43 protein-coding genes, 1 tRNA gene and 2 pseudogenes (2 of these 46 cut by a window edge) are annotated in these 54958 nt (G+C 56.8%); 23 read left to right on the top strand and 23 right to left on the bottom strand.

Annotated elements, in window-relative coordinates:
- From ACWPM9_RS01265 to ACWPM9_RS01240, 6 genes are all read left to right on the top strand, one after another.
- Positions 1–298 carry the end of an ABC transporter substrate-binding protein gene (locus ACWPM9_RS01265; protein WP_484756479.1) on the top strand. The gene continues 935 nt to the left of window position 1, outside the view, so the window shows 298 of its 1233 coding nt (coding positions 936–1233); the start codon falls outside the window, past its left edge; the stop codon is at positions 296–298.
- A gap of 69 nt (positions 299–367) precedes the next feature.
- Positions 368–1291 (top strand): carbohydrate ABC transporter permease, encoded by a 924-nt coding sequence (locus tag ACWPM9_RS01260; protein ID WP_484756478.1) that lies wholly within the window; start codon positions 368–370, stop codon positions 1289–1291.
- On the top strand, positions 1291–2142 hold the full coding sequence (locus tag ACWPM9_RS01255) for a carbohydrate ABC transporter permease (RefSeq protein WP_428188521.1): 852 nt from the start codon (positions 1291–1293) through the stop codon (positions 2140–2142). Before ACWPM9_RS01260 ends, ACWPM9_RS01255 begins: the two co-directional genes overlap by 1 nt.
- Positions 2139–4247 carry an alpha-galactosidase gene (locus tag ACWPM9_RS01250; protein ID WP_484756477.1) on the top strand — a complete coding sequence of 703 codons (2109 nt, stop codon included), beginning with the start codon at positions 2139–2141 and terminating at the stop codon, positions 4245–4247. Before ACWPM9_RS01255 ends, ACWPM9_RS01250 begins: the two co-directional genes overlap by 4 nt.
- Positions 4240–5337 (top strand): ABC transporter ATP-binding protein, encoded by a 1098-nt coding sequence (locus ACWPM9_RS01245; protein ID WP_484756476.1) that lies wholly within the window; start codon positions 4240–4242, stop codon positions 5335–5337. Before ACWPM9_RS01250 ends, ACWPM9_RS01245 begins: the two co-directional genes overlap by 8 nt.
- Positions 5337–7274, top strand: a complete 1938-nt coding sequence (locus tag ACWPM9_RS01240) for a beta-galactosidase (protein WP_484756475.1) — start codon at positions 5337–5339, stop codon at positions 7272–7274. Before ACWPM9_RS01245 ends, ACWPM9_RS01240 begins: the two co-directional genes overlap by 1 nt.
- Positions 7275–7395: 121 nt before the next feature.
- Here ACWPM9_RS01240 and ACWPM9_RS01235 read toward each other — a convergent pair whose 3' ends face one another.
- Positions 7396–7605: a cold-shock protein gene (locus tag ACWPM9_RS01235; RefSeq protein ID WP_428188517.1), complete on the bottom strand. Its 210-nt coding sequence runs from the start codon at positions 7603–7605 to the stop codon at positions 7396–7398.
- 50 nt (positions 7606–7655) lie between these two features.
- Here ACWPM9_RS01235 and ACWPM9_RS01230 point away from each other — a divergent pair, with 50 nt between their 5' ends.
- Entirely contained in the window at positions 7656–7814 is a 159-nt protein-coding gene (locus ACWPM9_RS01230) for a hypothetical protein (protein ID WP_484756474.1), read from the top strand.
- 232 nt (positions 7815–8046) lie between these two features.
- On the opposite strand, the gene ACWPM9_RS01225 is transcribed toward ACWPM9_RS01230, so the two are convergent.
- Entirely contained in the window at positions 8047–8967 is a 921-nt protein-coding gene (locus ACWPM9_RS01225) for a LysR family transcriptional regulator (protein WP_484756473.1), read from the bottom strand.
- Positions 8968–9272: 305 nt separating this feature from the next.
- Here ACWPM9_RS01225 and ACWPM9_RS01220 point away from each other — a divergent pair, with 305 nt between their 5' ends.
- The 5 genes from ACWPM9_RS01220 (at position 9273) to ACWPM9_RS01200 (ending at position 17973) form a co-directional block, all read left to right on the top strand.
- Entirely contained in the window at positions 9273–10067 is a 795-nt protein-coding gene (locus ACWPM9_RS01220) for an alpha/beta hydrolase fold domain-containing protein (protein WP_484756472.1), read from the top strand.
- A gap of 57 nt (positions 10068–10124) precedes the next feature.
- A complete protein-coding gene (locus tag ACWPM9_RS01215) occupies positions 10125–11324 on the top strand; it encodes an efflux RND transporter periplasmic adaptor subunit (protein WP_484756471.1) in 1200 nt (399 codons plus the stop codon).
- A 120-nt stretch (positions 11325–11444) separates the two neighbouring features.
- Entirely contained in the window at positions 11445–14645 is a 3201-nt protein-coding gene (locus ACWPM9_RS01210; RefSeq protein ID WP_484756470.1) for an efflux RND transporter permease subunit, read from the top strand.
- A gap of 456 nt (positions 14646–15101) precedes the next feature.
- Positions 15102–16208, top strand: coding sequence for a PAN domain-containing protein (locus ACWPM9_RS01205; protein ID WP_484756469.1), 1107 nt, complete (start codon positions 15102–15104; stop codon positions 16206–16208).
- Positions 16209–16767: 559 nt separating this feature from the next.
- On the top strand, positions 16768–17973 hold the full coding sequence (locus ACWPM9_RS01200; protein ID WP_484756468.1) for a tyrosine-type recombinase/integrase: 1206 nt from the start codon (positions 16768–16770) through the stop codon (positions 17971–17973).
- Between the two features lie 657 nt (positions 17974–18630).
- Here the strand turns inward: ACWPM9_RS01200 and cysG are convergent.
- The 9 genes from cysG to ACWPM9_RS01155 all read right to left on the bottom strand — a co-directional run bounded on the left by cysG (position 18631) and on the right by ACWPM9_RS01155 (position 32158).
- A complete protein-coding gene (gene cysG, locus ACWPM9_RS01195) occupies positions 18631–20106 on the bottom strand; it encodes a siroheme synthase CysG (protein WP_484756467.1) in 1476 nt (491 codons plus the stop codon).
- Positions 20078–22735: a nitrate reductase gene (locus ACWPM9_RS01190; RefSeq protein ID WP_484756466.1), complete on the bottom strand. Its 2658-nt coding sequence runs from the start codon at positions 22733–22735 to the stop codon at positions 20078–20080. The genes cysG and ACWPM9_RS01190 overlap by 29 nt, the downstream gene beginning before the upstream one ends.
- Positions 22736–22765: 30 nt before the next feature.
- Positions 22766–23101, bottom strand: coding sequence for a nitrite reductase small subunit NirD (gene nirD, locus ACWPM9_RS01185; protein WP_428189206.1), 336 nt, complete (start codon positions 23099–23101; stop codon positions 22766–22768).
- 4 nt (positions 23102–23105) lie between these two features.
- Entirely contained in the window at positions 23106–25553 is a 2448-nt protein-coding gene (gene nirB / locus ACWPM9_RS01180) for a nitrite reductase large subunit NirB (RefSeq protein WP_484756465.1), read from the bottom strand.
- Between the two features lie 9 nt (positions 25554–25562).
- Complete coding sequence (locus ACWPM9_RS01175) at positions 25563–27323, bottom strand: ABC transporter ATP-binding protein (RefSeq protein ID WP_484756464.1); 1761 nt, start codon at positions 27321–27323, stop codon at positions 25563–25565.
- 10 nt (positions 27324–27333) lie between these two features.
- The gene (locus tag ACWPM9_RS01170; protein WP_484756463.1) at positions 27334–28419 is read right to left on the bottom strand and encodes an ABC transporter permease; all 1086 of its coding nucleotides are present in this window, start codon (positions 28417–28419) and stop codon (positions 27334–27336) included.
- A gap of 92 nt (positions 28420–28511) precedes the next feature.
- Entirely contained in the window at positions 28512–29852 is a 1341-nt protein-coding gene (locus ACWPM9_RS01165; protein ID WP_484757564.1) for a CmpA/NrtA family ABC transporter substrate-binding protein, read from the bottom strand.
- Positions 29853–30282: 430 nt separating this feature from the next.
- Complete coding sequence (locus ACWPM9_RS01160; protein ID WP_484756462.1) at positions 30283–31539, bottom strand: CmpA/NrtA family ABC transporter substrate-binding protein; 1257 nt, start codon at positions 31537–31539, stop codon at positions 30283–30285.
- A 25-nt stretch (positions 31540–31564) separates the two neighbouring features.
- Positions 31565–32158 carry an ANTAR domain-containing response regulator gene (locus ACWPM9_RS01155; protein WP_428189230.1) on the bottom strand — a complete coding sequence of 198 codons (594 nt, stop codon included), beginning with the start codon at positions 32156–32158 and terminating at the stop codon, positions 31565–31567.
- 375 nt (positions 32159–32533) lie between these two features.
- Between ACWPM9_RS01155 and ACWPM9_RS01150 the strand changes: the two are divergent.
- Positions 32534–32982, top strand: a pseudogene (locus tag ACWPM9_RS01150) (IS6 family transposase); the annotation flags it as partial.
- Between the two features lie 163 nt (positions 32983–33145).
- Here ACWPM9_RS01150 and ACWPM9_RS01145 read toward each other — a convergent pair.
- Positions 33146–33277, bottom strand: a pseudogene (locus ACWPM9_RS01145) (Fic family protein); the annotation flags it as partial.
- A 239-nt stretch (positions 33278–33516) separates the two neighbouring features.
- Here ACWPM9_RS01145 and ACWPM9_RS01140 point away from each other — a divergent pair.
- Positions 33517–35880 (top strand): hypothetical protein, encoded by a 2364-nt coding sequence (locus tag ACWPM9_RS01140; protein WP_484756461.1) that lies wholly within the window; start codon positions 33517–33519, stop codon positions 35878–35880.
- A gap of 137 nt (positions 35881–36017) precedes the next feature.
- On the opposite strand, the gene ACWPM9_RS01135 is transcribed toward ACWPM9_RS01140, so the two are convergent.
- The 6 genes from ACWPM9_RS01135 to ACWPM9_RS01110 form a co-directional block, all read right to left on the bottom strand.
- On the bottom strand, positions 36018–36281 hold the full coding sequence (locus tag ACWPM9_RS01135) for a hypothetical protein (RefSeq protein ID WP_484756460.1): 264 nt from the start codon (positions 36279–36281) through the stop codon (positions 36018–36020).
- 20 nt (positions 36282–36301) lie between these two features.
- Entirely contained in the window at positions 36302–36652 is a 351-nt protein-coding gene (locus ACWPM9_RS01130; protein WP_003518810.1) for a toll/interleukin-1 receptor domain-containing protein, read from the bottom strand.
- A gap of 740 nt (positions 36653–37392) precedes the next feature.
- Positions 37393–38376: a helix-turn-helix transcriptional regulator gene (locus tag ACWPM9_RS01125; RefSeq protein ID WP_484756459.1), complete on the bottom strand. Its 984-nt coding sequence runs from the start codon at positions 38374–38376 to the stop codon at positions 37393–37395.
- 118 nt (positions 38377–38494) lie between these two features.
- On the bottom strand, positions 38495–39079 hold the full coding sequence (locus tag ACWPM9_RS01120; RefSeq protein WP_484756458.1) for an AAA family ATPase: 585 nt from the start codon (positions 39077–39079) through the stop codon (positions 38495–38497).
- Positions 39076–39666, bottom strand: coding sequence for a 3'-5' exonuclease (locus tag ACWPM9_RS01115; RefSeq protein WP_484756457.1), 591 nt, complete (start codon positions 39664–39666; stop codon positions 39076–39078). Before ACWPM9_RS01115 ends, ACWPM9_RS01120 begins: the two co-directional genes overlap by 4 nt.
- Positions 39657–40790 carry a radical SAM family protein gene (locus tag ACWPM9_RS01110; protein ID WP_484756456.1) on the bottom strand — a complete coding sequence of 378 codons (1134 nt, stop codon included), beginning with the start codon at positions 40788–40790 and terminating at the stop codon, positions 39657–39659. The genes ACWPM9_RS01115 and ACWPM9_RS01110 overlap by 10 nt, the downstream gene beginning before the upstream one ends.
- A 291-nt stretch (positions 40791–41081) precedes the next feature.
- Here ACWPM9_RS01110 and ACWPM9_RS01105 point away from each other — a divergent pair, with 291 nt between their 5' ends.
- Genes ACWPM9_RS01105 through ACWPM9_RS01095 form a run of 3 tightly spaced genes read left to right on the top strand, consistent with a single transcriptional unit; the run spans position 41082 to position 43871 of the window.
- Entirely contained in the window at positions 41082–41675 is a 594-nt protein-coding gene (locus ACWPM9_RS01105; RefSeq protein ID WP_484756455.1) for a hypothetical protein, read from the top strand.
- A 31-nt stretch (positions 41676–41706) separates the two neighbouring features.
- Positions 41707–43329 carry an anti-phage dCTP deaminase gene (locus ACWPM9_RS01100; protein ID WP_484756454.1) on the top strand — a complete coding sequence of 541 codons (1623 nt, stop codon included), beginning with the start codon at positions 41707–41709 and terminating at the stop codon, positions 43327–43329.
- Positions 43326–43871, top strand: a complete 546-nt coding sequence (locus ACWPM9_RS01095; protein WP_139020879.1) for a hypothetical protein — start codon at positions 43326–43328, stop codon at positions 43869–43871. The genes ACWPM9_RS01100 and ACWPM9_RS01095 overlap by 4 nt, the downstream gene beginning before the upstream one ends.
- Positions 43872–43905: 34 nt before the next feature.
- Here the strand turns inward: ACWPM9_RS01095 and ACWPM9_RS01090 are convergent, their stop codons facing one another.
- Entirely contained in the window at positions 43906–44952 is a 1047-nt protein-coding gene (locus tag ACWPM9_RS01090; RefSeq protein ID WP_484756453.1) for a helix-turn-helix transcriptional regulator, read from the bottom strand.
- Here ACWPM9_RS01090 and ACWPM9_RS01085 point away from each other — a divergent pair.
- Both ACWPM9_RS01085 and ACWPM9_RS01080 read left to right on the top strand, forming a co-directional pair.
- Positions 44937–48068, top strand: a complete 3132-nt coding sequence (locus ACWPM9_RS01085; protein ID WP_484756452.1) for an N-6 DNA methylase — start codon at positions 44937–44939, stop codon at positions 48066–48068. The genes ACWPM9_RS01090 and ACWPM9_RS01085 overlap by 16 nt on opposite strands.
- A complete protein-coding gene (locus ACWPM9_RS01080; RefSeq protein WP_484756451.1) occupies positions 48065–48772 on the top strand; it encodes a hypothetical protein in 708 nt (235 codons plus the stop codon). Before ACWPM9_RS01085 ends, ACWPM9_RS01080 begins: the two co-directional genes overlap by 4 nt.
- A gap of 65 nt (positions 48773–48837) precedes the next feature.
- Here the strand turns inward: ACWPM9_RS01080 and ACWPM9_RS01075 are convergent, their stop codons facing one another.
- The 4 genes from ACWPM9_RS01075 to ACWPM9_RS01060 form a co-directional block, all read right to left on the bottom strand.
- The gene (locus tag ACWPM9_RS01075; protein ID WP_484756450.1) at positions 48838–49977 is read right to left on the bottom strand and encodes an RHE_PE00001 family protein; all 1140 of its coding nucleotides are present in this window, start codon (positions 49975–49977) and stop codon (positions 48838–48840) included.
- A 768-nt stretch (positions 49978–50745) separates the two neighbouring features.
- Complete coding sequence (locus tag ACWPM9_RS01070; RefSeq protein WP_484756449.1) at positions 50746–51858, bottom strand: tyrosine-type recombinase/integrase; 1113 nt, start codon at positions 51856–51858, stop codon at positions 50746–50748.
- A gap of 640 nt (positions 51859–52498) precedes the next feature.
- The gene (locus ACWPM9_RS01065) at positions 52499–52897 is read right to left on the bottom strand and encodes a helix-turn-helix transcriptional regulator (RefSeq protein ID WP_484756448.1); all 399 of its coding nucleotides are present in this window, start codon (positions 52895–52897) and stop codon (positions 52499–52501) included.
- A 226-nt stretch (positions 52898–53123) separates the two neighbouring features.
- Positions 53124–53213, bottom strand: a tRNA-Ser gene (locus ACWPM9_RS01060).
- Between the two features lie 303 nt (positions 53214–53516).
- Here ACWPM9_RS01060 and rplU point away from each other — a divergent pair.
- From rplU to ACWPM9_RS01040, 4 genes are all read left to right on the top strand, one after another.
- A complete protein-coding gene (rplU, locus tag ACWPM9_RS01055; protein WP_428188483.1) occupies positions 53517–53831 on the top strand; it encodes a 50S ribosomal protein L21 in 315 nt (104 codons plus the stop codon).
- Between the two features lie 37 nt (positions 53832–53868).
- Positions 53869–54138 (top strand): 50S ribosomal protein L27, encoded by a 270-nt coding sequence (rpmA, locus tag ACWPM9_RS01050; RefSeq protein ID WP_428188482.1) that lies wholly within the window; start codon positions 53869–53871, stop codon positions 54136–54138.
- A 135-nt stretch (positions 54139–54273) separates the two neighbouring features.
- Entirely contained in the window at positions 54274–54909 is a 636-nt protein-coding gene (locus tag ACWPM9_RS01045; protein WP_428188481.1) for a GNAT family N-acetyltransferase, read from the top strand.
- Positions 54906–54958 carry the 5' portion of a GNAT family N-acetyltransferase gene (locus ACWPM9_RS01040; protein ID WP_484756447.1) on the top strand. The gene runs 517 nt beyond the window's last position, so only the first 53 of its 570 coding nucleotides appear in the window; the start codon lies at positions 54906–54908; its stop codon lies off the right edge, out of view. The genes ACWPM9_RS01045 and ACWPM9_RS01040 overlap by 4 nt, the downstream gene beginning before the upstream one ends.

Raw genomic sequence — 54958 nt, 5'->3', positions numbered from 1 at the left:
AGATGCCAAGAAATTCTTGGCCTATCTTGCGTCACCGGATGTGCAAACCAAGGTGAACGAAACGCTTGGCCAGCTTCCGGTCAACAACAAGTCCAAGACGCCGGAGGATCCTTTCCTGAAGCAGGGCTTTGAAATGCTGTCCAATGCCTATGCGCTTGCGCAGTTCTACGACCGGGACGCGCCGGCCGAGATGGCCAAGGCCGGCATGGAAGGCTTCCAGGAATTCATGGTGAAACCTGACAGAGTGGACCAGATTCTGGAGCGCCTCGAGAAGATCCGCGGCCGCGTCTACAAATAAACGCGATCCTCCCGGGTGGGGCGGCGGTTGCCCAATGGCGCCGTCGCCCGCCACACAATATCCCATAAGATGATAGGTGCTGTCGTGCCGAACGCCACATCCAGCCACCATGGTTTCTGGAAGCGAAATCAGCTCAAGCTTGCTCCTTGGCTGTTCCTGCTGCCAGCCATGGCTATGTTCGTAGTCTATGTTGTCATCCCCATCTTCCAGTCGATCTGGATCAGCTTTCATGACTGGGATGGCCTCGGCCAAATGACCTGGATCGGCCTTGGCAATTACGCAGAGCTATTGACCGACGACACATTCTATACGGCTCTTGAGAACAATGTCATATGGTTGGTGCTCTATCTGCTGTCGATCCCGGCAGGTCTGGCCGTAGCACTCTTTCTCAACCAGTCTGTTTTCGGCATCCGGCTCTACAAGTCGCTGTTCTTCTTTCCCTTTGTGATCAGCCAGGTCGTCGTCGGCCTCATTTTCACCTGGTTTTATGCGCCGGACTTCGGACCGCTCTCGCTCCTCATCCAGAAGCTGACCGGCGAGCAGGTGGCTATTCTTGCCGATGAACGCTACGCCACCTATGGCATAATACTTGCGGGCCTTTGGCCGCAAACAGCCTATTGCATGATCCTCTACCTGACGGGGCTCAACAACATCAATCCCGAGCAGGTCGAAGCCGCACGTATGGATGGTGCCAAGGGGCTTTCCATGCTTTGGCATGTAATCTTGCCGCAGCTTGCGCCGGCAACCTTTATCGCTCTTGTGGTTACTGTCATTGGCTCGCTGCGATCCTTTGACCTTGTGTCGATCATGACAGCCGGCGGGCCTTATGGCTCGACGCAGGTCTTATCCTATTTCATGTATGAACAAGCCCTGTCGGAATACGGGTTCCGCATGGGATATGGCGCGGCCATCGCGGTTGTCCTGTTCCTGATCATGATGGTGTTCATCACGCTCTTCATTGTTCGCATGCTCGTCCAGGAAAGGAACGGCTGATGTTCCCGAAACCGATCGAGAAATCCGCACCGCTTGTCCAGGTTGGCTACAAGCTCTTGCTGCCCGTCGCCCTCGTTCTGTGGCTATTGCCGCTGATTGGCGTTGCCATCACCTCTGTGCGACCGGCGGGCGATCTTGCAGCCGGCAATTATTTCGGCATTCCGTCCGGTTTTGCCGGGGTGACGAACTATTCTGCTGTGTTCGAGAATTCGCCCATCGGCTATTACATCCTCAATTCGTTCAAGATCACCATACCCTCGGTCATCGGGGCCGTGGCCCTATCCTGCCTTGCGGGCTTTGCTCTCGCCGTCTATCGCTTCAAGGGCAACCTCTTCCTGTTCTTCATTTTCGTTGCAGGCAATTTTATCCCCTTCCAGATCCTCATGGTGCCGGTGCGCGATCTGTCGCTGAAGCTTGGCCTTTATGATACCGTCACCGGTCTCGTTCTGTTTCATGTGGCCTTTCAGACCGGGTTCTGCACGCTCTTCATGCGCAACTTCATCAAGGGGCTTCCCTTTGCATTGATTGAATCAGCGCGGGTGGAAGGCGTGTCGGAATGGAAGATTTTCCGCCATATCGTCTTGCCACTCATGCGCCCCGCGATTGCTGCCCTCTCGGTGCTGATCTTCACCTTCGTCTGGAATGATTATTTTTGGGCAACCGTGCTGGTTCAGAGCCAGAATGCCATGCCGGTGACCGCCGGCCTCAATTCGCTCAACGGCCAATGGGTGGCCGCCTGGAACCTGGTTTCTGCGGGATCCATCGTTGCTGCACTTCCACCGGTTGCCATCTTCTTTCTAATGCAGCGGCATTTCATTGCCGGCCTTACACTTGGAGCCACCAAGGGATGAGTAATATCCTGACGATCGGCGAGGGCGACCTTTGCCTGACGCTGAAATTGCCCGAAACCGGCATGCCGGAAATCCTGGCCTTCGGTAGCCGAACGCCGCAGGTGGACGATCCATTGCTGGATATCGAGCGTTCAAGCCGCAATAACGGCATGGACGAGGCAGTGCCATCTGCGGTCCTGCTGCCAACCGGCGGGATGGGTTACTTCAACTGGCCCGCAATCTCGGGTCATCGGGACGGACGCGATTTCATTGTGCAGTTTTCGCAATGGACGTCCCGAACCGAGGGACGGAAAACCATCCTGACGGGTTGCGACGCGGTTTCGTTGATCGACCTCGAGATCATTCTGGGCACTCATGCCGGCGGGATCATTTCCATGGCGACCCGGTTGACCAATCGGGGTGCTGCGCCCTTCCAGCTCGACCGCTGTGCCGCTGCGACTTTCCTGATCGATGACAGCGAGGTGGCCGTCACCAGTTTCACCGGCATGTGGTGCCGTGAGTTCCAGATGCGTGAGGAAATGCTGGGCAATGGTGTCTGGCTGCAGGAAAACCGGCGCGGCCGTACCTCGCACGACCGGTATCCCATGCTGTCGCTGAGTGGAACGCAAACAGGTTTTGCAGTCGCACTCGGTTGGAGCGGAAACCACCAGATCGTGATTGATCGCATTGATGACGGGCGCCGTCTTGTCCATCTGGGTGAGCTGTTCGAACCCGGCGAAATCCGTCTGGCACCGGGCGAAACTTACCAAAGCCCGACTGCCTACGCTGCCTCCGACAGCATGGCCTTCCATGCGTTCTTAAGAGATGAGTTGCTCCCTTGGCCGAAAGGCCGGATGAGCCCGCGGCCAGTGACGCTCAACACCTGGGAGGGCAACTACTTCGATCACAAGGTCGACCACCTGAAGGCACAGGCAACGGCGGCAGCCTCGCTTGGCATCGAGCGCTTCGTGCTGGATGATGGCTGGTTTGGACGCCGCGATGACGACACGACGAGCCTCGGCGACTGGGACATCGATCCGCGCAAATATCCAGAAGGTCTGGGGCCACTGGTCGACCACGTCACGAGCCAGGGCATGGAATTCGGCATCTGGTTCGAGCCGGAAATGATCAATCAGCAATCGGAACTCTTCAAGGCGCATCCGGAATGGGCGCTGCAGATTGAAGGCCGCCCGCGTCTGCCATCACGCAATCAGCTCGTCTTGGATCTGACCCACAAGGATGTGGTCGAATATCTGTTCGAAAAGATCGACGCGGTGCTCGCCCATCATTCGATTTCATACATCAAATGGGACATGAACCGCGATCTGACCCATGTCGGTGGACGCGAAGGCTGTGCTCGCACATCTGCTCAAACCCACGCCGTTTACCGCCTTATGGACCGCATCCGCGACGCACATCCCCATGTAGAAATCGAAAGCTGCTCCTCCGGTGGTGGACGAATTGACTTTGGCGTTCTAGCCCATACTCACCGCGTATGGACATCGGATTGTACGGACGCACTGGAACGACTGGAAATTCAGCGCGGCGCCGGCCTTTTTCTTCCGCCGGAAATTCTCGGTAGCCATATTTCTGCAAGCCCCAACCACCAGACCGGTCGACGCCACAGCTTGGCCTTTCGAGCCATCGTTGCCATGGCCTACCATCTCGGCGTGGAACTCAACCCTCTGGAACTGACGGATGACGAGCGTGGCGAGCTATCGACTTATATCGAAACCCATAAGCGACTTCGCTCCCTACTCCATGCGCCGGGTGCCAATTTTCAACTGGAACCAGTGGACGGTAGATATGTCTGGGGCGCTGCCAGCGCAGACCGGATCGCCGTCTTTGTGGCACAGGGGCCGCAAATGGTGGGCGAACAACCGGCACCATTGAAATTACCGGAAAGCGTTACCGCCTATGGAGGCAAATGGCGCGTCGCCTCGATCCTGCCGGCGGCGCCTGAATTCCTGCGCTTCTCGGATGGCCAGCGGCGTCTGCTCAAGGGTGATTTGGCATTCGACCTCGACAGCCTCTCTGCGGTCGGTCTGCCTCTCCCTATGCTCAGGCCTGAAAGCGCGTTTTTGATCGAACTTGAACCGTCAAATGGAGGAACGGCCCATGGCTGATGTCAACTTGCGGAGTGTTGAAAAGCAGTTCGGTGCCGTCAAGGTGATCAAGGGCGTCGATCTCACCGTGAAGGACGGAGAGTTCTGCGTCTTCGTCGGTCCATCCGGCTGCGGAAAATCAACCTTGTTGCGCATGATTGCCGGCCTGGAAGACATCAGCGCCGGAGAACTGACAATTGGCGGCGAGGATATGACTACGGTTGGCCCCTCGGAGCGTGGCGTGGCGATGGTGTTCCAGTCCTATGCGCTTTATCCTCATATGACGGTTGCCGAGAATATCGGGTTTGGCCTGAAAATGACGGGCCACGACAAGGCTCTGATCGAGAAACGTACCGCACATGCGGCGGAGCTGCTGCAATTGGAGCCGCTGCTGCAGCGCAAGCCCGGGCAGCTTTCCGGTGGACAGCGTCAGCGTGTCGCCATCGGTCGTGCGATCGTGCGCGAGCCCGAAGTCTTTCTGTTCGACGAGCCTCTTTCCAATCTCGACGCAGCACTTCGTGTGCAGATGCGTGGCGAATTGTCAAAACTCCACGACGATCTGAAAGCGACAATGATCTACGTGACCCATGACCAGGTGGAAGCCATGACGATGGCTGACAAGATTGTGGTCCTTTCCGCTGGCCATATTGAACAGGTGGGCTCCCCGCTGGAACTTTATCACCGGCCGAACAACATGTTCGTGGCCGGCTTCATCGGCTCGCCGAAAATGAATTTTCTCCCGGTCGAGGCAAGTGCGGTCAGCGAGGGCAAAATCACCGTGAAATTGCCGGGTGGCAGCGAACTGCCCCTCGACGCGCAGGGGCGAACGTTTTCCGGCGGCAAAGTAACATTGGGCATCAGACCCGAACACCTCTCTGCTGGCGGCGAAGGTGATGCAATCGTCGCAGGCAAGATCCGTCTTTCGGAGCATTTGGGCTCGGAAACGCTGTTTTTCATCAATCTTGAGGATGCAACAGATATCGCCGTGAAGGCAGATGGTCTGGCGCAACAACGATCAGGTGATACGCTGTCGGTTGGCATTCCGGCAAAGGCTTGCCATCTCTTCGACGCGTCGGGCAAAGCCATCATCAATGGAGACCTGACCCGCTGATGCTTGGAGTTTGCTATTATCCTGAACACTGGGACGAAAGCCGGTGGGAGACCGATGCGCGGCGCATGCGCGAGCTTGGCATTTCCTTCGTGCGGATCGGTGAATTTGCCTGGTCGCGCCTCGAGCCGAAACGCGACGACTTCCGGTTTGAATGGCTCGACCGCGCCATGGCTGTCCTGGCAGATGCAGGACTGAAGGTCGTGCTCGGCACGCCCACGGCCACGCCGCCCAAATGGCTTGTCGACGCGCATCCCGACATTCTGCCCTATGACGAAAATGGCAATGTGCGGGGCTTCGGCTCGCGCCGCCATTACACCTTCTCGTCTGAGACGTATCGACGCGAAAGCAAGAGAATCGTCGAAATCATCGCCAAACGGTATGGCCAGCATCCGGGCCTGGTCGGCTGGCAAACGGACAATGAATATGGCTGTCATGATACCATCTTGTCGTGGGGCCCGGAGGATCTAAAGGCATTTCGCTCCTGGCTGCGCCTGCGCTACCAGAGCGTCGATCAGTTAAACGAGGCATGGGCCACCGTGTTCTGGTCGATGGAGCTTGGAAGCTTCGAGGATGTCGAATTGCCGATGGGCACGGTGACGGAACCCAACCCGGCGACCCGACTGGATTTCTGGCGCTTTCATTCCGGTCAGGTCGCGTCCTATGACAAGATGCAATGCGACATCATTCGCGCGCATTCGCCCGGTCGCTGGATCACTCATAATTTCATGGGCTTCGTTTCGGACTTCGATCATTATGCCGTGGGCGACAATCTCGATCTGGCATCGTGGGACAGCTATCCGATCGGTTTTGTGGAGAAATTCCCGTTTTCCGAAGAGGAGCGCAATCGCTGGGCGCAGACCTCGCATCCTGATATCGCCCCCTACCACCATGACCTCTATCGCGCCGTCGGCCGGGGTCGCTTCTGGGTCATGGAGCAGCAGCCGGGGCCCGTGAACTGGGCACCGTGGAACCCGGTTCCCAAGCCCGGCATGGTCCGCCTCTGGACATGGGAAGCCATCGCACATGGGGCAGAAGTCGTCAGCTATTTCCGCTGGCGCCAGGCGCATTTCGCGCAGGAACAGATGCATGCCGGACTTAATCTTCCCGGACTGGACGAATTGTCTGTCGGCGGCAAGGAAGCCCAACAAGTTGCACAAGAACTCAAGCAGTTGGGCGAACTTCCACCGGTCACGAAGGCGAGCGTTGCTCTTATTTTCGACTACCAGACCTACTGGTCGACCACGATCCAGCCGCAGGGGCAGGATTTCCGCTACGAAGAACTCGTTTTCCGCTGGTATGAAAGCCTGAGACGGCTTGGGCTCGACATCGATTTTGTCCGACCGGGTGAAAGCCTGGCGGGCTATGACCTCGTTATCGTGCCGTGCATCACCGATGTAACGCTTGCAATGGAAAATGCCCTTGGCGAATGCAAAGCGACGATCCTGATCGGACCGCGCTCAGGAAGCCGTGATCGCAACTTCCAGATACCGGATGTTCTTCCACCAGGCCCGCTTACAGATCTGACCGGCAATAGAATAGTCCAGGTCTCGACCCTGAGACCGGGCTTGTCTGATGCAGTATCGGGAGAGGTGTGTGGGGCGGGCATCCGTTGGCGCGAGACGGTGGAGGCAAAGACATCCTCTGTCCTCGCAGGCTTTGCAAACGGTGATCCGGCCCTGACGGTGAAGGGCAAGATGTATTATCTCGCCTGTTGGCCCGACGACATTCTGCTGGGCAAGGTGATGGAACTTGTTGCCAGACAAGCCGGATTGGCCACAATGGCACTGCCCCCACATATTCGCGTCCGCCGTCGCGGTGCACTGGCTTTCGCCTTCAATTACGGGCCGGAAGATTGGACGCTACCAACCGATATCGAGCCACTGATGGGAGCTTCTGTTATGGCCCCGCAAAGCGTATCTGTGTGGATGACTGGCTAGGGCGGTTGCTAGCCTCAGTGATCAGACACAAAAAAGGCCAGGCAAATTTTGCCTGACCCCGATTGGTAATTTGCTTTCAACAGTGCCAGTACATCCGTGGTCAAAGGAAAGCAGTTACCGATTATACGGCCTGCAGATTGCAAGCTGACATCTTGCCCGACTTGCTGTCGCGCTCAAGGTCGAAGCTGATCTTCTGGCCTTCAACGATGTCGCGCATGCCGGCGCGCTCAACTGCAGAGATGTGCACGAATGCATCGTCGCCGCCGTTGTCAGGCTGAATGAAGCCGAAGCCCTTGGTGGAATTAAACCATTTAACTGTGCCAGTGGTCATGATGAACCCTTTCATAGCAATAAGATGACCACAGCGCGGAAACGCTGCGGATGATGATCACGATTTTTGAAAGGAAGGTTCGTTCAGGACGCGGTGCTAATCGCGCAGTAACCAAAGCTAAGCAAGCAAATATCGACAGGCACATACCTATGCGCATTGAAGAGGCATGTCAACTTTTAGTTTTCCCGCACAAGAAATTCTACCATTGAGGGAGTTATTGCGCCGTGCACTTCATCAACAAGTGCGGCATATCTCTTTGTGAACCGGTGACATTGGACGGATTGAAGCTGTTGGGTCCCGGGTTTTGATGGCGCAGCATTTTTCCAAACCCGGAGAGCAGCTCCATGGGATCGACGAAAGGCGGCTGTGAGGTGGAAGAAGCAGGTTTCTAACCCGATCTGGTTTGCCGGAACAAAAGCACGGCCGAGACTGAGGTTCAGATTATAAGGGGTATGTCGAATCCAGCTTCCTGTCTGCGAGCAGTCGAACAAGCCAGTCGACGAACACTCTTACTTTGTTGCTCAAATGCCGGTTCGGCGGGTAGACGATGTAAAGGGGAATGGGATCGCTTTGCCAGTCGGGCAGCACCTGCACGAGCTCTCCCTTTTTGATGAATTCTGCTGCCATGAAAGACGGCACGAGAGCAACGCCGAGACCAGCCAGTGCTGCGGTCAGATAACTGCGAGCATCATTGACAGCGACGACATGGCGCGGATCGATTTCCAGCTTCTCGCCTTCCCTTTCGAAGTTGAAAGCCATTGTTCGATTGTTTCCGCCGGTGAAATAGCTAACGCTGTGATGCTTCGTCTCAAGTTCCGATGGGTGTTCCGGCGTACCGTGTCGTTCCAGGTAAAGTGGCGCCGCGCATATGATCATCGCAACATCTGTGACGCGTCGTGCAATCAGCGACTGGTCGGCAGGCACCCCGCCACGCAGAGCGCAATCCACGTTTTCCGCAAGATAGTCGACGGTTCGGTCGCCAACGCCGAGGTCGACACGGATGTCAGGATATCTTTGGTAAAAATCGCAGAGGGCCGGAATGACAAGCCAATCAGCAAAGGCGCCCGCCATCTCGATGCGCAGCCGCCCGCTGGGCGAGGTGTGCGAACTAGAAATGCTGGTATCGAGTTCGTCGATCTCGGAAATGATACCGATTGCGCGCTCGTAGTACAGGGCGCCATCGGTCGTGACCATGACACGGCGCGTCGTGCGGTTCAGCAGCTTGGCGTGAAGATGTGCCTCCAGTCCCTGGATAAGATTAGTCACCGTTGCCTTCGGAAGACTCAAGGCCGACGCTGCCCGCGTAAAGTTGCCCATCTCCACCACCCGGACAAAGGCCCGCATCGCTGATAACTGATCCATGTGACAGTTCCTGTCAGTCTGCACTGCAAAATTGTTCGAAATTTGGAACAGTGCGCTCGCAATATGGCGCTTGTTCAGAATAACGAATAATATAATTTGTAGTCAGACGCAACAGGTTGGTTCGTTCCTCGAATGCAACTTTTGGTGCCGGTTGGCACTTGTCGGATGATTTTCGATGCCCCGGCGATGCAGGGCTGCAATTTATGAAAGGAGATTGACGTGCGTATTCCTCGCTATATTCCATTTCCTGTCATGTTGTTCGTCAGCCTTGTGCTGGCACCATTGCGCTCGGAGTAGCAGGTTCGATGTCAGTTGAAGTCAAGGATATGGTGCTGGACCATGTTTCCCTCGGAAGCGTCGCGGTGCGCGTTTACGAGGGCGCCGCATGTGACAAGGGCCCCCCTGTCTTGATCTATTTTCAAGGCGGCGCCTTTGGTAATCCCGCTTCAGCCCTATGCCCTATGGCGGAGTGTCTGGCCGACACGGGTGCGATCGTGATCGTACCGGACTACAATATGCAGGGGTCGGTCTTTCCAAAGCCGCTGGAAGTTGGATTTTCTGTATTCTCCTACATGGCCAAGAAGCGGTCAGGGTTTGGCAACAGAAAATCTCTCTTGATGGTTGGTGGCGAGGAAGCCGGTGGCAATATAGCGGCAGCCGTCGCTCTGAAAGCCCGCGACCGTTTCGCAGATGAACTTGACGGACAGGTCCTGGCGTCGCCGCTTCTTGATCCATTCATGGGGTCGCCGTCCTCTCGAAATGCCGAATGCATCGGCATGAGAGAGCGTTGGTCTGAGGGTTGGAGCCACTACCTCAGTGGAGGCATGTGCCATCCATATGCTGCGCCATCGGTCTGTTCTCGACTGGCCGGTCTGGCGCCGGCACTTGTTCTGTCATCGAAGGACGATCCGCTCCTTGATGAGACAATTGCCTATGCCTTGCGATTGTCCGCTGCGGGTGTCGAAGTTCATCAACATGTTCTCCCCGCCGGGACAGGCTGGCCAGCACTTTACGGTGGGAAAACGGATGAACCGTCGAGTTGGCAAGACAGTGCAAAAAGCCAGTTCTCGGATTTCGTTCGCGAAATTGGCGTTAACTGATTTGATTTGAACACGATTTGATCTTGAGCGGTTGTTCCGGCCGCAAGGAGTTGAAACATGACAATGACATTTAAACGCTGGGCCCTTGCTGGCACCGGCATAGGACTTGCTGCGTCCATTTCAGCCGCCGCCCTATTCTTCGATTTACCGGCTGGCACGGTCGCAAGTGCATCGGAAGAGACAAGCGCACCTGCCGCGGCGCCGGCGACGCCCGTGACAGTGGCGGTTGTTCAAAGCCGCAGCATCACCACATGGCAACAATTTTCCGGACGACTGGAAGCGGTCGAGCGGGTGGATGTGCGCCCTCGCGTTGGCGGTGCGATCCAGTCGGTGGAATTCCGCGAGGGTGCGTTGGTGAAGGCAGGCGACCTCCTCTTCACTATCGATCCCGCACCCTACGAGGCGACCTTTGCCCAGGCAGCAGGGCAGGTCGCCTCGGCGGAAGCCAAGGTTGCGCTTGCCAATACCGAGCTTGATCGCGGGCAGCGACTTGCCGGAAACCGCACCATCTCCCAGAGCGATCTCGACCAGCGAAAGAACGCTGTCGCGGAAGCTAAAGCCAATTTGAGGACGGCCCAGGCGACCCTGCAGTCTGCTCAGCTTGAGCTCGATTATACCAAGGTCAGGGCACCTATTTCGGGACGGGTCGGCAAGGTCGAGATTACCGTCGGCAACCTCGTTTCTGCCGGAACAGCCTCGCCGGAACTGACGACACTTATATCGGCCGATCCCATCTATGTCAGTTTTAACGCCAGCGAAGAGACCGTTGCACGGATTCTTTCCGAGTTGCCTGCCACCGACGGCACCCTGGCACCGATCGACCAGATCCCCGTTGAGATCGGCACGCTCGCCGACCAAGGCACGCCGCGAAAAGGCAGAGTCCAGCTGATCGGCACTGAGGTCGATGTCTCTAGCGGCACGATTGCCGTTCGCGCCGTGATCGATAATCCGGAGGGTCGCCTGATTCCCGGGCAGTTCGTCCGCATACGAATGGGCGAGCCACACCCTCAGGACAAGATCCTCGTCAGTCAACGCGCTATCGGAACGGACCAGGACAAGAAGTTCGTGTTCGTGGTCGACGCAGACAACAAGGTGGCCTATCGCCCGGTTGAGCTTGGCGGTAGCGCGGACGGCGAACGCATTGTCGAAAATGGTCTCGCCAATGGTGATCGCATTATCGTCAACGGTTTGCAGCGTGTCGGGCCGGGCGCGCTGGTTGATCCGCAAAGCGAAGAGTCGGTCGCAGCGGCAAAGTAACCTAAGGCGGAGCGCTCGCGCTCCGTCCACTATTCCCAAATCATCGAACCAAGCTGGTGGACACCGTTCCTCCGGCCATGTGTCGGTTTGTCCAAATTTTACCCTGGAGAGGGCCCTGTCATGAACATTTCCAGATTTTTCGTCGACCGACCGGTATTCGCGGGAGTGCTGTCGATCCTGATCGTCATCGCCGGCCTGATCGGTATGCGCATGCTGCCGATCTCGGAATATCCCGACGTCGTCCCGCCATCCATTGTCGTGCGCGCTGTCTATCCGGGCGCAAACCCGGTGGTGATCGCCGAGACGGTCGCAACCCCGCTCGAAGAGCAGATCAATGGCCTTGAAGGCATGCTTTACATGAACAGTCAGGCAACCTCTGACGGTGTGCTGACGCTCACTGTCACGTTCAAGCTTGGCACCGATCCCGACAAGGCTCAGCAACTGGTTCAAAATCGCGTATCGCAGGCAGAGCCAAGATTGCCATCGGAAGTGCGTGCACTCGGTGTGACGACCGTGAAGAGTTCGCCGGATTTCATTATGGTGGTCAACCTTGTGTCCACCACAGATCGCTACGACGTCACCTATCTGCGCAACTATGCCACCCTGAACATCAAGGATCGGCTGGCGCGCATCGAGGGTGTTGGACAGGTTCAGGTATTTGGTGCCGGCGATTATGCCATGCGGATCTGGATCGATCCACAAAAAGCGGCGCAGCATTCGCTGGCTGCAAGCGACATCACAAACGCCATCCGCCAGCAGAACGTTCAGGCCGCAGCGGGAATCATTGGCGCCTCACCGAGCCCAGCCGGTGTCGATCTGCAGCTCAACGTCAACGCACAGGGTCGTCTTCGCACGCCTGAGGAATTCGGTGAGATCATCGTGAGTTCGGGTTCCGAGGGCCAGATCACGCGCTTGAAGGATGTCGCCCGCATTGAGATGGGCGCTGCCGACTACACATTGCGATCCCTGCTGGACGGCCAACCGGCTGTCGCGATTGCTGTGCTTCAGGCACCCGGTTCCAACGCCATCGAGATTGCTGACAATGTGCATGCGACCATGGATCAGCTGCAGCTGGCCATGCCAGACGGCGTAAAATACGAGATCGTCTACGACACGACGGAATTCGTGCGTTCCTCCATCGAAAAGGTCATTCACACCCTGCTTGAGGCCGTGGCCCTCGTCGTCCTCGTGGTGATCCTGTTTCTGCAGACATGGCGGGCCTCCATCATTCCGCTGATCGCCGTTCCCGTTTCCATCATCGGCACGTTCGCGGTCATGTATGCGTTCGGCTTCTCGGTGAATGCGCTGACGCTCTTTGGACTCGTACTGGCGATCGGCATCGTGGTCGATGACGCAATCGTCGTCGTTGAAAATGTCGAACGTAATATCGAGGATGGGCTGAGCCCGCGCGAGGCAACCTATCGTGCCATGCGTGAGGTCTCCGGGCCGATCATAGCAATAGCCCTGGTGCTGGTTGCGGTATTTGTGCCGCTTGCCTTCATCAGCGGACTGTCAGGTCAGTTCTATCGACAGTTTGCGCTGACAATCGCCATCTCGACCGTCATTTCAGCCATCAATTCTTTGACGCTGTCGCCGGCGCTGGCTGCCCTCTTGCTGAAGGATCGTCATGCCCCGAAAGACTGGCTGACCCGCGGGATGGACCGCGTCTTCGGCGGCTTCTTCCGTGGGTTCAACCGCGTTTTCGGCGCAGCATCCAACGGCTACAGTCGCGGCGTCGGTGGTCTCATGTCCCGCAAAACGCTGGTGATGTTTGTGTATCTCGCGCTGATCGGAGCGACATATACGGTCTTCAGCGCAGTGCCGGGCGGCTTCGTACCCGCACAGGACAAGCAATACCTCATCGGCTTTGCACAATTGCCGGACGGCGCCAGCCTCGATCGTACCGAAGACGTCATCAAGCGTATGAGCGAGATCGCGCTGGAACAACCGGGCGTGGCTCATGCGATCGCCTTCCCCGGTCTGTCGATCAACGGCTTCACGATTGGCTCCAATTCGGGCATCGTATTCGCTGTTCTCGATGATTTCTCAAAGCGCACGACACCGGAGTTATCGGGTGGCGCCATTGCAATGCAATTGAACCAGAAATTTGCCGGTATCCAGGACGCCTTCATTGCCATGTTCCCGCCACCGCCGGTCAACGGCCTTGGCTCGACAGGCGGTTTCAAATTGCAGATTGAGGATCGGGCCGGCCTTGGCTATCAGGCGCTCGATCAGGCAACCAAGGCGTTCCTTGGCAAGGCCTACCAGACACCGGAGCTTGCGGGTCTGTTTTCGAGTTTCCAGATCAATGTTCCGCAGCTATACGCGGATCTGGATCGCTCGAAGGCCGAGCAACTGGGCGTGTCGGTGACCGATGTCTTCGAAACGCTGCAGATCTATCTCGGCTCACTCTATGTCAACGACTTCAATGCTTTCGGACGCACCTACAGCGTGCGGGTGCAGGCTGATGCCGCCTTCCGTGCTCAGCCGGAGGATATCGGCCAGCTTGAGGTCCGTTCGCGCTCGGGTCAGATGATCCCGCTATCGGCTTTGTTGAAGGTTGACAGCGCCACGGGCCCGGAGCGGACAACCCGATATAACGGCTTCCTCGCCGCCGATATCAATGGTGGCCCGGCCCCAGGCTTCTCGTCCGGGCAAGCGCAGGCCGCGGTTGAGCGCATTGCCGCAGAAACACTACCGACCGGTATAGAGTTCGAGTGGACCGATCTGACTTACCAGCAAATACTTGCGGGCAATTCGAGCATTGTCGTATTCCCGCTCGCTCTACTGCTGGTCTATCTTGTGCTGGCAGCCCAATACGAAAGCCTGACACTGCCGATTGCGATCATCATGATCGTGCCCATGGGCGTGCTCGCGGCTCTGGCCGGGGTCTGGTACACTGGCGGAGACAACAACATCTTCACCCAGATAGGTCTTGTGGTGCTGGTGGGGCTGTCTGCGAAAAACGCAATCCTGATCGTCGAATTCGCGCGCGAGCTCGAGTTCGAGGGTCGCAGTCCCGTCAAGGCAGCGATCGAGGCAAGCCGACTTCGTTTACGTCCGATCCTGATGACCTCGATGGCTTTCATCATGGGCGTGGTCCCTCTGGTGATTTCGACCGGGGCCGGCGCAGAAATGCGGGCAGCCATGGGGCTTGCGGTGTTCTGCGGTATGATCGGGGTCACCTTCTTCGGCATCTTCATGACACCGGTATTCTACGTTCTGCTGCGCAGGCTGTCCGGCAATCGACCACTGGTTCAGCACCATGAAGACGTGCCGGCAGAAGCCATCTCGGTTCCTCAACGCGCAGCGGCAGAGTAAACGAGAACGCTCCGAAGGCGCTCTCTCCCTGCAACGGACAAACCCGTCTATTTTGACGGGTTTGTCGAAGGGACCGGCATAAGCTGTGGCCTGCTTGTGTGAAATGTCTTCGCCATCTAGTTGAAAAGACTCTCGGAAACCATTGTTCCGAATCCTTGACGCCTGGCGCGCCATCATAAGTGGACCTGGATAATTCGTTCTCATGGACGGTATCTTGTAGGAGTTGCGCACGCGCAACCAATGCGCAGACGGAGTGAACCGAAAAGTAGGTCGCGCATGAAGGTTGCTGATCCCGAGCCAATATAGTTTGATGAGTCCGGGTCAGAGGTTGCATTTATGCGTAATAGATTTCGAGCTGTCGTCATCATCGCTCTTTTGTCTCTCATTTCAGTCGGCAGCGCGTCGGCCGATGAGAAAACCTTTGGACCATTCATCGTCGACGATGACTATCCCGATGTGATCATTCTCAATGGCGAAATCGACGTTAGCTCCGCGCTGAACTTCAGGCGCGTCCTTGATGCGGCTCCAAACGCCAAAGTGGTCGCTCTCAATAGCCCAGGCGGCAATGTGCAGATGGGACTTTTGATTGCAGACGATATCCATCAAAGGAAGCTGACAACCTACATCCCCAAAGGAAGTGGTTGCTATTCGGCCTGTGCTTACATCTTCCTTGCCGGCGTAGCGCGGGAAGTCGAAGGTGAGCTCGGCGTCCACCAGATCTCGTCGCTATCATCCGATCTCGTCGGCGCTCAGCTCACCATTTCAGATATCATCGACGTGCTTGGTCGCTTCGATACACCGCCTGAAGTGATGAGCGTCATGTTCAAGACGCCACCAGACGACATGCATGTCTTCACCGGCGAAGAGATCGTGCGCTATCGACTAAACAAGGCAGATGCCGCAGATAGTGGTATGGCTCGGCGTGACCCAGCAGAATCGGCCAGCGGTCTGGAAATCGACGCCCCGGCAACTCACTCATCGACATCAGAAGCCTCACATCCTCCCGCCCAAACATCAGACCGACCAGATCGGCTTGCGATCTACACTGGCCTCGATCTTTTTGGCGACGACATAAGTTCTGTGAGAGTTGCAGACGCTGCTGAATGTGCCGGGCAGTGTGCGACGCTGAAAGGGCAGTGCAAAGCCTTCACCTTCAATGTCAACCCAACCATCAAACGCGGCCCAAACTGCTTCCTAAAATCGGGCTACGGAAGAGTCGATGGCAACAGAGTCGCCTTTTCCGGGATGCTTTTAAGCGGCACCGAGCCAGATCCGACGGCTTTCATCGTTGGTACGATTGATCCTCAGGATGCTCTCTACGACGATGTCGACCTGCCAGGCGGCGACCTTTCCAACCGTCCCTTCGAAGAGGCAACTACGCCTCTTCAATGCAGGCCTGCTTGCATCGACAACAGCAGTTGCATCGCTTTCACCTATGTTCGCAAGAAGAGTGAATGTTGGCTCAAGGGAGCGGTCGGCAATCCACGCTCCCGGCAGGGTATGATAAGTGGTGTGAAAACCCAACAGAGCTTTTCGCCAGCGAAGATTATCAATCTCAATTGAAGGCATCAGCCGATCAACAACACGAATGAAGATGGCAACCTGCAAACAGGTTCAGGATTGGATTAAGACGACATACAACTTGACGACCAAGACGTGCTGGATTTTTCACGTGAAAGCAGAGAACGGGAATACCAATCGCGTTGCACCGAATAGAAGCGATCCGAAGAGCCGAAAGTACCTATGTCCGCAGGACAAGCAAATAGCTGTCGAAGCGGCGCTGCGGCATTTTAAATTTATCTAAGTGAGCCGATACCGGGAATGTGACCCTTGCAGCGAGGTTTCGACACAAACGGTTCAAATGTTAGTTTTTCTGACTTGAAACGCCGCATAAATAGCTGACTTTATTTACAAATCATGGCGGAGAGGGTGGCCGCTCCCGACAGGTGATTAGCTAAACTCAATCGATCTCATATCATATTGTAATAACTTGTCTTTTTCTTGAAAATCCACTTTTCCACACACCATCTCGTACCATCCCATAACATCAAATCGCAGCTCTTGTGGCGGGCTGAGTGGCGGGCTAGCAAACCTTCATGAAGTGCATGAAGGAGAGTGGAACATGCTCAGTGACGCCAAGGCCCGGAAGCTGAAACCAACCGACAAGCCCGTATCAGATGGCACCATCACCGGGCTCTATCTCGTGCCGGGAAGAAGCCCCGGCAGCGGAAAGTGGATCCTGCGGTTTCTGTCACCCACCACTGGCAAACGTAGGGAAATGGGGCTCGGAAGCTATCCGACGACATCCATTCGGGACGCCAGGACAAAGGCTTTTGAAGCGCGCATCATTATCGATGATGGAAGCGACCCCTTGGAGATCCGCCGGAAGCAAGAGCGGGAGGCCGTGCGACTCGCGACGGTTCCAACCTTCGCCAACGCTGCACGCCAGCATCACGCTGACAAGGCGGAAGGCTTCCGCAACAAGAAGCACAGGGATCAATGGATCACCACACTTGAGAGATTCATTTTCCCGAAGATTGGAAAGACACGCGTCAACGAACTGGGCCCGGCCGACTTTGCAGCCTGCCTCAAGTCTATCTGGCTAGAGAAGCCAGAAACTGCATCGCGGGTTAAGCAGCGTTGTGACGCCGTCATGAACTGGGCAGCAGCAAATGGCTTTATCGTGGCAAGTCCCGTCGGCGTGGTTGATAAGATACTCCCCAAGCAGCCAGGCAAACGTGAACGAGTTCAACACCAACCCGCTCTGCCCTGGAGATTGATGCCGACATTCTTCCATGAAGTCCTGTATGCTGGCGGAGCCAATACCACCCGGCAGATGCTGGAGCTTGTCATCTTGACCGCCTGCCGCTCCGGTGAACTTCGGCACATGGAATGGCAAGAGATCGACTTCGCCCAGGCTATCTGGACTGTGCCTGCACCAAGGATGAAAGCCAAGGTTGCCCATCGCGTTCCGCTGGGACCTCGAGCAATCGAGATCCTTGAAGCGCGGCTCGAGCAATCGGAACGCGGAATAGGGCTGGTGTTCCAGTCACGAACGAGGAAGCCAGTTACCGACATGGCCTTGACGAAGTTCCTGCACGACCATGACGTCCAAAGCGATACTCCTGAACGACATGCGACCGCACACGGGTTCAGATCGAGCTTTCGCGATTGGGCATCCGAGAATGGGTATCCGCGTGACCTGGCCGAAAGAGCATTAGCCCACACCGTCAAGGATGCAGTCGAAGCTGCCTACCATCGAACAGATCTTCTCGATCAGCGCCGCCCCATGATGCTGGAGTGGGAACGGTACTGTGTTCAAGAATAGCGGCAGCGGTTTTTGGGGTGAAACAAAGTTGAACGTTGCCCGCGCTCAAACATTATGGAACTATGGATCGATCGGTGCGCTGGCTAGTCACCCGGTGCCAGACAACAGCGGTGCGTGAACTGGTGCTGTTTACCGATCGTGCTTGCTCATCAAGCATGATGAGGAAGCGAAGCTGGTCTTTGGCTAAGATGTTCCCCAAAGTGAAACGGCAGCGGGGTCTGGAATGGCGCTGCCGGCCAGCTTCTCAAAACCAGGCCTTTCAGACGACCACGACTACGGAACAAGTGACTAGTTACTGCTTACTTAGTGGCCTTGAACCGGTTCGAACCGTCGACCCTGTTATTACAGCCTCATCATTGGCAATTTATTATGGCTAGGCCATTGATTCAACGACCGTTTAGGCGCAGTAGAACGAACTTGCTGAGCTGGAAAGCGCCTGAGGCAGAAGGCGCTTGTTGTAGTTTGCGCACGAATTAAACGTTGCCCAGTAAAGGCAATTCATCGCGGGATCTGCAACATAGAGACCTGAACATGCCCCCCAACCTGGACCCGCTTGTCTGTGCGATGCAGCAGCGCACGGCGAATAGATCCTTTAACTCTAAGGCATAGGCCATGACACCACGGAACTACCCAACTGAAGGTCTCGGCTGTCACTGCTTATATCATTCGTGACATTTGCTCCTGCGTGCTGATTTCATGAGAAAGAAAGCGTCGTCCGGCTATCGCACCAAAAACCGCGCCAACACCGATCAGGACAGGTTCGTCGACGCCGATTGTCCGCATGGCATCTGCCAGCTCTCCAAGGGGCCCGGCCCAGCTACGCGCTTGCGGTCGGCTGACAGAGGACATCACAACCACGGGTGTGTCGGACGTCATGCCGTTCTCGCTCAGCCGTTGCTCGATCTGCCCTGCCATCCGCCCACCCATGTAGAAGACGGATGTCTGGTTGGCTTTGGCGAGCGAGGGCCAGTCCAGGGTTCGCGGCAATTCGGCGTTCCGGGAATGGCCGGTGACGAAACGAACCTGCTGGGCGTGGTCGCGGTGGGTGAGCGAGGTCTTTAGCGACGCCGCCATGGCAGAAGCCGCGGTGATGCCCGGCACTACGTCGACGGCAATCCCCTCGCTTTCCAGTCTGGCAATTTCTTCGCCCGCGCGACCGAAGATCATCGGGTCCCCCGATTTGAGGCGGACGACACGTTTGCCGGCCTTTGCGAAACGCACCATCATGTCGTTGATGTCATCCTGGCGGCAGCTTTCCCGACCGCCTCTCTTGCCGACGAGGAAGCGTTTTGCCTCTCGTCTTGCCAGTTCCAGAACCTCGGGCGAGACGAGATCGTCGAAGAGGATGACGTCGGCCGCCTGCAGCGCCCGCATGGCTTTCAGCGTCAAAAGCTCAGGATCTCCTGGACCAGCGCCGACCAAGGTCACAGAACCGGCGCGCGGCTCAGTTGCGATCTGCTCCGCCGTCGCCAGCAATCCGTTCGCCGTCTCTTCCGTCGGCGGCTCGTTTGTCGACAGACTTCTCGTAACAAATCGCTCCCAGAAAAGACGCCTTGGCCCGCCGGGCGCGAGCCGGCGATTGACGGCTTCTCTCAACGACTGGGCAAGGCTGGCCCATTGCTTCAAGGATGGAGGGAGCAGTGTCTCGATCCGCTGGCGGATGGCCTGGGCGAGGATAGGTGCAGCACCATCCGTCGAGATCGACACGATTACCGGCGAGCGATTGACGATAGAGCCGAACTGGAACTGGCAGTAGGCCGGCTTGTCGATCACGTTGACAGGCACGCCCGCCGCACGCGCCGCGCAGAAGAAGGCGCGCGCCTCGTCCTCGGTTTCGCAGTCGGCGAGCGCAAGTGAAGCTCCGGTGAAGATGCCGCAATGCCACGGGTGTGCGTGGTGGATCAGGGAGGTTCGCTCGATCAGCGCCGTCATGGTCTCGCCGAGATCATCTGTTTCGCAATAGAGCTCGACCTTGGCACCGCAGGCCTGCAATAGCTCCGCCTTCCAGGCGGCACCGTCCGATCCCCCCGCGATGACAGCCCGTTTTCCCTGAAGGTTCCAGAACACAGGAAGCTTGGCGAGCGCCGAAATGCGCTCCTGTCCGTCACTCGGCGGCGATGGGTTGCGTCGCATCCAGGATCCTCCTGATTTCGGGGCGGCACGAGCCGCAATTCGTTCCAGCACTCAAGGCAACGCCGATGGCTTCCACCGACCGGCAACCGCCTCGTGCAGCAGTGTTGATCTGGTTGATGCCAACCGAAAAACAGGAGCAGACGATCGCGCCCTTGTCCGGCCGGCCGGCAGCCGGTCGACCCGCAATCAGCATCGTACGCGCACTTCTATCCGGATGGCGCTCCCGAAGTTGATCGACCGCCCATTGCCGTGAGACAGATACCGGGTCAGACGAGACGAACAGGCCGGCCAACAGTTTCTCTCCCTCGAAGGCGAGCAGGCGGTGGACACCGGCTCGCTGGTCCATGTAACCGGAGAACTCATGATGATCCTCAAGCTGCAGGCTGCGCCGCAGCCAGGTCTCCCAACCCTCGGCATGCGGTTCACCTGCAAATTCCAGCCGGTAGCCGCCTTCCGCTTTCGCGATCGCCCAATAGGCAAACGGGAGATCAACAGGACGGCTCGCCGATACGAGAAAGCCGTGGGCCTTCGCCGCGTGGCGGTTGACGGACGCGCGGGACATCTTCAACGCCGGTTGGCCGGAGATCGGATCGACGCCGGAGGAGACCAGCGTATCGACCCGGGCACAGGGTGCTGTTTCGCCTGTCCAATGCATGGGAACGAAGATCGAGCCTCGCCTCTGGCGTTCGGTCAGCAGGGCCCGCACGATGATCGATCTGCCGTTAGCACCCTCGACATTCACCAAATCGGCATCGCCGATACCGGCTTCGTCCGCGTCCGCCGGATGGATCTCGCAGTACGGTTCGGCGATATGCGCGGAGAGCCGGGCGCTCCTTCCCGTCCGCGTCATCGTATGCCAGTGATCGCGGATCCGGCCCGTATTGAGCGTGAAGGGATGGCATTCATCGGCCTCTTCAGGCGCTGGTGCAGTTACAGGCACAAAGCGCGCCTTCCGGTCCGCACTGAAGAACCCACCGTCGGCGAAAAAGCGGGCAGTCGATAATCCGTCTTGCCGCAAAGGCCATTGGAACGGCAGGAGGGCGTCATAGTCTTCCGCGTTGATCGCGGCATAGGCACCAATGTCGAAATCCCGTTCGCCCTCGTTCTCGAAAGTGGAGAGCGCTGCATGCTCGGCATAGATATCAGCCGGACCGCGATAGTCGAAACCAGGATCAAAGCCTAAGCGTTTGCCGACCTCTGCCAACTGCCACCAGTCAGCGCGGGCCTCGCCTGGAACGGACAGGAATGGCCTCTGCCGGGAGATCCGCCGTTCGGAATTCGTCACGGTCCCGGATTTCTCACCCCAGCCGCTGGCCGGAAGCAGAACATGGGCAAGACGCGCCGTGTCGGTGTCCTTTTGGATATCGGAGACCACCACGAAAGGACAGGCCTCAAGCGCTGCCTTGACCGCATTGGCATCGGGCATGGAGACCACAGGATTGGTCGACATGATCCAGATCGCCTTGATCCGCCCATCGGCGACCGCCTCGAACATGTCGACGGCCTTCAGGCCAACTCGCTCCGCGATGACTGGCGACTTCCAGAAGCGTTGCACGCGCTCGCGGTGATCTGGGTTGTCGATTACCATATGGGCCGCGAGCATGTTGGCGAGTCCGCCGACCTCACGGCCACCCATTGCATTCGGCTGACCGGTCAGTGACAGCGGCCCCATACCGGGTCGACCGATCCGCCCTGTCGCTAAGTGACAGTTGAGAATGGCGTTGACCTTGTCTGTGCCGACCGACGACTGGTTCACACCCTGGCTGTAGCAGGTGACGACCTTTTCAGTCTGCGCGAAGAGGCGGAAGAACTGGCGCAGCAACATACCGGAGACGCCGGTCGTCTCAGGCAGATCCGCCATGCTTCCGCGCGAGGCGGCGAGCAGCGCTTCGCCAAACCCGGAGGTGTGCTTTCCGACATAGTTTTCGTCGATCGCGCCTGTCTCCGCCAGATAGGCAAGGAGGCCATTGAAGAGAGCGATATCACCGTCAGCCCGGACAGCGAGATGCAGGTCGGCAATGTCGCTGGTCGCGGTTCGGCGGGGGTCGATCACGACCACCTTCATGGCAGGACGGGCAGCTTTGGCTGCCACTAGACGCTGGTAAAGGACCGGATGGCACCAGGCCATGTTGGAGCCAACGAGGACCACCAGATCTGCAAGCTCCAGATCCTCATAGCAGCCGGGTACAGTATCGGCTCCAAAGGCACGGCGATGGCCGGCAACGGAAGATGCCATGCACAGGCGCGAATTCGTATCGATATTGGCAGAGCCGATGAACCCCTTCATCAGCTTGTTGGCGACGTAATAGTCCTCTGTCAGCAACTGCCCGGAGACGTAAAACGCGACGGAATCGGGACCATGATCGGCGATCGTCCGCTGGAAGGTCGAGGCGACGAGATCAAGCGCCTCGTCCCAACCGGCGCGTTGGCCATGGATTTCCGGATGAAGTGCGCGACCTTCAAGGTCGAGCGTTTCGGCGAGCGCCGATCCCTTGGAGCAAAGACGACCGTAATTGGCAGGATGGTCCGGATCGCCTCGCACGCTGACCTTGCCCTGGTCATCGACAGCGGCAATTACGCCGCAGCCGACACCGCAATAGGGGCAGGTCGTCTTGGTTTCACAGGCCATGTCTGCTGCTCCGCGTGTTTATCATCCCAGTCACTCGGCCGCGACCAGCATGCTGTCGAGCATGATGGAGAGATGACCGTCGATATTGCGGACTGGAATGGTCTTGACCTCGCCTTCGTCGGCCCCGAGCGCGCGGCCGGTTTCCAGCGATATGACCCAGTTGTGCAGTGGGCAGGTCACCGCTTTTCCATGGACGATGCCTTGCGTCAGTGGACCCCCCTTGTGGGGGCAGTGATCCTCGATGGCGAAGACTTCGTTCTCGGCTGTGCGGAACACGCCGATCTTGCCTTGGGGGGTCTTCACGCAGCGCGCGCCACGTAGCGGAATGTCGTCAATGATGCCGATTGCGATCCAGTTTCCGTTCATCGCCTCACTCCGCAGCCTGCTTGTATTGGATGGTCGCCATAGGCTTGAACTCATGCTTGTCCTTGCCCGAGACGCGCTCGGACCAGGGGTCGACCTGCGCGAATTTCTGGCTGAAAACGAAGCGGTCGTAGTAGGAACGGCGCTTGTCGGCATCCTCCATGATCTGACGGCGGATCTCGTCATGACCAATGCGTTTTGCCCATTTGTAGATGCGCTCCAGATAACGACCCTGCTCGCGATACATCTGGGTGAGCGCGACGATATGCTCGAGCGCCTCGTCCTCGGTCTTCACGAGGCCAAGAACATCCGTGCCCTTGATGTCGAGGCCGGCAGCTCCGGCGAAATGGATCTCAAAGCCGCTATCGACGCAGATAACGCCGATATCCTTGCAGGTCGCCTCGGCGCAGTTGCGCGGACAGCCGGAAACGGCAAGCTTCAGCTTGGCCGGGGTCCAGGAGCCCCACATGAATTTCTCGATGCGGATGCCAAGACCGGTCGAATCCTGCGTGCCAAAGCGGCACCAGTCGGAGCCGACGCAGGTCTTCACGGTGCGGAGTCCCTTTGCGTAAGCCTGACCGGACACAAAGCCGGCCTTGCCCAGATCGGCCCATACAGCGGGCAGGTCTTCCTTCTCGATACCGAGCAGGTCGATGCGCTGGCCGCCGGTGACCTTGACCATCGGGATCTCGAACTTGTCGACGACATCTGCGATGGCACGCAGTTCGGCGGCATTGGTTACGCCACCCCACATGCGCGGCACGACGGAATAGGTGCCGTTCTTCTGGATATTGGCGTGCACGCGCTCGTTGATGAAACGGGACTGGTAGTCGTCTGCATATTCGTCGGGCCAGTCGCAGACGAGGTAGTAGTTGAGCGCCGGACGGCATTTGGCGCAGCCGCAGGAGGTCTTCCATTCCAGTTCCTGCATGACAGCGGGAATGGTCTTGAGCCCCTTGGCCTTGATCAGGCGACGCACGTCGTCGTGACCGAGTTCGGTGCAAGAGCACATGGGCGTGACGGCGGCGGGATTGTAGGCATCCCCGAGCGTCAGCGACATCAGCTGCTCGACGAGACCCGTACAGTTGCCGCAGGAAGCGGACGCCTTGGTATGGGCACGCACGCCATCCAGCGTCGTCAAACCCTTGCCGGTGATCGCCGAGGTTATCTTGCCCTTGCAGACGCCGTTGCAGCCGCAGATTTCCGCATCATCCGGCAAGGCTGCAACGGCCGCCATAGGGTCCAGCGGGGTGCCCCCCTGGTAGGACTGGCCGAAGATCAAGGTATCGCGCATCTGCGAGATATCGGTTCCACGCTTCATCAGGTCGAAGAACCAGGAGCCATCTCCCGTTTCGCCATAGAGCACGGCCCCAAGGATCTTGTTGTCCTTCAGCACGAGCCGCTTGTAGATCCCCGCCGAGGCGTCGCGCAGAACGATCTCCTCTCGATCGGGTGCTTCTGCGAAGTCGCCTGCGGAGAACAGATTGATGCCAGTGACCTTCAGTTTCGTGTTGACGACGGAGCCGTGATATTCGCTGGTGCCGCCGGTCAGCCGATCGGCGAGAACCCGGGCGGCTTCATAGAGCGGTGCGACGAGGCCGTAACAGGTTCCTCGATGTTCGGCGCATTCACCGAGCGCAAACACGTTGGGGTCCGACGTCATCATGCCGTCGTCGACGACAATGCCGCGGTTGACCGCGATACCGGCATCCTTGGCGAGCTGCGAGGCCGGGCGGATGCCTACGGCCATGATCACCATGTCGCCCTCGATCACACGGCCGTCTTCCAGCTCGATGCCTTCGACCTTTTCGGTTCCGAGGATCTGCTTGGTGTTGGCCTTGGTGATGATGTCGATACCGCGTTCAGTGAGCGCCTTTTCGAGGAGATAGGCGGCGGCTGGATCGAGCTGGCGCTCCATGATGGTTGGCATAAGGTGGATGACGGTGACATCCATGCCCTGCCGCTTCAGGCCATAGGCCGCTTCCAGGCCGAGCAGGCCAGCACCGATGACGATGGCCCTGCCCTTGCCTTGCGCAATCTTCAGCATTTTCTCGACATCGTCGAGATCGCGATATGGCAGAACGCCGGGCAGTTGATGTCCGGGTACCGGGATGATGAAGGGCAGCGAGCCGGTGGCGATGACGAGTTTGTCGTAGGCTGCCGTCACGCCGTTTGCTGCGGTGACCGTCTTCTTCGCCCGGTCGATCTCCGTCACCTTGGCGCCCTTGTGGAGGGTCACGTTGTTGGCTTCGTACCAGGCCTCGGTATGGATGACGATGTCGTCATAGGCTTTCTCACCCGAGAGAACCGGCGACAGCATGATGCGGTCGTAGTTCACGCGTGGTTCGGCATTGAAGATCGTCACGTCGTAGAGGCCTAGGGCCTTTTCGAACAATTCCTCCAGCATGCGGCCCGGCGCCATGCCATTGCCGATAATGACCAGTTTTTCCGTCATGGCTTTCTCCTATTCCGCAGCTTCGATACGGGCGGCCTGCTGCCGCTTGACGCGGGCGGCGCATCTTTCCTGGATGGATGCAAGTTGCTTGGCGCTTGGGTTTGCGCCGCCTTCATAGGCCTCGAGGAACTCCAGAAGCTCCTCGCGATAGGCGTAGTAGTCAGGATGGGCGAGCAGCGCCTTGCGGCTGCGTGGCCGCGGCAGGTCGACCTCCATGATGTTGCCAATCTTGGCATTCGGGCCGTTGGACATCATCACCACCCGGTCGGCGAGCAGGATCGCCTCGTCGACGTCATGGGTAACGCAGATCGCGGTGACCTTGGTGCGCTTCCACACATCCATCAGCACTTCCTGCAGCTCCCAGCGGGTCAGGCTGTCGAGCATGCCGAAGGGCTCATCGAGCAGAAGCAGCTTGGGGGACAGGGCAAAGGCGCGCGCAATGCCAACACGCTGCTTCATGCCGTTCGACAGGTCGGCGGCATAGCGGTGCATGCTGTCACCGAGACCGACACGGGCGAGATAATACTCGACAATGTCGCGACGTTCGGCGGGGCTTGCATCGGGATAGACCTTGTCGACCCCGAGAGCCACGTTTTCGCGGGCGGTCAGCCAAGGCATCAGCGAGGGCGCCTGGAAGACGACGGCACGATCAGGACCCGCGCCGGAGACTTCACGACCGTCGAGAATGATGCCGCCCGACGAGATCGGGTTAAGGCCCGCGACCATCGAGAGCACCGTCGACTTGCCGCAGCCCGAATGGCCGATGATCGAGATGAATTCGCCCTGCCGCATCTTGAGGTCGAAACCATCGACGACGGTAAGCGGCCCCTTCGAGGTCGGGTAAACCTTCTCCACTTCGAAGAATTCGACATAGCCCTTGTCGATCGCCGACTGAGCCTTGCGCGTGTAGGCTTCCGGCAGTTTTCCCGGCTGGGGCTTCTGGGTGATCGGCACGACGTTCGGCAGAACAATCCCGGTTTCAAGGTCGCTGCCGCGGCTCTTGCCGAGATCCATCAGATATTCAGTTACCTCGGCGCGGATGCGCATGAATTCCTCGTCGGAGTTCATATCGGCGCGGTCGCGCGGCCGGGCAAGCTTGACATCAAAACTTTTACCCAGCGTTGCCTTCGGGCCGGGCGTGAGCGGGATGATCCGGTCGGCAAGCAGGATCGCCTCGTCGACGTCATTGGTGACAAGGACGATGGTTTTCTTTTCCTTCTCGCAGATGGCCGCAAACTCGTCCTGCAGCTTGGAGCGCGTGAGCGCGTCGAGTGCTGAGAGCGGCTCGTCGAGGAGAAGCACTTCCGGCTGCATGGCGAGCGCGCGGGCGACGGACACACGCTGGCGCATGCCGCCCGAGAGTTCCGAAGGCTTGCGGTCGGTGGCATGGGCAAGGCCGACCATCGCAATATAGCCATCGACCAGTTCCGCACGCTCGGCCTTGGACTTCGTTGTGTGGACGGCATCGACCGCAAGCGCGACATTGGCGCGGACCGAAAGCCAGGGCATCAGCGAGTAGTTCTGGAAAACCACGCCGCGGGCACTGTCCGGTCCCACGATTTCTTCACCCTTGAACAGCACTTTGCCTTCGTCCGGACGGGCAAGTCCCGTCAGGAGCGAGATCAGGGTGGATTTGCCCGAGCCGGAGAAGCCGACGATGGCGATGAACTCGCCTTCGGCAACCGCCAGATTGACGTCGGCCAGGACTTCATTGCGGGTCTTTCCATCGCCGAAGCTTTTCGAGACGTCCTTGAGTTGGAGCATGCTCATGCGCGCCTCCTCAACGGTTCTGCGTGAAGGTGAAGGCGGACTGCAGCGCGTACATGACCCGGTCGAGCGCAAAGCCGATGATGCCGATGGTGAAGACGGCGACCATAATGCGGGCGAGCGAGCTGGAAGAACCATTCTGGAACTCGTCCCAGACGAACTTGCCGAGACCCGGGTTCTGGGCGAGCATTTCAGCGGCGATCAGCACCATCCAGCCCACGCCCAGCGACAGACGGAGACCCGTGAAGATCAGCGGCAGGGCTGAGGGCAGCACCAGCTTGCGGATCGTGGTGCCGGTTGAAAGCTGCAGGACCTTGCCGACATTGACGAGATCCTTGTCGATCGAGGCGACGCCGACAGCGGTGTTGATCAGGGTGGGCCACAGCGAACAGAGTGTGACTGTGACGGCGGAAATCACCATCGATTTCGGAAGCCAGTCGACCGGATCCACGTAGAGGGCGGAGATCACCATGGTGACGATCGGCAGCCAGGCGAGCGGTGAAACCGGCTTAAAGATCTGGATCAGCGGGTTGATGGCGCCGTTGAAACTCTTCGAGAGACCCGAGGCAATGCCGATCGGAACGGCGATCAAGGTGCCGACCAGAAAGCCGAGCGCGACGGTCAGGAGCGATGTGCCAATCTGGTCGATATAGGTCGGCTTGCCGGTATAGGCGCGGTTCTTGACCTTGTCCGGCTGGCCATCGGCGACCAGTTTGGCGTTACGCTCATCCTGACGGGCGTAGAAGGCTGCGGCCTTCTCGCGTTCATTGAGGTAATCCTGCCAGAGCGTACCGACCTGTTCGGCAACCTGCGCCGGGCCGGGAATGGCACCGAGCGAGGTGTGGACGCGTGGCGCGAGCGTACCCCAGAGCAGCAGGAACGCCAGGATGCCGACGAGAGGGATGATCAGGACGCGCTTCAACTCCGAGAGCTGCTCGCCGACATTGTCTCCGGCTGCCATCCGGAAGATGGGCGTCACCCAGGCGAGGCCGAGGGCATCCAGCCAGCGGGCGGCGCGGTTGATCCGCTGGAAGAGGCGCTCACGGCGCTCAACCTTGGAAAGGTCGGGGGGGCTAAGGCTTTCAGTCGCATCGGTCATGGTTTTAGTCCCTGGCCATGGTTGGCATTGATCTACTGGTACTCATGATGGGGAGGCCGGGGCGCGGAGATGCGCGCCCCGGCTCATCTCGATCAGCCGCCGACGATCTCGGAGCCTTCGATCTTTTCCTTGCCCTTCAGGCCGATGGAGAGGCTGTCGATGTAGGCGTTCGGCTTCTTCCCGTCGTAGCTCACGCCATCGATGAAGTCGGTGGTGGCCGGCTTGTAGCCATCGGTGCCGAAGGGGAAGTCTTCCTTCTTCGCGTTGCCTTCCTCGACCAGCAGTTCTGCGGCCTTCATGTAGAGGTCGGGCTTGTAGACGGACTTGGCAGTCTCGTCGTACCAGCTGTCATCCTTGAACTCGGGGATCTGGCCCCAACGGCGCATCTGGGTCAGGTACCAGATCGCGTCGGAATAGAAGGGATAGGTGGCGTTGTATCGGAAGAAGACATTGAAGTCGGGAACTTCCCGCTTGTCGCCCTTCTCGTATTCGAAGGTGCCGGTCATCGAGTTGGCGATGACCTCCGCATCGGCGCCGACATATTCGGGCTTGGACAGGATTTCGACGGCTTCAGCGCGGTTTGCGTTGTTATCGGCATCCAGCCATTCAGCAGCACGGATCAGGGCCTTGGTCAGCGCGAGCGTCGTGTTCGGGTTCTGCTCCGTGAACTCGGCGGTCAGGCCGAAGACCTTTTCCGGATTGTTCTTCCAGATCTCATAATCGGTGATCACCGGAACGCCGATCCCCTTGGCGACGGCTGCCTGGTTCCACGGTTCACCGACGCAATAACCGTCGATCGTGCCGGCTTCCAGCGTTGCCGGCATCTGCGGTGGCGGGGTGACGGAGAGCAGCGCGTCGGCCTTGATCTGGCCTGCGACTTCGGTTGGCGAGTAGAAGCCCGGGTTTATGCCGCCGGAGGCGAGCCAGTAACGGAGCTCGTAATTGTGGGTCGAAACCGGGAAGACCATGCCCATGTTGAAGGGCTTGCCCTGCGACTTGTAGCCATCAATGACGGGCTTCAGCGCATCGGCCTTGATCGGGTGCTGCGGCTTGCCATCGGCGCCGGCGGGAACGTTCTTCTTCATCTGTTCCCAGACGGCGTTCGACACAGTGATGCCGTTGCCGTTCAGATCCATGGAGAAGGGCGTGACGATATGGGCCTTGGTGCCGTAGCCGATCGTGGCTGCCAGCGGCTGGCCGGCCAGCATGTGGGCGCCGTCGAGCTCGCCGGTGATCACCCGGTCGAGAAGGACCTTCCAGTTGGCCTGCGGTTCAAGCGTGACATAGAGACCTTCGTCTTCGAAGAAGCCCTTTTCCTTGGCAATCGCGAGTGGCGCCATGTCCGTCAGCTTGATGAAGCCGAGCTTGAGCTCGTCCTTCTCAACATCGAGCATTTCGGCATTTGCAGCGCCGGCCGTGAGCATCGCGACCATCGACACATGACAACTGATAAGCGCATGAAGGCTGAGTTTGCGAAAAGTCATAGCGTTCCCCTGATTAGCTTTATTGACGGTGACATTCGGAAAAACGAAAAAACGCCGCGTGCTTTCCTGCGGGGTCCTGGCGGGAGGAGCCGGACAGCAAGAAGCCTGCGACGTCATTGTCTGATGGTTATCTGCGCCTTTAAGGCGCTCATCCGTCCCTCGATCACCGTTGACCGTGGACATCGGTAGTAAAGCAAAGGCCGTGCCAGTTTCACCTGGCGGTGGTTAAGCCTGTGAAAAACAAGCGCTGTTTTAACCGGAGATGCGACCGCCTCTCGACGGCCATAAGATCAGCCTGCTCGTTCGAAGGCCTGACTTTCGGTGCAAATGCCTCAAGTTTGTGCACCGCAGCGCGTCAGCTATCCGAAATCCTCGGCCTCTACGATAAGCTTGATCGGACCGGAAATCGCTCGACGTAAGCCTGGACATCATCCGGATCAAAGCGCTTGCCATCCATGAAACCCTCATAGCCGCCATCGCCCTTCTCCCTCGCCTCGTCCGGCAAGGCGGCGCCCTGTCCCAGCGCTTCCAGATATAGGTCCGGCCGAAAAGCGCTCCGCGCATTTGTCATGCCTTCAACGCTGAAGTCCGCCTGGCCCCAGCGAAGCATCTGGCTGTAAATCCAACTTGCCTGATCTGGCCTCGGATGGTTGGCGGCCCCGCGATGGAAGAGGAAATAATCCGGGACGACGCGTTTCGTGCCCTGCGCATCGAGACTGAACTCACCATTCAATACGCGGCGAATGATGCTGGTTGGCGCTGCGATGTATTCCGGCCCGCTCAGGATCTCGGCAAGCTCGTTGTGGTGAGCGGGGTCATCGCACCAGCGCGCCGCCCGATCAAGTGCAACGATCAGACGGGAGACCGTGTCGGCATTGGCATCGGCCCAGTCGGGGCGCATGCCGAGCACCTTCTCCGGTGCCAGCGGCCAGATATCCTGCTTGGCCGCAACGATCCTTCCCGTGCCTCGTTCCGACGCAATCATGTTCCAGGGCGCCCCGACGCAGAACCCATCGATCGCGCCGGCCGCGAGCGCATCCGAAGTCAGCGGTGGCGGAACCACCACAAGCTTCACGTCCCGGTCCGGATCGATGCCGCCAGCCGCCAGCCAGTAGCGGAACTCATAGTTATGCGAGGAGAAGGGATAGGTCATCCCGAGTGTAGGTACCGTCTCGCCGCGCGCCCGCATATCGGCAAGCAAGGCCGCCAGAGCCTTTGCATTGGCAAGCGCATCCGCGTCATCGGCCAGCCCCGTCAAAGACTTCATCCGTTCGAAGATGCGTGCCGAAAGCGTGATGGCATTGCCACCACGACCGAGGCAAAAGGGCGCGATGGTCGGCGAGGGATTGGATCCAAGCTCGAGCATGGATGCGACGGGCATCGGCGAAAGCATATGCGCAATGTCGAACTGGCGGAAGGCAAGCCGATCGCGAACATTGGCCCAGGTCACATCCCTGACCAGTTCGAGGCGCAATCCCTCCCTTTCAGCGAAGCCAAGCTCCGCCGCGACGATCAGGATCGCGGCATCCATCAGCGGGATGTAGCCTGCCCTGAGTGTCCTCTGCTCCTTGCCACGCACAGACGCTGGCGCATGGATGGCAGTGTCGCCGGATTGGGTTGAAACCATATCGCTCACCAGTATTCTCCGATCCATGCCGCGCTCACAGCAGCAGTCCCGCAGCCGTCACGACGCTTTGGGCGATGTCGGCCAGCTTCTTCTTCTCATTCATTGCGGTCTGTCGAAGCAGAGCGAAAGCCTGCTCCTCGCTCAAGCCCCGCATTTTCATCAGGATGCCCTTTGCGCGCTCGATGACCTTCCGTTCCTCAAGCGCATTGCGCGCTTCGACCAGTTCTCGCTGAAGGCGGCTAAAGGCATTGAAGCGGCTGACCGCCATGTCGAGGATAGGCTTGATCCGCTCTTTCTTCAGCCCATCAACCACATAGGCCGACACGCCGGCATCGACGGCAGCCTCGATTGCGGCGGTGTCCGAGCGATCAACAAACATCGCGATCGGCCGCGAGATCATGCGGGTAAGCTGGAACATATGCTCCATCATGTCACGATTGGGGTTTTCAATGTCGATGATGATGACATCAGGATCCATCGTCTCGACCAGCCGCGCGACACCCTGCATTTCATGGATCACCCGGACTTTCATATGCCCGGCTTCGTTCAGCCCCTCTTCGATGATCGAGGCCCGAATGGCATTTTCGTCAATGACAAGGATCGTTAGGTCGGTGGAGGATTTTGACATGTTCACGCCGCGGTTGCCACACACAACAACGAGAGCCGCGTGATGCTCAGACATCTCACTGGATCCACTGCTTCGCCCAAAACGCGCCGTGGCTTCCCTGCAACTGCATGAGTGGTCGTGTGTACGGACAATGCGGTCTCCCACTTACATCTTCCTGGAGACATGCAATTCTCACGCCAGATATCTCGACCGATCTCTGCAGATGGTATGACAACGCCGAACTGTTCGGAAGGTGGAGGAGTATTCCAGATGGTGAAGCAATTCCCGATGCCATCGAGAGGATGAGGCGAGAGGGGCCTGTTGCAAATTTTTGTGGTTGACGTGCTGTTGACCACAGCGGTGGAAATTTCGCTCCCGATGTAGCGGAGCGTAGCCATGATTCTGAATGCCATTGCCGAGAAGTTGAAGCGCCAGTCGAATGACGATTTCAAGGGGCGGCATTTCGAAGCGTGGCTGATCGTGCAGGCGGTGACCTGGTAATTGCGTCACCGCTCAGCTATCGAGATATCGAGGAGATGTTCCGCGAGCGCGACTTCGAGGTCGACCACAGCACCATCGATAGGTGGATCCTAGCCTATGCGCCTGTGATCGAAAAGCGACTGCGCCAATTTCGCCGACCGCATTGTGGCTCAGTCAGGATTGACGAGGCCTACGTCAAGATCCGGGGCAAGTGGCGATACCTGTACCGCGCCATCGACAAGTACGGAAACCCGATCGACTTCTTGCTCACAGCAAAGCGCGATCTCGACGCTGCTAAGCGCTTCTTTCGCAAGATGCTCAAAGATGAACCGCTCCTGTCACCGGGGAAGATCGGGACAGATGGTCACGCCCTACTCTGGCGAATCTAAATGTATGTGCGAGCCGATCGCCGCTGATCTCGGCGGAAAGATGCCCGGCCCTTCGGGTTGGCTGAAACGGGCCGCCTGATCGACCGGCCATCCGACTCCGTTTGAGCCAACAGAACTGATTCCATTTAGAAATGAACGGCTCTAGCAATGAAAGCACATCAATTGCCGGCTCGGGCGGCAATGGCGGGGGTACAAACGCCCGCACTGTTTCACTGGCAGCGACCGTCTCGACGAAACGACCCAGGCGGTTTTTGGATTGGGAATCAGACATAACCAAATATCAGCCCCGCGCCTTATTTAAGCAAGACGCATTTCATTTAATTAATCGACAGACTTAGATAAGCGCGCTTAATTAACGCGCCGACTTGAGCTCTTGGGCTTTGTTCCAGGCGACATTGGTGTCTAATACGATGAACGGGTGCCATCAGAAGTGACACGCCCGATACATGCTTTGTTAAAGCACGCCTCATATTTCCGCTCGCCCTCGGCACTGTTGCCTAGGGAAACGGAATGAGCATGCCCAAACACGATCTTTCATCACGTCATTTTCAGCGAAAAATATCCCAATTCTGCGAACTGCGTATCGCGCCGATCACATCCAAGCGGGTGCTGGAGAACATCCGGCCCTTCCTGATGAGCTTGATCATCTATCGGAGATCGCCCCCGCTCAGGAGCGGCCAACTCGACTGGACGGCTACAGGCCAGGTCTGCGATGTCGAAGCTGAGCTGACTGCAGGACTGAAAAAGCAGCTCCAGCCAGGCCTGGACGCAATCATCCGTTGGCTAGACGGACCGCCAGCAGTCGAAGAACAACGGCCACCAAATCCGACCGCTAGCCCGGACAAAATGGCGCCCACCAAAAAAGCAGCCTCCGCGCCTTCAACCAGAAAGCCGCGACGTGCAACGGCCGATGGCATCGTTTTCCCATCTGAATCGGCGCCAGGTGGGCCTGCTCCAAAACCGATCAGCCCTTTCCCGGAACCACTATTCGACGCGACAGAGGACCCGGTAAGCTTTCAAGATGCATTGGTTCATCATATGCGTCGGTTCGGCGAAACCTATTGGCAGCTTTACCGCGCCGTTGCTCATCTGAATGAAACCTTCGACAATAAGACGCTGCTATCCTGGATCCAGGGAGAGCGTGTGCCTCGATCCGTTGCCAGTTTCAATATTCTCCGCCGCATCGAGCGACGCTATCGGCTTGCAGAAGGATATTTCAAAGAGAAACTGCCGCATCAGGCGCGCTCGCTTTATGGTCACGATCTCGGAGACATCAGCCCATCTGAGCGTCGACGGATTTCATTACACCTACCCGAGGACTTCAACAGCCTGCCCTTTACCAAGCGCGAGGAGATCCTCGATTGGGTGCGCCGGGTGATCATTTCCGGCTCTACGGAATATCGCCGCTATCAGGCGGCGGCCAGCAAGCAGCGATATGCCATCCGCTTTCCCGGCGTCACCTATGGCAGCAGCTTTCTTTCCTCTCGATCGTTGGCCTCGGCGGTCGGCGCCAATCAGAACGTTGCCGCAGAACTTGATGATCCTGATCTGCTCTCTGGCGTTATCTACGCACCGCCGAGACTTGCCATGGAAATGGCTGATCTCATCCGCTTCAAGACTTCGACGCTGACGGCGATTGGGTTCCAACGGAACGGCGTCTGGGGTGAAGAAACGGCCTCCCAGAAGATTGAGCACCTCGGTTTGATGTTTGGTGCGCTTGCTGCCTCGCCAAACGGTGTCGTGAAGGGTTTTGGTGTGCCACTCAGCCGGTTGAGCTTCGGCCTTCTCGTCTTTCCCGGTGTTTGGGACTGGTATCTGCAGTGGCGAGAGCAGCGACGTGGCTTCTACACCAAGTGGGAAGAGGACATGCTGATGGTCGCCCAAGCCCTATCTCGCGCGGAAGTCGGTTGGATCCGGCAGCATCCGGAGCTGCTTCGGAATGTCAGGCCAATTGCGGGCCTGATTGAGCAGGAAGAAATCGATTTCGCGGCTCGCGATTGGCATGGCGCCTGCGATGCGTTTCACCGACATGCCGCTAACCGTTCCAAGGAGATCCAGCGCGTGATGCGCGTGCATCGCGATCCATTTGAACCGATCATGTGCGTACTCGAAGCGGACAGCCCGCTGGCGGAATATCGCAAAATCACGGACGAGATCGTGAGACGTATGCCGGATGAGGCCAGATATCCCCGACCGGCCGCCGAGGCCGTTAGATCATTCCTGTTGCTTCGCCTGGGACTGCACCTTGGGCTCAGGCAAAAGAACCTTCGCCAACTTCGTGTCTGCCCCCGCGGACACTATCCGACGTCAGAGCGCCGGCTGGAGGATTTGAAATGCGGTGAGCTGCGCTGGAGTGATCGCGACCAAGGGTGGGAGGTCCTTATCCCGTCGGTCGCATTCAAAAACTCCGGTTCATCCTTCTTCGGACAGAAACCATTTCGGCTGATATTGCCGGACCTGCTCGACCTCTACCAATATCTCGATGCCTATATCGACCGTCATCGTGGTGTCCTTCTTGGAGGCGCCAGAGACCCCGGAACGCTGTTCGTCAAAACGGTGAAGACCAACAGCACCGATGCAGCTTACAACTCGACCACGTTCTACGAAGCTTGGAGGACAGTCATCCAACGCTATGGAATTTACAACCCTTACACCGGGCGTGGTGCCATCAAAGGCTTGTTGCCGCATGGCCCCCATAACCTGCGGGATATTCTCGCGACGCATATTCTGAAGCAGACCGGATCCTACGAGCAGGCGAGCTACGCAATTCAGGATACACCCGATGTAGTTCAGCAGCACTACGGTCGCTTCCTTCCGCAAGACAAAGCCGCGCTGGCCGCAAAGATCCTCAATCGGGTTTGGGAAGCTGCGTAGGATCGAATGAGATGCTCGGCTCGGATACTCAGGACTGTTGTATCTGGGCCGAGCGTCCTCGTCTTCGCCTTGAACGGATGTGAACCCACGACCCGCTCATTAAAAACCCAACCGCTTGGGATGATTGATTATCTTCGTCAGCGATTATCCTGGCGTCTAATAGGGAACATATCTTCGCCACGGTGATGAAGGCGAGTATGATGCAACCGGCACAGCCAACGTACTTTTAGGGGTTCGTCGTATCGATCGTGATGAGCATCGACCGCTTCAATCCCACAGACCTCACATGTTTGCCTTTCCAGATCACCTGCATTAACCGCCCGCTGCACGGCAAGGTGTGCATTATACTTGGCCGGATTGGCACGGCGCCAATTAGCCTGGCGGGTATCGGTTTTCAACATCGGCACATCCTTAAATTAATCTAGCTCGCAACAAGCTCAGCGAGCTTGTCTGCCACAACGGTCAAAGTATCATCTTCGGTGCTCAAGCCGCTTCGGGAGGCCAGCAGGGGGCTGACGTTGCGGAGAGCTTCGTACGTTGTGTCATGGACGATCGGTACGAGCTGTTCGGTCGCCAATAGTGCAGAGAGCTCTTTGTCGGCAACACCTGCTGCTGGAAGACGGCGCAGCAATGCGGGCGTGACAAGCACGATCCCGACACGGGACTTTGCCAATCCCTTGTCGATTTCGCGAAGCAACGACGTACCGAGGGCAACGTCCTTTTCGCTGAACCACACCGTTACGCCACGCGCTTCGAGCAGATCGTGCAGCACCTTTGCATCCCCCTGCCGGTCATCCCAAGCATGACACAGGAATACATCCCGGAGATCCGGTAGTTCCGCTCGTTTTTCGACAGTCTGGCGGATTGGCGTGAGGGCACGCACTTCAGTAGGTGTGTATAATACGGACGAACCGGCTTTGGACCATTTTGCCCGTACCCTACTAGACCCACCGCCAGTGGTTCCTGACGGGGAGCGATAAGACGGTGAAATAGAGGATGCCCCATAACCGCTATTGTAGCTGCTATAACTACTGTAGCCACTATAACGGCTGCGGCCACGACATGCCGGGCAATTTGCTGCCGCACTTGCCGAGCGATGCCCCTCTCTAGGTGCTGTACATTGAACCATCAGAATTACTTTCTCTTAAAAGGGATGCTGCGTTCAGCTGTCCTTGATCGTTGTGCGCGGGTGTGACTTGCCGTATTTGGTCGTCACGAACCGACCAGAAATGGCACTCCTATATGTACCCCCGGTGCTCCCCCCGCCCTTGGCTTCTCGAACCGTCGTTCGCGGGGTTGCGTGTCCATGTTTGGCAGTCAAAAACCGCCCACTGATTGCACTGCGAAAATTGCTTCCGCTTGCCTTACCTTTCGACATTATTCTCTCCTCATCGAACACCCCTGGGAATCGGGCTGTTCCGACAATACATCGATGGGGGTGTCAAAAGCTGACATACTCCGACCCAGAATAAATAAGGTCGGTCGGCGCTTACGTTTTGCGTTAGAAATCCGTTATGGAAAGGCCTCGAAGTCGCTTCTGCGGTGATGTTCAACCATTCTGCGCAGCCCCGCCGGAGCAATTACCTCGACCGCATCTCCCCATGAATAAAGATGCCACACCATTTCCAGCCAGCCCGCCGCACGAAATCGGACAATAAGGCTACCGTCCTCCTCCTCTTCAACGGTCTGTTTCGGATGAAAGCAGAACTCAGCCGCCCTCGCTGCGGCCTGCGGAGCGAAACGCCAGATGACGTCGTCATACTGCTTGGGGTTCTGATAGACGCCAAACGACTGGGCCGCGTACTCCTCCAGCGAAAAGCCGGGCAAGAGGCTGAAGCTCTCATCTAAGGTATGCGCGCTTAGTATCCGGTCCATACGGAAATTCCGCATATCGTCGCCGCGAGCGGGCTGACGCGCCACGAGATAAGTTCGATGCCCTAGCAATAGACCGTGGGGCTCGACGATCCGTTCTGGCGCGTCCGCGGTTCCATAGCGTAGCCGTAGCCTGAACGGACCGCGCAGCCCCTCTATCACCGCATCTAAGACAGTGGGCACCATGTTAACACGCGGTCCTGGGCGTGTGACCGATCCCATAGCCAACAGAACCGCTTCGACATCGGCTTCTGTGCGCAAAGCGTCTTTGGGTGTCAGCCGCGCCAACAATCCGTCGCGCAAATCTTCAAGTGCAGCAGCGTGGCGCAACCGGCCATCGACCCTCGCCGCCCGGTTCGCGATCTCCAAAGCCTCAATTGCCGTTTCTTGACGGATTTGGAGACGGTTGAGCATCGGGTCAGCGACACGCCAACGCCGTCGACGGTCCGGGCCATCGATCGCCTCGACATTGGTGAATAACGACTCCAGCGCATCAGTCATACGTTGCGCTGTTCGATGCGAGACGGTGAACTGCTCGCAGATTTCATCAAGGCTGATCCCAGTACGCCGCGTGGCTGCCAGCCGCGCCAACCTGATCAGGTCCTGAGACTTGGAGAACGACATGAAAAATCCTGGGCCGCTGACTATGTCAGATATTGACACCCACATACGCTATGGATGAATTTTCAATCTGTCGAGATGGAATTCTTTCGCGGATTGCGTCAGAGGGAGGCTGTGCGAACTATTGAAGCGCACGCCCAAGGCTGGTCAATATCTTCTTATGAACTACTTCCAGCATTTTCCCTGAATTAGAAGTCGTGAGGGCGAGCGGAGTGAGTCCGCTAGCCTGTGCGATAGCGGCAATTTGCTCCCCAGCGGCGACCCGAAATGCGTGATTTTCATCACGTCCCTCGCCCAGACCAACGCTATCATCAAGTTCAGTCAAAATAACGATATCGTAATCAATTGCACAGGCTTCCGCGATCCTGCGCAACTCATCAATTTTAGGCTCTGGCAAAGCCCTACCGGATATCTGCAATGCTGCGTAAAGATATCCGAGCGCGTCGAAAACCGGCCGATCTACTAGTATAACGTCGCTCGTCAAAGTAGCTTCCGCTTCCTGTCTCATACCCTCTGCCATAATCCAAAGCGTGCTTTCGAAATTGTGTTGGGTCAAAATTGGAAAACCACGAGCCCTGGCTGCAGTTGCAAGGTCTCCGATCCGACCCACGCGTACACCGTCGTTTGTCAGGCGCACATTCAACGCATCAAGAAATGTCGACTTGCCTGTCGAATGCGTGCCGGCCAATCCAACCTTTACCGTCATAAAAAGCTCTCCTGAGCAATGAAAAGAATGTCGGCCTCCCTTACGCGCGACGCGCGTGCGCCAGGATCAAGGGGCGTGAGGAGCTTGTTGAAAACGAGCGCAGTCAACGCGACATCGAATTGCGCCGAGTGGTGCTTCAGACCCGTCTGACGCTCTGCGGTCGAAGTCAAGTTTAGAGCTACACCCAGCTTCTCAAGGCTGTAAGATTCCAACCCCGGCCGTAATGCGCGGGCAAGCTTCAACGTATCTATTGCCGCGGATGGCTTCCAGTCGGTGATCGACCGTTTAATAATGTCGAGTTCGACGCGGACGTTGTGCCCGACAATCACGGCCTGATCAGTCCATCTGAGAATGTCGTCCGCAATGTCGTCGATAATTGGTGCTTCTGCTACATCTGCGTCAGTTATGCCGTGGATACGCGTCACCGTCGGGCTGATGGGTTCCTGTGGTTTAAGTAACCAGTGGAAGGCACGCCCGCTCGGCTCAAGGTCAACCAGCTCCAGCAAAGCGAGTTCGACGATTTCAGCCGGGGTGGCACCGTTACCTTCGACATCAATGACCCAAACTTTTTCCCAGTTCATTTCCATCCAATCTCCGCTCGCCCATGCCGGTCACGCAGGTGAGGCTGGGCACGATCATGGACCTGATAATTTAGGGCGTGCTGCATGAAGTAGCGCTGGTGTTCGCTACTTCCATCGACTTCAACACATCGGTCCGAGATCGCAATTGTATCCGTCGCAAGCGATACGATTTCCGCAATTTTTTGAGTCTCTTCCAAGCTTGGCCGTCTGTGGCACGCCCTGCAAATATTATGCTGTGTTTCGGGACAAATACCGCAGATCTCACTGATGCCGTAGTGACCGTTGTAGTCGGCCACTCCATGCGCAAAGGCTACCCCGCAAGACGTCTTCCTGAACAGGGGGGAACCGCTGAAACTTGCGAGGACGCGCTTTTCGGTTTCGCTTGGCAAGATTTTGCGCCGCGCTACGTCCTCGTAAAGGTCAGGGACACCCGCCAAACGAAAATATTCGCGGATTTCCTCACGATAAAAGAGGCCCGTAAATACGGTGGCGTCGGCCAGATCCGCAAGTTTGCGAGCCCTAGCCATATGGGCGTCCGAGTCGTTCAGGCCAGAGATGATCGGCCGCCAGTACAAGATCTTTTTGGTGCGCACAGCATTGCAAGCAAGCACTTCGAGGGTGCGTTCGGCGATGGCGGAAGACACCGGCTCGACCCTGTCATCGTCAATCCCCGACCACGTAACGAGGATTGTCAGCTTTATGTTCGACAGCGCCTCAAGTCGTTCGACGTCGGCCGACGTCACCTTCCATCGTGTGATGACGAGCACCGGGTTCGAAAGGCCACGGCTGTCCAATGCCTCTAGCGTCCGGAAGAGATGATCCTTTACGCCCGGAAGAAACGGGTCGGTGGCGCGATTGAATATCTGAATGGGGGTTCGATGCGCTCGGAATGCCCAATGATCGAGGAGAACTTCGACAGCCACATAATCGTCAACGACCAAATGGGGACGCTTCATCTCAAAATTGTCGAATAGGTGACGAACACAATAGCCGCAATCCAGCGGACAACCAACGATATGGTTGAGGCTTAGACCTGACTTTCGATAATCGATGAAATTTCTGAGGCTGTCTGGAAGGTTCGGCGGAGCGCGATGCACTGTTTTGCCGCGCACGGTACTGATTGAAGCCATCTGTTCCTCCCACCTGCGCTACAACCCCACATTGGCTCACCTTGCCGAGTTGGACAAGTCCACTGGGGAATATTTCACCCCGAAGCGACAGGCCTGATACGGTGACTACGTTCAGAGCGTCACGTGTGGGGCGGAGAGTTAAGTGGAGCTCATTTAATCGGCGTGCAAACCATCGATTGTAAAAAGGTGTTCGCAAACGCCGCCAAAATTCGATGTCAGGATGACTCTAGAAACCAGACGTGCAAGCTAGTTTGTCGATAGACAACTACCAGTATTGCAAGGGGGGGGGAAATGGGACAATCAAAACAACGCCTCGAATCCTATAAAATGGCGAAGCAAGCTCTTTTAGGCAGGTGCGATCCTGAAGCTCGTGTTGTTGCAGAAACCGCTATACGACTTTTCGACGGGTTTATCCTTCCAAACCACTTTACTGGTGGCTGCTACCAAGTTTCCATGACGCTTCATCGCTTTCTCATGGAGACCCATCGTATCTCTACGGAAGTCGTCGTGGGCTATGTTAACGATGGGACCGACGATATTATGATCTCGCATGCCTGGCTGGACTACAATGGTAAAAAAATCGATTTGAACCTGCACGTCATGGCAAATCCCGATGCAACTAAACCTGGAGATTTAATTGTTTTAGATCAGGTTCTTCGGCCAGGAGCGTTGACTTACACGTACCATACCGAACGGACGGGAGCTTATCTCATTGCCGCGCACCGCTTGCTTTCTGACCCAGATCTTGGGGCAATTGCGAGACATAAGGAAGAGGAGCATCTGATCATGCAGGCGAGGAGCAAGAATCCCGCGTTGATGGAGGCATACATCGCCGCCGCGCCCACGGAGATCGGTTATGCCGCCATGACTGCTGCCCTCCGTTGACGACTCCTCTCGCTGCACAGGATCCATCTTGATGAGCAATGTTACAGCCGCAATCTTCGGAGACGGCCAGCCGGCTAATGATGCCGCTGTCGATATCCTTCGCCGCTCTCGCTCACGAGAGCTCTTCTTCGCAGTTGTTGGTCCAGTAGGTGCGGGCGGATCACGGGTGATTAGCTCACTCACCAGAGTGGGAGAAGAGGCAGGCTATAAATGCGAGACTATCAAGGCGAGCCAGTTAATACGACAGTGGGCGACGGGCAACAATTTATCGAACAATCTCCCCTTGGAGAAAACGCTAACTGTCGTCGAACGCCTGCAGGACCTTGGCGATGAGATCAGGAGTCGGGATCCGGCAGCAGTCGCTCGCCAAGTGATGCGCGAAATCGCTCGCAAGCGTGCCGATGCTCGTAACGTCACATACGTGCAGGGCGAGGCTGTTTTACCCGACGACGCAAAACGGATTTATCTGATTGATTCAATTCGACATCCCGCCGAAGTCAACCTCCTGAGGCGTACCTACGGCAATTCTTTTGCGCTTGTTGCTGTCGTCTGCGAGGAAAAAGAGCGCACTGAGAGGATACTGGGGAAGTATTTCACCAAACCAGAAGCCCTAAAGAATGACAATGTTGCACGTGTGAACGAATTTGTTAAACGAGATGCCGACGATATTACCAGAAAACACGGACAGCACGTCACTGAGGCATTTTACGAAGCAGATTTCTTTGTCGACAACACCGCGCAGGATAGCGAGGACAAACAACGTCTATTGGATGATATGTGCGGGCGTTTGGTGGATATAATCTCGCATTCGAAGGTCGTCCGGCCCTCGATAGAGGAGACGGCGATGCACCACGCCCATTCGGCCAGAGTGCGTAGCGCTTGCATGTCACGTCAGGTCGGCGCGGCCTTACTGGACGGAGATGGCACGGTCGTTGCGACTGGAGCCAACGAGGTACCAGCGGCTGGCGGTGGCGTTTATGGCGAAGTAGGCGGTGCTAGCAATAGGCTTCATGACGAAAGATGCGTATTCCGTGCGACGAAATATTGTAGCAGCAACCGGGAGCAAAATAGGATCATCGAAGAGCTAATTTCGGCCATTCCGCAATTGGCCGCTGTGGTGGACAGGAAGCAATTAGCAGCGGATCTCCGGCGAACCTCGGTTGGCGGCCTCATTGAGTTTTCACGAGCGGTCCATGCAGAGATGGACGCTCTTCTATCGGCTGGCCGGGAAGGGGTTTCGACCGTTGGAACACGCCTATTTGTGACAACCTTTCCATGTCATTACTGCGCGCGTCACATCGTAAGCGCGGGCGTCTATGAAGTGCAGTACATCGAACCGTATCCAAAGAGCCTTGCGACGAGCCTCCACAGCGACGCTATCGAAATCGATGAGTCAAAGTGGTCGCCGCCCGATCGACAATCGATGGCGGAAGAGCGCAAGTCGAAACGTACGGAAGATGCGACGCCGGGCAAAGTTCTTTTCAAGCCATTTGTCGGTGTCGCGCCACGGCTCTACCTGCGAGCGTTTGAGAAAACCTGGCGTTTAAAAGATAAGGAGACTGGCGAATTTAAGATGGAGCCTCCCGAATGGGGTGACGAATGGTCCTCTTTGACGTTAGGATATCCTGAACTGGAAGCGGTGTTGACAAAGTGAATAAACGGCCACCTCACATTCGTTTAGTCGATATTTTGCCTGGGCCGGTGGCGACAGCGGAGTCATCGCCACGAGCGACTGTGGGTAAGCGGCGCGTCGTCAAGGGCGAGCAGCTTAAGTTCAACCTAGATGGCTCGCACGAAGAAAAGCGTGTTATGCTTGTGCCGATGAACAATATGCACGGCCAGAGGTTTGCAGAGCTCGTTAGCAACCTCAGACCCAAGGTCGTTCTGGACATGCGACACGCGATCAGATTCGACCTTCCGGGTACAAATCGCAGTCATATCTTTGCGCATTTCTCCCACTTTGAAGCATTTTATACGACAGCGAGCCTACCTTGGCACGAGTTTAACTCGGCGGACTTTATGCTCGACCGTGGAACCCTTTCTCAAAGGCTTCATCACGAGATTCTCGAACGACCAGAGGATTGCATCCTGATCCTGCTCCCTGAATCTATGCATGCGAAGTGGCTAAGGACCTACCTTAACCGCCGGCTCTCAGAGTCCGCGAAAACCGATTGGCATATTGAAGAGATTTTGTAGTTGGCGACAATTTAAGGTAATTCCCAGGCCTGAGTTAGGCCTGCCCGCCGATGCCACTGCGGTCATGCTTTTTCACGTCAGGAAAATTTAAAACCCTCAAGGGAAGATTTGTCACGGCGGCATCCGAGGGCCTTAAGCGCATATGATCAAGTATATATGGGACCATCGCCTGACGGGGGTAGATTTCGACCGTGAAGCCCATCTTCGTGTTGGACATACCAAATTCCCGTGCCGTTATCTCGGCCTGGCCGTCCGACAGATGTTTGGCGAGACCGATAACCACCTTTACGCAATTATGCCATTTGTCGTCACGCGGCGGTACCGTGGGTGCATCTACCTGTGTTGCACCAAGAATGCGGGCAATCGCTAGATCTCGAAACGCCGTATGACGCTCATCCCATCCTCTTACCAGCCAGCGATGTCCTGTATAAATTAGTGCAGATGGCCAGAACAGACGCTCAACCGAATGTGGCGTTTTCATCGATTGGTAGCTGACAGCAATCGCCCGCCCCGCGGTAAGTGCACGACACACAGTGGCAAGCAGGTCCCGATCGATCGTTGCCGACAGGCCTTGGACGATCTCAACTGACGGAGTGAACCCTAGGAGCCGCGCCCGCTCACCCTCTGCCAGGGTCGCGGTAGCGGCAAGCATATCCAAGGTTGTGTCTGTATCACTGCCGAATACCGGGGCAAATGACTCGCTGGCGCGGAAACACTTCTCAACCACATCGTAAACGAGGTTGGCCGGCGCCATTTCTCGGTATCGCTGAAAATCCAAGGTGACATGGCTAACGCTGACATCAAAAGTTGCCGCCACCGCGCGCCGGCCAATCTGACCGGTCCAGAGCGCCGCCTTTTCAATGAAGTGGAGCCGGCGCAACTGTTCAGCAGCGGGCGGCGCGCCCTGCTCTTTACGGGGCCGACCCCGACTGGACCGCGTCTGCGAAATCGTTGATTTTCGACTTAGATTGACCATCGATTTTATAATGACAAATAGTTTAAAACTGTCTATCATTTTTTTAAGGATATTGGCGCTTGCTTGATGCGCACGTAAGACGTGAGGCGATGGATAAAGCTGCAAACTTGACCGGACCTTGGCTGGCAGATCTGGGCTATGCCAGGGTCAGCGGAGCGATGGTGCGGGAAGGTGACCCTGCCGTCGACATGCATCCGTTCGCGCCTGAATTAAGGGCAATCTTCGAAACGAATGGCGGCTCATCCTGTGACGCGGTCGTGTGCATCGATCGAGTGCCGACGGTATGCTTGGTGGATTGTGAGCGCCTCAGTAAAGAAGCCAACGAACGTCGCCATCAGTTGCGCGCGTTTTGTGAGCGCCTTTGGAACCAGAATCTTGCCCGTGTTGTGATGGTAACCAATGTTGATTGGTTGGAAGCGTGGTCAGTCGACAATCCAGACGCCGAACCTCATCGCTATAATCTTTCAGACCGCAAAGACGCCGCCGAAACTTGGTCGATTGCAGGCCTCCTCAATGGCGAAGCTCTTCGCAGCCGCGACCACTGGTTCGATCCGCACAAGCGCGTTGACAAGATACTATTAGACAACATTCTTATGCTGGTCGGGAAGCTGGCGGGCTGTGGCCAGGAGCCTGCAGCTGCCCGAAGATTAGTTGCTCGTCTGATCTTCATTACCTATCTGGAAGATCGCTCTATTATTGGAGAAACCTACAGGGAACTTCGCAAGGTCCGCCCGCTTTTTGAAATCGTCGCTGACCGCGACCGGTCCAGTCTTCGTCACCTCATCAGAAAACTACGTGGCGATTTCAACGGTGACTTTCTCTCCTCAGCAGACGGTGAACCAGGGTGGGAGAACCTCTCCGATGAAGCTTTCGAATGGATTGAGCAATTCCTCAGCCGAACATCGCTGCGCACCGGACAAGCAAGCTTTTGGCGTTATGATTTTAGCCAGATCCCAATCGAGTTGATTGCAAGTATCTACGAAACGTTTCTATCCTCGAAAGACGAAGCGTCGGATGCTCCCTCATCAGACCGATCTAAGAGGAAGCAGGGCGCCTATTACACGCCCAAACTGCTAGCTGACTGGGTCGTTGACCTTGCGGTCAGCGATCGCGATGTGTTGAAGGAGAGAATTTTCGACGGGGCATGCGGATCAGGCATGTTGCTGACTGCGGCGTTTAGAAAGATCATACGCGCTTCCGAGATACGCAATGCTCGAGAAGGGCGGCCCGCGGAAGTAGATTTTAAAGCGCGGCAGAAACTGTTGCTTGACCACATATTCGGGGGCGATGTCGACGACGACGCTTGTCAGCTCACGGCATTTAGTCTCTATCTCGCGCTCCTGGCAGATCTCAATCCTCGGGATCTGTCTGTGTTGCGGCGCGGCGGCCATAAGCTCCCACCACTCGGTGAAAACATAAGGCGCGGCGCTAACGGCGACTTCTTTGGCCGAGACAGTGAAACATTCAATCGCGAGCGCTATACGATCTTCCTGTCCAACCCTCCATGGCGTGAACTGCGACCTGGAGAGCCTGCATCCTTAGCCGTAGAGGATTGGCGCAACAGGCAGGAAAAGCCAACCCCACACGTGCCTAAACGCCAGATAGCCGCAGCCTTCGCACTTGGCGCAGCTGATACGCTGATGGAAGGCGGCCGGGTGGCGCTGATCCTTCCCGTGACACCATTCGTGTCCGGCGACGCCACCCAGCGCGACTTCCGTGGACATCTGCTAGGCCGGTACACAATTGAGAAAATAATCAACTTCTCGGATATGCGTCGGCTTATATTTGCCGACGCGGTTCATCCCTTTATCGTTCTAATCGCATCAGTACGTGACCGATCTGAGCGCTTTCAAACCGTAGAGCGGGAGAACTTTGAGTATTGGACGCCTAAGACTGACATCGCTCTCGCATTCGGTCGGCTAGCCATTCATGGCGGTGACCGGACGCAATTGCCTGCCGCCGCTCTTTTGGGTGACGAAAGTCAGTTGACAATGCGCTATTGGGGATCAAGCCCCGATGTCGCGCTGCTGCAACGACTGAAGCGGCGTGGGAGCATCAAAGATCTCATAAAATCAGGCTGGATGGACGCCAAGGGATTCCACGCCCGCGACGAGGACCGCCGTAGGCCACCAGAAACTTGGTATACTGATGTCCCTGAATGGATGGCGAAATCCGGGTTCCTTTCAGCAACTGCGCTGCCTCGGGATGTTCCATTTGTTGCCGCCGAAAGTCTGATTCCGTTCCCGCTCGACCAGATCGCACGCGTCCCTGAGCGGCGCCTTTTTGAGGGACCGCGTGTTTTGTGGACGGATGGTGCGCATCCGGAAGGTGGCGTGAAGGCGGTTTATGCGGAAAAGTTGTTTAGCTACCAGCATTCGCTCGCTGTTCTCTCGGCGCCCAACACAGTGGACGGACGGCTCACCGCACGCTTCCTGACGGTCTATCTTCGTTCGCCTATGGGTCTTTGGTTGTTGTTGCTGTTGAGTGGAAGTGTCGCTTCAGAGCGTCCGAAGTTGCACGTCAGAGAGGCGCTAGATTGGCCTTTTTGGTCGCTTGAGCGCCACCCGGCTCGAGAGCGCGCACGGGCTATAATGATCGAGGTAGATCAGACTCTGGCAAGCGTGGAAGCTGAACCATTTCTCGCGCAGCCGCACCAGTGGTCTGCCGTTCAGAACCATCTCAATCGTCTCGTCTACGAGTATTTCGCTTTGAGCGACGACGAAATCGCGATGATTGAGGAATTGGCTACTTTCGTAGGACCGGCGCTGCAGCCGAGTAGCTTGAACCACAACGCATTGTCCAAGCCACTGAGAGAAGCACCCTCGATCGCCCACTTAAGTGACTATGCAAACGCACTATCGAACACTCTCCTTGCATGGCGGGACGCGACGGGCGGTTCCGGAGATATTTCAGTACGGACGTGGACAGGCAATACAGTACCGCTGGGTGCGGCTATCATCACGCTTGGAAGCCCCGATGAGAAGAACCGCATCGGCGACGATTCCATTATTGAGGAACTGTCGGCCTCCTTGAATAAGGTGGCGTCTTATTCAGCTGAGAGTTTTTTGACGATTCCTGATGTGGCCGTAATTGATGGGAACAGAATCTTTCTGGTGAAGCCTTTGGTTATGCGATTTTGGATGCGTCGGTGTGCTGTCGAGGATGCCAATCAATTGGCGATACAGTTGCAGGCGCTTTCACGGATACGGATGCAAGCATGACCGAGTTGGTGGGCTCACAGGATGTTTCACAGTGGGCCTATCTGGTTCGGCGCCCGCCTTCTTCAAGTGTTTTGCAATACCTAGTGGCGCGTTGGCAGGAATACGAACAGCTCTATTCCGACAAGGGTGCACCGCTATCAAGCAGAACCGAACCAGAGCTTACCGAAGGACTGGGAGCGTTCCTTACTGCTCAACTAGAAGCCGGCCTCCAACCCTTCGATGGGGAATTTTTTGCCGAACTTAGCCGTTTCGATCTGGCCCCCGACGGCAAGCGCATCATTATTGGGCGTTCGGATATCGAATGGCGTCTTTTTGGCACGCCCAACTTCGTCGTTGAGTTCAAGGTCATTGGTGGTGGACGTCCCGCTAAAGCGTATATTGTCGATGGAATGGTCCGCTTCGTAGACGGACGCTATGGCCACCGCTCATCAGAGGGAGCCATGTGGGCATTCTTCCGGCCCGGCTCCAGCGAAGTGGCAACCGACGTCGAGGCTTTGATCGACCTTCATACGGTCCCGCTGCGATGCGAAGTTGAAAATGGTTCTCATCGGATCGCTCCTTCGCAACTCGCGCCGGGCACTGCGGCCTTTGATTCTTTGCATAAGCGTGATCCTATCGCTCCAACAATTCGCATCGCGCACATCTTTGTCCAGATCGGTGCGCGCGCAGCACCGGAGGAAGACGGCGATAGCACCGGAAGCTGAAATGCAAGCCATCCGCCAATGTGTGGGTCAAAAAATAGTTCGCATATATTCGGCAGTTCGCTCGTTCAAAGCACTCCCCACGCCCGAAACCTCCCCCTCCCCGTCATCTCTCTGAGCCCCAGCTCCAAAACAATCCGCCGCGCCGCCTGTGGCGTTACGTCCAGCGTCTTGGCCACCATGCCGGCCGACACGAGCGGTTTCGCCATCACCAGTTCAACCAGTTCCGGCAGTTTTGACGACGTCCGGCGCCCGTCCAGCTTTCGGTCCATCATCGTTTTCGCCAGCGTCAGCCTGTCATGCTCTTTCATGCCGATCTCGGCCGCCGCCAAAAGACCGTGGGCGATGGCGATCAGCCGCGTGTCCTGGTCCCGATGCCGGCGCCGATCGACGGGAATGGTTTTGAGGCCGCGATTGATGGCGGCGAGATGGGCGCCGGCGGTGATGCCGGCGTGGCGCAGGATCGATGCGCAAAACAGCCAGCCGAGCCAGGGGGCGTGCTGAAGCACGGACAGCTCGTTCCAGGCATCGAGGGCGATGATTGCCTGCAGCGCCGCTGGCAGGTTTTCGGTTTGGCGCACCACGCTGCGCCATTCGTCGAGCCGCGCATCCTCGTCCCAGTCGAGGTCGTAGATCATTGGGTCTCTTTCTCGGCCGCCGTCACGGCTGGGTCTTGTTGCATTCTCGATTGCCGCCTCTGATCGGGCCAATAACGCATCGATGGCGGCATAATCGACGCCGGGAAGCCCTTCGGCTTCATCGATTTGTTTCCCCTCCCCTTCCGGATCGATCGCAACCAGGCACCGGATGGCACTGCCCGTCTCCGCCTCGTCCCCGCCGCCCGACCCGATCTCCGAGGTTTTCCGCAGCGAGCGGATGCCGTCGGCAGAGAACGCCCAATCCGGAGATTGGCCGGCGATACGCCGGCGGGTGCGCAGGACGTCGCGAGCGATCGTCAGCTCATGGGTAGGCGTGCGAATATCCTTCGTGGCGTCGTGCAGGACGAGGTCTTCGAGATGCACGAGTTCGCCGTCGATCCACAGCGACGCGCAGGCATCGGTGAATTGGGATCGCTCGATCCATCCCTGGCCGACCGGCGAGCGGGCGATGCGCTCATCCAGACGCACCAGTTCGATACACGCCCGAAAAGCCGGCTCCAAAAGCGCTGTCATGCTGATTTTCGCGAGATCGTAAGCCATTGAAATCATGGTAAATGATTTGTTAAAAGAACTCTATCGGAAAGTTAGTGTTCTTCACATGGTATGATCGCCGGTTGGCACTGTAACCATCGATAAGTATCCCTTATCGAAAATTAAAAACGAACACAACACTGAAGTAATACTTAATAAAAAATAGTATTTTAAATAAATAAAAAATATTCATTGCTCATATTGTTTCAGCATAGGATAATTATGAACGTAAACATAAACAGTTTCATTGCAAATAAAATTCAGAATGGAAAATAACTACAAGACATGGACAATTCCACTGCGCATCAGCAGACAAGAGAGAGCTTCCCTTGAATGGATATCATCTCATTATGGTGACATTCCGCTCAACGATGTTATTCGAAAATCAATTGCAACTGAACGCTTTCTGATAGAGCAGAAAAAAAGGGGCCGCCCTTCTAATTGAGGACCAGTGTGGTCGGGTCAAAGAAATTATTCTGCGGTAGAATGCAGCTTCGCGCCAACATGATTAGACGGGAACAATCTGCAGCGAAGTTTTTCCATTGCGGAAGTGAGCTGCACACCCTGAAACGCTTCGTCTAAGAACCAGTCCGCTGTCGAACAAGCAGATCGGCTTTCCATTTCAGCGTTCTGGCGAATTCTTCTGATCGCTGGTAGCTATATCTTGGCTCCAGGGATAAGGAGACCCTTTGGGCGGCATCGCTAGGCCCGGCATGCCCCGGCAAGGTTTCGGAATGTTAGAACGTGCGGCCGCAAATGGCGATCACAGCCGCACCGGCTACATTCCTATTGCCGAACTGACACGTGCTTCAAGACCGCCCGAATAAGATCGAGCGTATCTGGGCCAGCTTGCTCCATATCGTCCAGGATATCGCCTGCATCGGGGCTATTCAGTCTCGCTCGCATCTTCCTGAATAGCGCCTGTTTGGTATCGGGATCCACTTCGCCATAACATTTCGTGGTGGTACTGATCTGCTCATGGCCGAAATCTTGGCTAATCACCTTGAAGTCCCGCATGGACCCAACCAATTCGTCGCAATGCTTCGCAACAGTTGAACGAATGGCATGCGGCTTGAAGCGCGGAACACCCGCAGCAGCTGCTGCCTTTTGCACAACCCGACGCACAGGCGCGGCAGTAGTTAGAAACTCCAACTCAATTCGCTGCCTGCCGATCCAAGGCTTGAATGGAGCCGTTGGGATCAAGGGATCATCCTCCGACGCACCCATCGCCCTTAACTCGGTGATCCAGTCGATGATGATACGCTCGATATCTTCGCCTACTGGAAACCAATCAACGATACTTGTTTTAGAGAATTTTGTTTTCACTTCTCGCGCATCCTGGAAAACACGCTTCTGGTCGATATCGACATGCTTGATGCAAAGAGAGATCAACGCCCCGTCACGCACCCCAAACAGGAAAAGGGCGGCAATCATCGCGCGATCTCTTCGATGAGCAAGATGCTGGGTCGGCATGCCGTCGAGTATGAGCCTGATCTGTTCAGGAGCGGGGACAAACTTTGGTGCCGCGGCACTGGCCAGCTCTGAAAGGTACATTGGCGAGTTGAAGTGATTGTAGAGCTGCGCCGTAATCGATCGCCTATACCCGTCCTGGACAGCGAGCCATTCGAAGAATGCTTTCAGGTGCCCAAATGTATGAACGATCGTTGAAGCAGATAAACCGCCTTTCCCGCTCTTGTCTGCGCGACTGATCCAATCGTCCTTGAAATCTTCAATCATTTTTCGGGTCACAGACCTGAAATCTGTAGATCCGGTATGTTTTTCAAACTGCCAGATGTGACGCAGGATGTCGTCGATCGTTTTGGGGTGGAAGCCTTTTGTATGCTTCAGCTCACCCTGGTACAGATAGATAATTTTAGCATTGTCTACTGATGCGTTCATTAGTGTGACTTTCAATGAAATGTGGCAATTTGAAATTGTCTGAGAGGGGTTTGCGAGCGAAGCCGTGGCCAGCGCGGTTGTTGCAGCCGGCTTCGCTTCATTGCTGGACGTCCTGGATTGGGGAGATGCGCTAGGATTCGAGTCTGTCGGATTTGCACAATCCACGACTGAAATGACGAAGCATATTAGTCCGGAGTCTTGCTTCCGGGATTGGTTTCTTGCGATCTCAGGATCGTCTGCTGATCCTCCAGAGAGACATACCTGTTTGCAGTCGCGCCACAGTCCGGGCACGCGCGATAAGCGCGGATGCCGCGATATGTCTCCTGGACATCAAAGGATACCTCGGCAGCGAGCAACGTGTGAGTCGCCCGACATCCAAAACACCTGACCTCAAACTGACCTAGCGACCCTATCGAAGACCTCTGCTTCTTTCTCCTATGAAAGGTATTGAGGTCAGAGCCTCGAAACAGACGAGGCTCACAGCTGATGAAGCCAAGCCCACCAGCGATCCAATTGGACAATGTATTGCGTGAGATATCATAAAGCTTGATGACGTCATCACTCGAGTAGAGTTGATGAATCCTGGCTTTCCGATCGCTTTGGAGATTGCGGCGCTTCTTGGAGGTCATGTCGGCACCGGTCATTGGCCAACCTCGTTGCGCAATGTCTCAAACGCGAGGATTTGGCTCAATCGCCACCGCGTCGAACCATTCAGGATCTTTATGGGCTTAGGAAAATCGGGATTGTGTTTTGTGTGGCGCCAGACCGTCTGGATGCTGATCGAATAGCGCCGCGCCACTTCCTGTACGGACAAATAGCGTTCTTCGATCTGAGGCCGCGAAGATACAGCTATCTCGGCGTCGCGTCGCACTTCCACCTCCTTGCTGGCTTCAGATTTGATCGCACGAATAGGAGACTGAGAGGATTCACGAACCTTGCCCGCGGCATCAGTTGCGCCGGATTGGGCGGTATCGCCATGCGGCAGAGATTCGGGATTCTCGGAACTGGGGAAAAGCCCCAGCTGTGGTTGCTTAGACATACGTGTCCCTTTGATTGAAAGGACCCCGCACGTCTTGCGCAGTGGTTCAGTTGTGAATGAACCATACGTAACCTCATGCCATTCATATTGGCAACAGGTGATTTGACATTTTTTGTGGGGATATCGGTCGAGAAAGGTAGTCGATTTTCTTGTGGCGGGCTGAGTGGCGGGCCAGCGCGAACATCTTAGGAAAAACGAAGTAAATTCAGAAACTTATGCGTATCAATGGCGGAGAGGGTGGGATTCGAACCCACGATACGGTTGCCCGTATGCCGCATTTCGAGTGCGGTGCTTTCGACCTCTCAGCCACCTCTCCGCGTGATTTGGTCGACGCATTGCTGCGCGGGCTTTCACATAGCGACAGTTGATCTAGCTGGCAAGGGCTTAACATGACGAATTTCCAGCATTTGCCTTGACAGTTTTTACTGCCTCACGTATGCGAGCCGTGAATTAGACACGGGCTTACTGTGTCTTGATTTCTCCGCCCCATTGGGCAGAGCTCCATCGGCAGGTGCCGGTGGCCTTGAATGGCTGCTTTTACCTGCTCAACCGACTGACAAGAAGACGGCCGCAACGGGTATACCCGCGCAGAGCCGGAACGAACATGAAAGGATAAAAAATGTTCGCAGTCATCAAGACCGGCGGTAAGCAGTACCGCGTAGTGGCCAACGACGTGCTGACCATCGAAAAGCTGGAAGCCGAAGCTGGTGCAACCATCGAATTCACTGAAGTTCTCATTGTTGGCGTTGGCGCCGACGCAACCATCGGCGCACCTTTTGTCGCCGGCGCATCCGTCAAGGCCGAAGTTGTCGAGCAGAACCGTGGCAAGAAGGTTATCGCGTTCAAGAAGCGCCGTCGCCAGAATTCCAAGCGTTCGCGCGGCCATCGTCAGCATCACACCGTCGTGCGCATCACCGACATCGTCGCTGCGTAATCGGTCAACGAGAAACAAGGTTTAAAGGAGAACTCCAATGGCACACAAAAAAGCTGGCGGTTCCTCGCGTAACGGTCGCGATTCCGAATCCAAGCGCCTTGGCGTGAAGAAGTTTGGCGGCGAAGTCGTCATTCCAGGCAACATCATTATTCGTCAGCGTGGCACGCAGTGGCATCCCGGCGCCAATGTCGGCATGGGCAAGGATCACACGATCTTCGCACTCACGGCAGGCAATGTGAACTACCGTACGAAGGCCAATGGCCGCGTGTACGTGTCTGTGGCACCGAAAGCCGAAGCAGCGGAATAAGCCGGTAGCGCTCAAAAACAGCCGGCGTCTCATCGACCCGGCTGACCGCATCAGGTTCAGAAAAGAAAAAAGGGAAGATGGGGCAACCCGGCTTCCCTTTTTCTTTTGTCTTTTCAACCGAAAGGAGACTGAACCATGCAGAGTGAATTATTGAGGGACAGGCCATCCAGGCCGCCCGAGGAAAGGCTGAGGCCTGACCGGTTAAGGAGCGATTGCCCCGTCTTGTTGTCGCAAAGGCTTGTCCTGCGCGCACCCCACGAAGAAGACATCGACGCCCTTGCCCATCTCGCCAATAACGCCACAATCGCGACGATGGTGTCGCGTATGCCTCATCCCTATACGGCAAAAGACGCCGCGGATTTCGTGCGACGTTCGAAAAATGGCGAGATTGGCAAATGCGTCTATGCCATTACCAAGGGTGAAAACGGCGAGTTCCTCGGTTGCTGCGCGCTCGAAACCCACGCTGAAGACGAGGGCACACTGGAACTGGGCTATTGGTTGGGTGAACCCTACTGGAACAAGGGATATGCCACCGAGGCAGCGCATGCCCTGATCGATATGGCCTTTCGCACAAGACAGATCGTCCAGATCGACGCGCGTTGCCGGGTGACCAACATCGCCTCCAGGCGCGTTATCCAGAAATGCGGCTTCCAGTTTCAGGGGTCTGGAATGGTCGGCAGCCTTGCCATGGGTGGCATGATGCCGGTGGAGTGGTTCCGGCTGGACCGCAAGACGTGGATTTCGCTGAAAAGTTGGGGAGAGATGCGATGAGCCCCGTCATGGAAAAACATGTCTTGCAAACGCCGGGGCCCTGCCCGAC

The sequence above is a fragment of the Agrobacterium sp. H141 genome (assembly GCF_057158725.1).
The sequence above is the reverse complement of the archived record's forward strand: the minus strand, read 5'-3'. Positions and strand labels throughout refer to the sequence as shown.

Coding starts and splice junctions, on each gene's coding strand:
- ACWPM9_RS01115 (WP_484756457.1), bottom strand. CDS start 39,666: ATGGAAATGAACTGGGAAAAAGTTTGGGTCATTGATGTCGAAGGTAAC.
- ACWPM9_RS01255 (WP_428188521.1), top strand. CDS start 1,291: ATGTTCCCGAAACCGATCGAGAAATCCGCACCGCTTGTCCAGGTTGGC.
- cysG (WP_484756467.1), bottom strand. CDS start 20,106: ATGCGACGCAACCCATCGCCGCCGAGTGACGGACAGGAGCGCATTTCG.
- ACWPM9_RS01125 (WP_484756459.1), bottom strand. CDS start 38,376: ATGTCGTTCTCCAAGTCTCAGGACCTGATCAGGTTGGCGCGGCTGGCA.
- ACWPM9_RS01240 (WP_484756475.1), top strand. CDS start 5,337: ATGCTTGGAGTTTGCTATTATCCTGAACACTGGGACGAAAGCCGGTGG.
- ACWPM9_RS01170 (WP_484756463.1), bottom strand. CDS start 28,419: ATGACCGATGCGACTGAAAGCCTTAGCCCCCCCGACCTTTCCAAGGTT.
- ACWPM9_RS01065 (WP_484756448.1), bottom strand. CDS start 52,897: ATGTCTAAGCAACCACAGCTGGGGCTTTTCCCCAGTTCCGAGAATCCC.
- ACWPM9_RS01100 (WP_484756454.1), top strand. CDS start 41,707: ATGAGCAATGTTACAGCCGCAATCTTCGGAGACGGCCAGCCGGCTAAT.
- ACWPM9_RS01110 (WP_484756456.1), bottom strand. CDS start 40,790: ATGGCTTCAATCAGTACCGTGCGCGGCAAAACAGTGCATCGCGCTCCG.
- ACWPM9_RS01200 (WP_484756468.1), top strand. CDS start 16,768: ATGCTCAGTGACGCCAAGGCCCGGAAGCTGAAACCAACCGACAAGCCC.
- ACWPM9_RS01140 (WP_484756461.1), top strand. CDS start 33,517: ATGAGCATGCCCAAACACGATCTTTCATCACGTCATTTTCAGCGAAAA.
- ACWPM9_RS01070 (WP_484756449.1), bottom strand. CDS start 51,858: ATGAACGCATCAGTAGACAATGCTAAAATTATCTATCTGTACCAGGGT.
- nirB (WP_484756465.1), bottom strand. CDS start 25,553: ATGACGGAAAAACTGGTCATTATCGGCAATGGCATGGCGCCGGGCCGC.
- ACWPM9_RS01045 (WP_428188481.1), top strand. CDS start 54,274: ATGCAGAGTGAATTATTGAGGGACAGGCCATCCAGGCCGCCCGAGGAA.
- ACWPM9_RS01135 (WP_484756460.1), bottom strand. CDS start 36,281: ATGTTGAAAACCGATACCCGCCAGGCTAATTGGCGCCGTGCCAATCCG.
- ACWPM9_RS01215 (WP_484756471.1), top strand. CDS start 10,125: ATGACAATGACATTTAAACGCTGGGCCCTTGCTGGCACCGGCATAGGA.
- ACWPM9_RS01085 (WP_484756452.1), top strand. CDS start 44,937: ATGGATAAAGCTGCAAACTTGACCGGACCTTGGCTGGCAGATCTGGGC.
- ACWPM9_RS01230 (WP_484756474.1), top strand. CDS start 7,656: ATGATGATCACGATTTTTGAAAGGAAGGTTCGTTCAGGACGCGGTGCT.
- rplU (WP_428188483.1), top strand. CDS start 53,517: ATGTTCGCAGTCATCAAGACCGGCGGTAAGCAGTACCGCGTAGTGGCC.
- ACWPM9_RS01190 (WP_484756466.1), bottom strand. CDS start 22,735: ATGGCCTGTGAAACCAAGACGACCTGCCCCTATTGCGGTGTCGGCTGC.
- ACWPM9_RS01220 (WP_484756472.1), top strand. CDS start 9,273: ATGTCAGTTGAAGTCAAGGATATGGTGCTGGACCATGTTTCCCTCGGA.
- ACWPM9_RS01155 (WP_428189230.1), bottom strand. CDS start 32,158: ATGTCAAAATCCTCCACCGACCTAACGATCCTTGTCATTGACGAAAAT.
- ACWPM9_RS01075 (WP_484756450.1), bottom strand. CDS start 49,977: ATGATTTCAATGGCTTACGATCTCGCGAAAATCAGCATGACAGCGCTT.
- ACWPM9_RS01175 (WP_484756464.1), bottom strand. CDS start 27,323: ATGAGCATGCTCCAACTCAAGGACGTCTCGAAAAGCTTCGGCGATGGA.
- nirD (WP_428189206.1), bottom strand. CDS start 23,101: ATGAACGGAAACTGGATCGCAATCGGCATCATTGACGACATTCCGCTA.
- ACWPM9_RS01105 (WP_484756455.1), top strand. CDS start 41,082: ATGGGACAATCAAAACAACGCCTCGAATCCTATAAAATGGCGAAGCAA.
- ACWPM9_RS01245 (WP_484756476.1), top strand. CDS start 4,240: ATGGCTGATGTCAACTTGCGGAGTGTTGAAAAGCAGTTCGGTGCCGTC.
- ACWPM9_RS01235 (WP_428188517.1), bottom strand. CDS start 7,605: ATGACCACTGGCACAGTTAAATGGTTTAATTCCACCAAGGGCTTCGGC.
- ACWPM9_RS01080 (WP_484756451.1), top strand. CDS start 48,065: ATGACCGAGTTGGTGGGCTCACAGGATGTTTCACAGTGGGCCTATCTG.
- ACWPM9_RS01210 (WP_484756470.1), top strand. CDS start 11,445: ATGAACATTTCCAGATTTTTCGTCGACCGACCGGTATTCGCGGGAGTG.
- rpmA (WP_428188482.1), top strand. CDS start 53,869: ATGGCACACAAAAAAGCTGGCGGTTCCTCGCGTAACGGTCGCGATTCC.
- ACWPM9_RS01250 (WP_484756477.1), top strand. CDS start 2,139: ATGAGTAATATCCTGACGATCGGCGAGGGCGACCTTTGCCTGACGCTG.
- ACWPM9_RS01120 (WP_484756458.1), bottom strand. CDS start 39,079: ATGACGGTAAAGGTTGGATTGGCCGGCACGCATTCGACAGGCAAGTCG.
- ACWPM9_RS01165 (WP_484757564.1), bottom strand. CDS start 29,852: ATGGTCGCGATGCTCACGGCCGGCGCTGCAAATGCCGAAATGCTCGAT.
- ACWPM9_RS01225 (WP_484756473.1), bottom strand. CDS start 8,967: ATGGATCAGTTATCAGCGATGCGGGCCTTTGTCCGGGTGGTGGAGATG.
- ACWPM9_RS01260 (WP_484756478.1), top strand. CDS start 368: ATGATAGGTGCTGTCGTGCCGAACGCCACATCCAGCCACCATGGTTTC.